General features: G+C 66.2%; 44 protein-coding genes (1 of these 44 running past the window's edge). 26 read left to right on the forward strand and 18 right to left on the reverse strand.

The features are described from left to right. The coding region (locus RT551_RS07410; protein ID WP_313456979.1) for an ESPR-type extended signal peptide-containing protein at positions 1 to 7,862 on the reverse strand (7,862 nt) is incomplete at its 3' end. An 868-nt stretch (positions 7,863 to 8,730) separates the two neighbouring features. Between RT551_RS07410 and RT551_RS07415 the strand changes: the two genes are divergently transcribed. The 4 genes from RT551_RS07415 (at position 8,731) to RT551_RS07430 (ending at position 11,016) form a co-directional block, all read left to right on the forward strand. Continuing rightward, positions 8,731 to 9,099, forward strand: a complete 369-nt coding sequence (locus RT551_RS07415) for a hypothetical protein (protein WP_313456981.1) — start codon at positions 8,731 to 8,733, stop codon at positions 9,097 to 9,099. A 220-nt stretch (positions 9,100 to 9,319) separates the two neighbouring features. Next, a complete protein-coding gene (locus RT551_RS07420; protein ID WP_313456982.1) occupies positions 9,320 to 10,165 on the forward strand; it encodes a hypothetical protein in 846 nt (281 codons plus the stop codon). A 207-nt stretch (positions 10,166 to 10,372) separates the two neighbouring features. After that, positions 10,373 to 10,705, forward strand: a complete 333-nt coding sequence (locus RT551_RS07425; RefSeq protein WP_313456984.1) for a type II toxin-antitoxin system RelE/ParE family toxin — start codon at positions 10,373 to 10,375, stop codon at positions 10,703 to 10,705. Then, complete coding sequence (locus RT551_RS07430; RefSeq protein ID WP_313456986.1) at positions 10,702 to 11,016, forward strand: addiction module antidote protein; 315 nt, start codon at positions 10,702 to 10,704, stop codon at positions 11,014 to 11,016. Before RT551_RS07425 ends, RT551_RS07430 begins: the two co-directional genes overlap by 4 nt. Positions 11,017 to 11,109: 93 nt before the next feature. Here RT551_RS07430 and purL read toward each other — a convergent pair whose 3' ends face one another. After that, entirely contained in the window at positions 11,110 to 14,994 is a 3,885-nt protein-coding gene (purL, locus tag RT551_RS07435; protein ID WP_313456987.1) for a phosphoribosylformylglycinamidine synthase, read from the reverse strand. Positions 14,995 to 15,357: 363 nt separating this feature from the next. Between purL and RT551_RS07440 the strand changes: the two genes are divergently transcribed. The 4 genes from RT551_RS07440 to RT551_RS07455 all read left to right on the forward strand — a co-directional run bounded on the left by RT551_RS07440 (position 15,358) and on the right by RT551_RS07455 (position 21,077). Continuing rightward, positions 15,358 to 17,460, forward strand: a complete 2,103-nt coding sequence (locus tag RT551_RS07440) for a glycosyl hydrolase family 18 protein (protein WP_313456990.1) — start codon at positions 15,358 to 15,360, stop codon at positions 17,458 to 17,460. Between the two features lie 180 nt (positions 17,461 to 17,640). After that, complete coding sequence (locus RT551_RS07445; protein ID WP_313456992.1) at positions 17,641 to 18,840, forward strand: hypothetical protein; 1,200 nt, start codon at positions 17,641 to 17,643, stop codon at positions 18,838 to 18,840. Positions 18,841 to 18,955: 115 nt separating this feature from the next. Continuing rightward, positions 18,956 to 19,492 carry a hypothetical protein gene (locus tag RT551_RS07450; protein WP_313456997.1) on the forward strand — a complete coding sequence of 179 codons (537 nt, stop codon included), beginning with the start codon at positions 18,956 to 18,958 and terminating at the stop codon, positions 19,490 to 19,492. Between the two features lie 55 nt (positions 19,493 to 19,547). Beyond that, positions 19,548 to 21,077 (forward strand): hypothetical protein, encoded by a 1,530-nt coding sequence (locus RT551_RS07455; RefSeq protein WP_313456999.1) that lies wholly within the window; start codon positions 19,548 to 19,550, stop codon positions 21,075 to 21,077. A 349-nt stretch (positions 21,078 to 21,426) separates the two neighbouring features. On the opposite strand, the gene RT551_RS07460 is transcribed toward RT551_RS07455, so the two are convergent. After that, on the reverse strand, positions 21,427 to 22,212 hold the full coding sequence (locus RT551_RS07460; protein ID WP_313457001.1) for a thioredoxin fold domain-containing protein: 786 nt from the start codon (positions 22,210 to 22,212) through the stop codon (positions 21,427 to 21,429). A 186-nt stretch (positions 22,213 to 22,398) separates the two neighbouring features. Here RT551_RS07460 and RT551_RS07465 point away from each other — a divergent pair, with 186 nt between their 5' ends. Then, positions 22,399 to 22,794 carry a hypothetical protein gene (locus RT551_RS07465; protein ID WP_313457002.1) on the forward strand — a complete coding sequence of 132 codons (396 nt, stop codon included), beginning with the start codon at positions 22,399 to 22,401 and terminating at the stop codon, positions 22,792 to 22,794. A gap of 5 nt (positions 22,795 to 22,799) precedes the next feature. Here RT551_RS07465 and xerD read toward each other — a convergent pair whose 3' ends face one another. Then, complete coding sequence (gene xerD / locus RT551_RS07470; RefSeq protein ID WP_313457004.1) at positions 22,800 to 23,777, reverse strand: site-specific tyrosine recombinase XerD; 978 nt, start codon at positions 23,775 to 23,777, stop codon at positions 22,800 to 22,802. 40 nt (positions 23,778 to 23,817) lie between these two features. Between xerD and RT551_RS07475 the strand changes: the two genes are divergently transcribed. Next, complete coding sequence (locus RT551_RS07475; protein ID WP_313457006.1) at positions 23,818 to 24,291, forward strand: RDD family protein; 474 nt, start codon at positions 23,818 to 23,820, stop codon at positions 24,289 to 24,291. Between the two features lie 102 nt (positions 24,292 to 24,393). Here the strand turns inward: RT551_RS07475 and lptG are convergent, their stop codons facing one another. After that, positions 24,394 to 25,500, reverse strand: coding sequence for an LPS export ABC transporter permease LptG (gene lptG / locus RT551_RS07480; protein ID WP_313457008.1), 1,107 nt, complete (start codon positions 25,498 to 25,500; stop codon positions 24,394 to 24,396). Continuing rightward, positions 25,497 to 26,576 carry an LPS export ABC transporter permease LptF gene (lptF, locus tag RT551_RS07485; protein ID WP_313457010.1) on the reverse strand — a complete coding sequence of 360 codons (1,080 nt, stop codon included), beginning with the start codon at positions 26,574 to 26,576 and terminating at the stop codon, positions 25,497 to 25,499. The genes lptG and lptF overlap by 4 nt, the downstream gene beginning before the upstream one ends. A 104-nt stretch (positions 26,577 to 26,680) precedes the next feature. Here lptF and RT551_RS07490 point away from each other — a divergent pair, with 104 nt between their 5' ends. From RT551_RS07490 to RT551_RS07500, 3 genes are all read left to right on the forward strand, one after another. Then, on the forward strand, positions 26,681 to 28,156 hold the full coding sequence (locus RT551_RS07490; protein WP_313457011.1) for a leucyl aminopeptidase: 1,476 nt from the start codon (positions 26,681 to 26,683) through the stop codon (positions 28,154 to 28,156). 1 nt (position 28,157) lies between these two features. After that, positions 28,158 to 28,583 (forward strand): DNA polymerase III subunit chi, encoded by a 426-nt coding sequence (locus RT551_RS07495; RefSeq protein ID WP_313457013.1) that lies wholly within the window; start codon positions 28,158 to 28,160, stop codon positions 28,581 to 28,583. Positions 28,584 to 28,657: 74 nt separating this feature from the next. Then, positions 28,658 to 31,486 (forward strand): valine--tRNA ligase, encoded by a 2,829-nt coding sequence (locus RT551_RS07500; RefSeq protein WP_313457015.1) that lies wholly within the window; start codon positions 28,658 to 28,660, stop codon positions 31,484 to 31,486. Between the two features lie 9 nt (positions 31,487 to 31,495). On the opposite strand, the gene rimI is transcribed toward RT551_RS07500, so the two are convergent. Genes rimI through pssA form a run of 3 tightly spaced genes read right to left on the reverse strand, consistent with a single transcriptional unit; the run spans position 31,496 to position 33,287 of the window. Then, complete coding sequence (gene rimI, locus RT551_RS07505; protein ID WP_313457018.1) at positions 31,496 to 31,993, reverse strand: ribosomal protein S18-alanine N-acetyltransferase; 498 nt, start codon at positions 31,991 to 31,993, stop codon at positions 31,496 to 31,498. Then, positions 31,990 to 32,511 carry a hypothetical protein gene (locus tag RT551_RS07510; RefSeq protein ID WP_313457021.1) on the reverse strand — a complete coding sequence of 174 codons (522 nt, stop codon included), beginning with the start codon at positions 32,509 to 32,511 and terminating at the stop codon, positions 31,990 to 31,992. Before RT551_RS07510 ends, rimI begins: the two co-directional genes overlap by 4 nt. Continuing rightward, positions 32,508 to 33,287 carry a CDP-diacylglycerol--serine O-phosphatidyltransferase gene (pssA, locus tag RT551_RS07515; protein ID WP_313457023.1) on the reverse strand — a complete coding sequence of 260 codons (780 nt, stop codon included), beginning with the start codon at positions 33,285 to 33,287 and terminating at the stop codon, positions 32,508 to 32,510. The genes RT551_RS07510 and pssA overlap by 4 nt, the downstream gene beginning before the upstream one ends. Before the next feature lie 150 nt (positions 33,288 to 33,437). Here pssA and RT551_RS07520 point away from each other — a divergent pair, with 150 nt between their 5' ends. From RT551_RS07520 to RT551_RS07530, 3 genes are all read left to right on the forward strand, one after another. Next, positions 33,438 to 33,812 carry a DUF4124 domain-containing protein gene (locus RT551_RS07520; RefSeq protein WP_313457026.1) on the forward strand — a complete coding sequence of 125 codons (375 nt, stop codon included), beginning with the start codon at positions 33,438 to 33,440 and terminating at the stop codon, positions 33,810 to 33,812. 79 nt (positions 33,813 to 33,891) lie between these two features. Next, complete coding sequence (locus RT551_RS07525) at positions 33,892 to 35,583, forward strand: proline--tRNA ligase (RefSeq protein ID WP_313457027.1); 1,692 nt, start codon at positions 33,892 to 33,894, stop codon at positions 35,581 to 35,583. 152 nt (positions 35,584 to 35,735) lie between these two features. Next, positions 35,736 to 36,110 (forward strand): H-NS histone family protein, encoded by a 375-nt coding sequence (locus RT551_RS07530; protein ID WP_313457029.1) that lies wholly within the window; start codon positions 35,736 to 35,738, stop codon positions 36,108 to 36,110. Between the two features lie 127 nt (positions 36,111 to 36,237). Here RT551_RS07530 and RT551_RS07535 read toward each other — a convergent pair whose 3' ends face one another. Continuing rightward, a complete protein-coding gene (locus tag RT551_RS07535; protein WP_311190114.1) occupies positions 36,238 to 37,497 on the reverse strand; it encodes a threonine/serine exporter family protein in 1,260 nt (419 codons plus the stop codon). A 94-nt stretch (positions 37,498 to 37,591) separates the two neighbouring features. Here RT551_RS07535 and RT551_RS07540 point away from each other — a divergent pair, with 94 nt between their 5' ends. Genes RT551_RS07540 through RT551_RS07555 form a run of 4 tightly spaced genes read left to right on the forward strand, consistent with a single transcriptional unit; the run spans position 37,592 to position 41,115 of the window. Continuing rightward, positions 37,592 to 38,704: an ABC transporter permease gene (locus RT551_RS07540; RefSeq protein ID WP_313457032.1), complete on the forward strand. Its 1,113-nt coding sequence runs from the start codon at positions 37,592 to 37,594 to the stop codon at positions 38,702 to 38,704. After that, positions 38,704 to 39,528 carry an ABC transporter ATP-binding protein gene (locus tag RT551_RS07545; RefSeq protein WP_313457033.1) on the forward strand — a complete coding sequence of 275 codons (825 nt, stop codon included), beginning with the start codon at positions 38,704 to 38,706 and terminating at the stop codon, positions 39,526 to 39,528. The genes RT551_RS07540 and RT551_RS07545 overlap by 1 nt, the downstream gene beginning before the upstream one ends. Positions 39,529 to 39,535: 7 nt before the next feature. Beyond that, complete coding sequence (locus tag RT551_RS07550; RefSeq protein WP_311190111.1) at positions 39,536 to 40,462, forward strand: MlaD family protein; 927 nt, start codon at positions 39,536 to 39,538, stop codon at positions 40,460 to 40,462. Further along, positions 40,459 to 41,115: an ABC-type transport auxiliary lipoprotein family protein gene (locus RT551_RS07555; protein WP_313457035.1), complete on the forward strand. Its 657-nt coding sequence runs from the start codon at positions 40,459 to 40,461 to the stop codon at positions 41,113 to 41,115. The genes RT551_RS07550 and RT551_RS07555 overlap by 4 nt, the downstream gene beginning before the upstream one ends. A gap of 112 nt (positions 41,116 to 41,227) precedes the next feature. On the opposite strand, the gene RT551_RS07560 is transcribed toward RT551_RS07555, so the two are convergent. Beyond that, positions 41,228 to 41,815: an alpha-ketoglutarate-dependent dioxygenase AlkB gene (locus RT551_RS07560; protein ID WP_313457037.1), complete on the reverse strand. Its 588-nt coding sequence runs from the start codon at positions 41,813 to 41,815 to the stop codon at positions 41,228 to 41,230. 72 nt (positions 41,816 to 41,887) lie between these two features. Between RT551_RS07560 and RT551_RS07565 the strand changes: the two genes are divergently transcribed. From RT551_RS07565 to RT551_RS07575, 3 genes are all read left to right on the forward strand, one after another. Further along, positions 41,888 to 43,705, forward strand: coding sequence for a hypothetical protein (locus tag RT551_RS07565; RefSeq protein WP_313457038.1), 1,818 nt, complete (start codon positions 41,888 to 41,890; stop codon positions 43,703 to 43,705). Between the two features lie 455 nt (positions 43,706 to 44,160). After that, complete coding sequence (locus RT551_RS07570; protein WP_313457040.1) at positions 44,161 to 44,439, forward strand: hypothetical protein; 279 nt, start codon at positions 44,161 to 44,163, stop codon at positions 44,437 to 44,439. Positions 44,440 to 44,564: 125 nt separating this feature from the next. Next, complete coding sequence (locus tag RT551_RS07575; protein WP_313457042.1) at positions 44,565 to 45,524, forward strand: glycosyltransferase family 2 protein; 960 nt, start codon at positions 44,565 to 44,567, stop codon at positions 45,522 to 45,524. A gap of 19 nt (positions 45,525 to 45,543) precedes the next feature. On the opposite strand, the gene RT551_RS07580 is transcribed toward RT551_RS07575, so the two are convergent. Both RT551_RS07580 and RT551_RS07585 read right to left on the reverse strand, forming a co-directional pair. Continuing rightward, positions 45,544 to 46,173: a CoA transferase subunit B gene (locus RT551_RS07580; RefSeq protein WP_313457043.1), complete on the reverse strand. Its 630-nt coding sequence runs from the start codon at positions 46,171 to 46,173 to the stop codon at positions 45,544 to 45,546. Position 46,174: 1 nt separating this feature from the next. Then, entirely contained in the window at positions 46,175 to 46,897 is a 723-nt protein-coding gene (locus RT551_RS07585) for a CoA transferase subunit A (protein WP_313457045.1), read from the reverse strand. An 89-nt stretch (positions 46,898 to 46,986) separates the two neighbouring features. Between RT551_RS07585 and RT551_RS07590 the strand changes: the two genes are divergently transcribed. The 3 genes from RT551_RS07590 to RT551_RS07600 are packed head-to-tail and all read left to right on the forward strand — an operon-like array spanning position 46,987 to position 53,125. Further along, positions 46,987 to 50,301: a DEAD/DEAH box helicase gene (locus RT551_RS07590; protein ID WP_313457048.1), complete on the forward strand. Its 3,315-nt coding sequence runs from the start codon at positions 46,987 to 46,989 to the stop codon at positions 50,299 to 50,301. 59 nt (positions 50,302 to 50,360) lie between these two features. Next, positions 50,361 to 51,710 (forward strand): phosphomannomutase, encoded by a 1,350-nt coding sequence (locus RT551_RS07595; RefSeq protein WP_313457051.1) that lies wholly within the window; start codon positions 50,361 to 50,363, stop codon positions 51,708 to 51,710. Positions 51,711 to 51,721: 11 nt separating this feature from the next. Continuing rightward, a complete protein-coding gene (locus RT551_RS07600) occupies positions 51,722 to 53,125 on the forward strand; it encodes a mannose-1-phosphate guanylyltransferase/mannose-6-phosphate isomerase (RefSeq protein WP_313457052.1) in 1,404 nt (467 codons plus the stop codon). Between the two features lie 46 nt (positions 53,126 to 53,171). On the opposite strand, the gene glmS is transcribed toward RT551_RS07600, so the two are convergent. The 5 genes from glmS to rfbB all read right to left on the reverse strand — a co-directional run. After that, complete coding sequence (glmS, locus tag RT551_RS07605; RefSeq protein WP_313457053.1) at positions 53,172 to 55,001, reverse strand: glutamine--fructose-6-phosphate transaminase (isomerizing); 1,830 nt, start codon at positions 54,999 to 55,001, stop codon at positions 53,172 to 53,174. Between the two features lie 115 nt (positions 55,002 to 55,116). Further along, positions 55,117 to 56,028 carry a dTDP-4-dehydrorhamnose reductase gene (gene rfbD / locus RT551_RS07610; protein ID WP_313457054.1) on the reverse strand — a complete coding sequence of 304 codons (912 nt, stop codon included), beginning with the start codon at positions 56,026 to 56,028 and terminating at the stop codon, positions 55,117 to 55,119. Next, entirely contained in the window at positions 56,025 to 56,582 is a 558-nt protein-coding gene (gene rfbC / locus RT551_RS07615) for a dTDP-4-dehydrorhamnose 3,5-epimerase (protein ID WP_313457056.1), read from the reverse strand. Before rfbC ends, rfbD begins: the two co-directional genes overlap by 4 nt. Next, on the reverse strand, positions 56,579 to 57,466 hold the full coding sequence (gene rfbA / locus RT551_RS07620) for a glucose-1-phosphate thymidylyltransferase RfbA (RefSeq protein ID WP_313457059.1): 888 nt from the start codon (positions 57,464 to 57,466) through the stop codon (positions 56,579 to 56,581). The genes rfbC and rfbA overlap by 4 nt, the downstream gene beginning before the upstream one ends. 9 nt (positions 57,467 to 57,475) lie before the next feature. Further along, positions 57,476 to 57,671, reverse strand: the 3' end of a protein-coding gene (gene rfbB, locus RT551_RS07625) for a dTDP-glucose 4,6-dehydratase (RefSeq protein WP_313457061.1). Its footprint extends 860 nt past the window's final position; only the last 196 of its 1,056 coding nucleotides appear in the window; the start codon falls outside the window, past its right edge; its stop codon occupies positions 57,476 to 57,478.

The raw sequence follows: 57,671 nt of genomic DNA on the forward strand, positions 1-57,671 counted from the left end.
ACCGCCGCCGGTGCGGCCACGTCAGCGGCTGCCGGCGCGGCGGCCACTGCAGCCTCCGGAGCCGCCGCGATGCTGGCGCTGGACACCGACGCACTGCGGGCGCGTGCATTGCTGCTCGTACCTGCGGTGCGCTGGTCGATCTCGGTGACCTTGGCATCCAGCGCGCCCAGCGCATCACCCACATTGCTGTAGCTGCTGCCCTGGATCACGTAGTTGGGGGCCACGAACACACCCTGCATGCCCACGCTGGCACCGCCACCCAGGAAGCTGGCGGTATCGGTCAACGCCTGGAACAGCTGGCCACCATTGACGGCCTGGCGGCTGCCACTGGCGACCGAGCCGGCCGCGACGTTGTCGAGGGTGGTGCCCTGCAGACCCGACAGCGTGACCGTGTCACGGCTGCTGTCGTCATAGCTCAGTGCGTTGGCGGTGCTGGTTTCCACTGAGCCGATGCGATCGTCGATGTCACCCACGCGGGTTTCCACCGAGGTCACGCGCTGGTTGGTGGTGTTGAGCTGCCCGCCGGTGACGGCATCGGTGCTGCCAGCAGCAATGCGGCCGGCTGCCACGTTGACGATGCGTCGCGTAGTCGGACCGTCGGTGCCGTTGCCGCCACCGACCGAGACCACGTTCGCTTCCACGGCACGGGAGCCCGAGCCGAGCGCCACTGAGTTCGCACCGGAGACACCGGATGCCGAGCCGATCGCCACGCTGTTGGCCCCGTTGCTGACAAAGGCCCCGTTACCCACTGCGACGGCGTTGGTCGCATTCGTGGAGGCCAAGCGGCCGACCACGGTGCTGTTGTCACCGCGCGCGGAGGCATCTGCGCCCACTGCCGTCGCTCCGGTAGCCGAAGCCGTGCTGGTCGTACCCAGCGCGGTGCTCCGATTGCCGCTCGCGGTGGCCGCAGAGCCGGCGGCGAGCGCATCGGTGCCACTGGCGGTGGCGACGCCGCTGCCGCTGGCCTTGAAGTAGCGGGTTGCCGCATCGGCGGTCGCCGCCACACTGTCCAGCTGCGCCTTGTTCACCGCGTCGGTAGCGTTGGTTGCCGCGCCGACGTTGGTGATGCGGCGCGTGGCCGGACCGGTGGTGCCGTTGCCGCCACCGACCGAGACCACGTTGGCTTCGGTGGCACGCGAACCCGCACCCAGAGCAACGCTGCCGGTGCCGTTGGCCCAGGCGCTCTTGCCCAGCGCGGTGGCGTTGATGCCGCTGTAGGCGTAGCTGTCCTGGCCGATGGCGGTGGAGCCGGCCGAGGTCGCCCAGGCCAGCTGGCCGACTGCCGTGGTCTGCGCCGCCGTGGCCCAGGCGCTGGCACCACCGGCGAAGCTGTTGGCTCCGCTGGCCTGTGCACTGTGGCCGACCGCGATACCGTAGGCACCCGACGCGGTGCTGCCCCAACCGAACGCCGAAGCGTAATCGCCACTGGCTTCGGCACCGTAGCCCAGTGCGGTGGTACGTACGCCGGTGGCGGCGCTGAACGCGCCGACCGCGGTGCTGTAGTCGCTGCCGGCTTCGGCGCTGTAACCGACGGCCGAGGACTGCAGACCGGACGACGTGGCGTTGGCACCGCTGGCAGTGCTGAACACGCCCTCGGCCTGTGCGCCTGCACCCAGCGCCGTGGCACCGGTACCGCTGGCGCTGGTGGCGCGATCCAGCAGCACGTTGCCGTTGGCATCTTCGTAGTACAGCGCGCCGCCGATCGCGGTGGCCGAATCAGCGGTCGCCGAAGCGTTGTAGCCCGACGCCGACGCGTTGCGGCCGCTGGCCAGCGAGCCACTACCGTAGGCCGACGCACCGGTGCCGAAGGCATTCGACGCTTCGCCGGCGGCGGTGGCGTAGGCACCGTCGACATAGCTGCCGACGTCATTGCCGTCGCCGCTGCCGCTGGCCTGGAAGTACCGGCTGGTGTTCTCGGCGACGTCCGCGACCTCGTTGAGCTGATCCAGGTTCACCGCATCCGTGCCTTCGGTACCGGCGGCGACGTTGGTGATCTGGCGCTGCGAAGTGACGGTGCCGACCGAAACGCTGTTGTCACGGTCCGCACGCGAACCGGCACCCAGTGCGACGCTGTTGAGGCCGTTGGCGGTGGCGCTTTCGCCGACGGCGGTGGCACCCACGGCATCGGCCCACGAGTTCCAGCCCAATGCCGTGGTGTAGTCATCGGTGGCCCATGCACCGGCACCGAACGCCGACGCACCGGTACCCGAGGCACGCGCCGGGATGAAGCCGAAGAACGTGCTGCCGCCGATGGCGACGCTTTCGTCACCGGTGGCTTCGCTGAACTCACCGACCGCGACCGAGCTTGCACCGGTGGCGGTGGCCGCTGCGCCAACAGCGGTGCTGTAGACGTTGGAGGCGACTGAACCATAGCCGAGTGCGGTGGACAGTTCACCGGTGGCTTCACTGTAGCTGCCGAACGCCGAAGCGCCGGCTTCGGAGGCGGTGCTGCGGAAACCGCTGGCAATCGCCTGCTGGCCCGATGCAACCGACTCACTGCCGTCGGCGGTGCTGTACGCACCGCTGGCGGCGGCACCGGCACCTGTTGCGCTGGCTCCGATTTCCGAAGCAACCGCGCCGCTGCCAACCGCAACGCTGTCTTCGCCGGTGGCCTGTGCGTTGGTGCCCAGCGCGGATGCACCTTCGCCGGAGGCGAGCGCATCGGTGCCGACCGCCGTGGCGTTGCTGGCAAGTGCGTTGGCACCGCTGCCAAGTGCGCTGGTGCCATCGCCGATGGCATTGGCCCCTTCACCGGCCGCCAAGGCGTTATCACCGTCCACGTACGCACCAGCGTCGCTGGCGTCACTGCCGCTGGCCTGGAAGTACTTGCTGGTGTTCTCGGCCACATCCGCAACGGCGTTGAGCTGATCCAGATTCACCGCGTCGGTGCCCTCGGTACCAGCGGCGACGTTGGTGATCTGCCGCTGCGCGGTGGCGGTGCCGACCGAGACACTGTTGTCACGGTCCGCACGCGAACCGGCACCCAGTGCGACGCTGTTGAGGCCGTTGGCGGTAGCGCTTTCGCCGACGGCAGTCGCACCCACGGCATCGGCCCACGAGTTCCAGCCGAGTGCGGTGGTGTAGTCATCCGTGGCCCAGGCACCGGCACCGAACGCCGACGCCCCGGTACCCGAGGCACGCGCTGGGATGAAGCCGAAGAAGGTGCTGCCGCCGATGGCGACGCTTTCATCGCCGGTGGCTTCGCTGAATTCGCCCACTGCGACCGCGCTCGCACCGGTGGCCGTCGCCGCTGCGCCGACAGCAGTGCTGTAGACGTTCGATGCAACCGAACCGTAGCCCAGGGCCGTGGACAGTTCGCCGGTGGCTTCGCTGTAGCTGCCGAAGGCCGACGCGCCGGCTTCGGAGGCCGTGCTGCGGAAGCCGCTGGCAATGGCCTGCTGGCCGGAGGCGACGGATTCACTGCCGTTGGCGGTGCTGTACGCACCACTGGCGGCCGCGCCGGCACCGGTGGCGCTGGCTCCGATCTCCGAAGCGGTCGCACCGCTGCCAACCGCGACGCTGTCTTCGCCGGTCGCCTGTGCATTGGTGCCCAGTGCCGACGCATCTTCGCCTGCGGCGAGTGCATCGGTGCCGACGGCGGTGGCATTGGTCGCCAGCGCATTCGCGCCGCTACCGAGTGCCGTAGTGCCATTGCCGATCGCGCTGGCCGCTTCGCCAGCGGCCAAGGCGTTGTCGCCATCCACATAGGCACCGGCGTCGCTGGCATCGCTGCCGCTGGCCTGGAAGTACTTGCTGGTGGCGGCCGCAGCATCGGCCACTTCATTGAGCTGGTTGAGGTTGACCGCGTCGGTGCCTTCGGTACCGGCGGCGACGTTGGCAATCTGGCGTTCGCCGCCGGCGCTGCCGACCGACACCGTGTCGTCGCGATCCGCAATCGAATCAGCACCCAGCGCCACGCTGTTCACGCCTTCGGACGTAGCGGCATTGCCCAGCGCAGTGCTGTTCAGTCCCGGCGACCACGCACCACCGCCGACGGCGGTGGAGTAGTTGCCCGATGCTTCGGTCGGCAGCAGGCCGAACAGCGCACCACCCACGGCCACGCTGTTGGTGCCGCTGGCCAGCGCGTTCTGGCCGGTGGCCGTGCTGTACGCACCCGAAGCCACGGCGTCACCGCCCAGCGCGACACTGTTGGAACCGCTCGCTTCGGCGAAGTTACCCAGTGCCGTGGCGTTGAACGCGGACGCGACCGCGTAGCCGCCAATGGCAGTGCTGTAGTTGCCGGCGGCCTGTGCGTTGAAGCCGTAGCTGGCCGAAAGCGTACCCGAGGCCACGCTTTCGCTGCCGACCGCGGTCGCACCGCGGCCACTGGCTTCAGTGTAGTAACCGAGCGCGACGGCTTCTTCGCCGGAGGCTTCCGACAGCGTGCCGCCCGCCAGGCTGCCCGCGCCCGATGCGACGCTGGCCGCGCCGACGGCGGTGCTCTGCTCACCCGATGCCAGGCTTTCCGCACCGTTGGCGGTGGCGTACTCGCCGGTGGCCTGTGCGTTGGCACCGACCGCCGACGCATTGGCGGCGCTCGCCAGTGCATTCAGGCCGACCGCGGTGGCACCGGCATCCAGTGCGAACGCACCACTGCCCACCGCTGATGCGCCAGTACCGCTGGCGAAGCTGCTCGAACCCACAGCGGTGGCGTAGTCGCCGTCGGTGGCCGCATTGGAACCGGCCGCCACGCTGTCTTCGCCACCTGCCACGGCCACGCCTCCGCCGGTGGCCTGGAACTTGTCGGTGGCGGCCGTCAGCTGATCCACGTTGACCGCATCGGTGCCTTCGGTACCGGCGGCGACCTGGGTGATCTGGCGCTGCTGGTCATCGTTGCCCACCGAGACCGTGTACGCGCGATCCGCGGTGGAGCCGGCACCCAGTGCGACCGCGTTGGACGCGCTTGCATTGCTGCCGGCACCGATGCCGATGGCACTTTCGCCGCCGGCCACCACATTGGTGCCGATGGCGATGCTGTTGATGTTGTTGCCCAGGGCCTGGAACCCCAGCGCCACACTGTTGTTGGCGTAGGCGAAAGCGCCCCGGCCGACCGCCGTGGAACTGGTGCCGCGTGCCCAGCTGTTGTAGCCAACCGAGGTGGCACCGGCACCGTCCGCCCACGCGGCGTAACCCAGCGCCGTAGCGTTGGCTTCAGTCGCCCACGCACTGGCACCGAACGCCGTGGCGCTTTCAGCAGTCGCCCAGGCATAGGCGCCGGTGGCGGTGCTTTCAACACCGCTGGCCCAGGCATTGTCGCCCTGCGCGATGCTGTAATCGCCAGTAGCGCGTGCCTTGTAACCCTGCGCCAGGCTGTTGTCGCCGGTGGCCTGTGCGCCGCTGCCGAAAGCGTTGCTGAGTGCGCCGGTCGCCTGTGCCCCTGCCCCCACCGCCACCGCATCCTGCGCGGCCGTAGTGCCGATCAGCACGGCGTTGCCGTCGCCGTCAACGATCGGCTGGTTGTACTGGTCATAGGCCTGGCCCTGGCCACCGATGGCCACGCTGGCATTGCCGTTTGCGGTCGCGTTCTGACCCACGGCTACGGTGCTGTCGCCGGCGGCGGTCGCGCCGTTGCCGACCGCCGCAGCCCCTGCGCCGAGCGCATTGCTTGCTTCACCAGCGGCCAGCGCGCCATCACCATCGGCGAACGCACCGACGTCGCTGTCGGTCGATGCATTGGCCTTGAAGCGGAGTGCCGTGGTGTCGGCGGTATCGGCCACCGCATCCAGCTGCGCCTTGTTCACCGCGTCGGTGGCTTCGGTGCCGGCCGCCACGTTCGTGATCTGGCGTTCGCTGCCGACATCGCCCACCGACACGGTGTTGTCGCGCACGGCGGTGGAGTTCGCGCCCAGCGCCACACTGTTGGCCCCACGCGCGGTGCTGTAGAAACCAACCGCCGTGCTGAGGTCGCCACTGGCCCAGCTCTCCGCACCCAGCGCGGACGCGCCGTCACCGGGGGCATAGGCGAAGTAACCCAGCGCGGTGGCTTCAACGCCCGAGGCTTCGCTCAAGGTGCCGTTGGCCACGGCGTAATCGCCGCTGGCAATTGCACCGGCACCCACGGCCGTTGCCGCTTCGCCAGTGGCCTGGGTCTGCACGAAGAAACCCAACCCCGGAATCAGATCCACCGGACCGCCGACTGCAGTGCTGCTGGTGCCGGTGGCGGCGGTCTGTGTGCCCACCGCGGTGGAGTAGTCACCGGTGGCGTTGGCCACGGCACCGAAGGCCGAGGCCTGCGCACCGGCAGCATACGCACCGACGCCATACGACGATGCCGCAAAGCCGGAGGCTTCCGCACTTGCACCGACCGCGGTGCCGCCCACGCCGGCGCTGGTGGCACCGGTATCGACCGGCACGCCGCCGCTGGTGATCAGCGGGTCGCCGTTTTCATCCACCGCAGCACCGCCCACGGCAACGCTGCCCGGGCCTGCAGCCTGCGCGTTGTGGCCGAAGGCCGCACTGTTCTGGCCACTGGCCAACGCGTTGTTGCCGACCGCAGTGGCATTCTGCGCCACCGCAACCGCGCCACTGCCCAGTGCCGTGGTGCCATTGCCGAGTGCGGTGCTGGCTTCACCGATGGCAGTGGCGTTGTCGCCATCCGCCAGCGCACCGGCATCGCTGTCTGCGCTGCCGGTGGCCTGGAAGTATTTCGCGGTGTTGTCGGCTACTGCGCCAACGGCATCCAGCTGCGACTTGTTGACCGCGTCGTTGGCTTCAGTGCCGTCAGCAACGTGGGTGATCTGGCGCTGCAGGCCGTTGTTGTTGCCGACCGATACGGTATCGACGCGATCGGCGAAGGAGCCTGCGCCCAGCGCAACGCTGCCGACCGCAACTGCGGCGGAGTTGGAACCCAGTGCAGCGCTGAAATCGGCCACGGCAGTGCTGAACGCACCGACCGCAATCGACGCTTCGCCGCCGCTGCCGGCGCCGCGACCCAGCGAGGTGCTGCCTGCACCGATGGCGAGTGCGCCGCCGCCGACCGCGGTGGCGCCATCGGCGCTGGCTTCGGCAAGACCGCCAATCGCGGTGGCCGCGCCGTTTTCGCTGGCGGCGAACGAGGATGCACCGAGCGCAACGTCGCCGAGACCGATCGCCACGGCGTGCTGACCGACAGCGGTGCTGGCATCACCCAGCGCGAGGCTGGTGTGGCCGAAGGCGCTACCGCCCAGTCCCGCCGCAATGGCGTCGGTACCGACAGCGGTGGTGGAATTGGACAATGCCTGGCTGCGTGTACCCACTGCGATGGCACCGTTGCCATCGGAGCTGGCGCTTGCACCGGCGGCCAAGGCACCTTCGCCCTCGATGCTGGCTGCATCGCTGTTGTTGTTTTCGCCATCGGCCTTGAAGTAGCGCGTCGCACCTTCGGCCGTCGCGGCCACCTTGTCCAGCTGCGATTTGTTCACCGCATCAGTGGCGGCGGTGCCGGCGGCGACGTTGGTCACCTGCCGCTCCTTGCCTGCATCACCGACCGACACCGAGTTCGCGCGGGTTGCCTTCGATCCTGCGCCGAGTGCCACGCTGTTGGCGGCGGAGGCGGTGCTGTTGCTGCCGATCGATACCGAATTCGTGCCAGAGGCGGTAGCGTTGCCATCAACCAGGCAGCTGTCGATCACCGAGCTGTTGAGGACCACGCAGTTGGCGTTGCCGCCGATCTCCACGGACTGCGCACGCACGTCCTGCGCCGCACCCGCCAACCCGACCCCAAGCGTCAACGCAATGGCAGCGCTGAGCAGCGAGCTGCTGCGCGCGCCGTCGGATCGTCGCTGGTCAATGACCACGCCAGGTGACTGGCTGCTGGCCAACTCAGAGGCAACGACCATCTGCCCCAGTGCTTTGTTCCAGACCTTGCGATAAATCCGATTCATCGATGCGACTCCTGGTTGGCTGGTTTTAGGCAAAGCGACGCCAACGCCAGGCCGCATGGCCCAACGTCCCCTGAGGGCGTTTTTCGCTTGATTTACTGCGTTGTGCCGGATGGCGCGCGCTCGGCGCGATCGACGAACAGAGAACTCGCCATCCTTGCGGTTACTTCCGAACTGAACACTTGCAAAATGAGAACTCAGTGTTAACGCAGGGTTTTGAGAACGTCAAGACTTTGACAGCAGAAATTGTTCTAACGCGAGAAGCGTCACACATTTGACTATTCATGCATCGGATTTGTTAGCTACATGTGAGTGTTTGTCATCACGCGATGGTGGGTGTGAAACGCGATGTAACTCATTGGCGGACATTGAATCGCGTCGTCGCGTCATCTTCTTTTTCACAGAGCCTTCACTGGCATCGGGTGATGACACCGGTAATTCCATACGCCGGCGTCGCGTACGCTGCGCATGAGTTGTGTTGCGCGGTGCGGCATGGCAGATAGACGTAAATGCGCGGATTGGGTCGTGGAGACGCTGGCGATCCGGGTCCATGCGTTAAAGAACGGTGAGCGCTTCACTGCCGTCGTCTATCGACCGACGCTACCCCTCCGACAGTTCACGCAGCAGGACGATGCTCGCGGCCACCGACCGCTCACGCTGGCTGCACACCTTGGGATTCGAATCGGTAGCGTCGGTCGACAGACGACGGCACGTACCGGCGCAACGTCCGGTAACGCAGGGAAATCAGCAACGGAAGCGCACACCGCCAGTCCGCGTATAACGCCTTGACCGTCGCAAGGAAACATTTCTTGAAGCGACTCGTACCGCCCAGCACTAATCTTCGCGCCCCCATCCAACGTCCAAACACGTCATGACCACCTTTGCCGCGGCGGCACCAACGCCCATCACCTCCTCCCTCCACCACTCCACAACGCCGTCGCGCGGCAGCGTCCCGTCCGGCCACATCGGCCCGGTAACGGTGCACAACGAAAGCCGCTCGACGCAGGCCTCACCGACATCCAGCGAGCCCGCACACACCGAGGCCGCCCGGGAACCCAACGCGTTTCTGACCAGAATGGATGAACTGGCGCAGGTGATTCTCGACGGACCGCAGGTTGCCTGGGCCATCGAGCAAGGAATGTCCTCGACGGAAATCGCAAGCTGGTGCGGCATTCGACAAGGTAGTGACGCCTACAGAATGCTGGAATCCAGGGTCGAGGCGCGTTATCGGACGACCTGATTCCTGACTTTGTCGATGGAGGTCCATGCGTTGAAGCGTGCTGGACCTTTCAGTGCCGTCGTCTGTCGACCGACGCTACCAGGTGATCGCAAGCGTCACCGTTTACGGCTCGGCGGCAGACGCCACCCCCGGCGGTTGTCCCTGCGAAGGGATTGAAATCTGGAAGCGCTACGAGGTGCGCTTACGCAACATCGCGCGCCATTCCCTGACGTGATCCCCCATGCCACTCTCCCCTGCACCCTCAGCGGGCGCACTCAACGTCCCCGATGTCATTCCCAGCAACCCAACTGCGGAGGTCGAAACGACGACGCAACCTGCACAACCGCAGACGGTCGAGAATCGATGCAGCACATCCAAGCCGGCCATCGCCGACGAAGTGGCCGCCCAGAAGCACATGTACAACCTCGCCGTTTCGCAGGGCTGCCATCTTGTCGGCGCTGGCGAATCCGTGCCGGCCGTCATGCAGAAGCTGGGCATCGAGCCAGGCACCTCTGCCGAGCGCCTCCTGTACATGCATAGCGGACAGAAGCCGCCACACACCGTCCAAACCCGCGCGACCGCCACCCCGCATCATGTGAAGCCAGCGCTGCCAACCCCTGAGTCGGATCTGCTTCCGTTTCCCGTCCACATCGTACGGCGTGACCCGCATCCTGGTCGGGACCCGGGGGCTGAAGCGTGGTTGACCGCGAAGTGCAAGGAGATTGCAGGCGGTGCCAACTATCAGAGGTTCATCGATGAGATCGGTGACCCGACGCCGGACTCCGACCACGACATCGACGACGGATTCCCCCAGGTCAAGAGCGTCAACCTCGACGCCAAAGCGCTGTATGACCAGGCCATGGGCTCAGCCAGACATGCGATGCTTGGCGGGAAGAGCCTTCCTGCGGCGGCGGCGCGCTTCAGCATCACATCGGAATCAGACCTCGAGAGCCTGGCGATGTTCGCCGCACGGGAAATCGGTGCGCCGCACGTGCGCGATGGCGAGTGCTTCATTGCAGTGAAGAAGGCGCTGGGACTTGGGGCGTACGGCGAGGCAGTGCAGGTGCTGGTGGAGGCGATGCCCTGACGACTGATGGCATGTCGGGCGTTGGGTGGTGGGGCGGCATTGGTGATTGCAATGCCTTACCGGGCGCGGAACGGTTCAGTGCAGTCGGCTGTCGCGCGACTCTACCGATCCCTTTCCAGGATTGGTGGATATGCCAGGTTTTTGGAAGCCTTCGCTCCTGTCTACGCCGAACATTGACAGACTGTCGTTTATAAACTACAGTCAAAGATGAATCAGATCCGCCACTACGTCGACGGCTGCGGTCGCGATCCGTTTGCTGAGTGGCGGCAGAGCCTGCGCGACATCAAGACACGAATCGCAATAGATCGGCGCATCATGCGACTGGAGTTGGGCAATGCAGGGGACCACAAGCACGTGCGTGATGGCGTCTGGGAACTGCGCATTCATACGGGACCTGGCTTCCGCATTTACTACGGTAAATCCGGCAATACCGTAGTGGTCCTTCTTTGCGGTGGCGATAAGGGCTCGCAGGATGCAGACATCGAACGTGCCTGCATGTACTGGCAGGACTGGCAACGAAGAGCGGGAGACGAACGATGAGAGATCGGTCACACGACACAGCAATGGCGGAGATCTTCCGCGACGATCCCGGCTACGCCATCGATCTGCTTAACAGCATTCTGGAGGACGGAGATCAGCCTGAATTGCTGATAGCGCTACGTCAGATGGCAGAAGCATTTGGCGGGGTTCGCCAAGTGGCGCAGCGCGCCGAACTCAACCCGAACCAGCTTTATCGGACTCTTTCAGAGAAGGGCAACCCGGAAGTACGGAGCCTGACCGCGATACTGCGTGCAATGGGTCTGCGACTGGCAATCCAACCTCTGAACTCGGCTCCGCTCGCCCACGGGTGACCAGAGGCGCGGCGTTGTCCGTCCGGTTGCACGACACCAGCAGCAAAAAACCGCCGGACGACCGGCGGTTTTTTGGTTTCAACGACAGACTACTCAGCCCACCCACACCCGCGCGTTGCGGAACATGCGCAGCCAGGGCGAATCGCCCTGCCATTCGGCCGGACGCCAGCTCAGGTTGAGCGCACGCGGAGTGCGTTCCGGGTGCGGCATCATGATGGTGACGCGGCCGTCGGTGCTGGTCAGGCCGGTGATGCCGTCCGGCGAACCGTTCGGATTCAGCGGGTACTGGCTGGCCACGTTGCCGTCACCGTCGATGTAACGCAGCGAGACGCGCGCCGCGGCCTGGTCGACCGGGCTGGCGAACACCGCACGGCCTTCGCCGTGGGCCACTGCCACCGGAATGCGCGAACCGGCCATGCCACGCAGCAGGACCGACGGCGATTCCACCACTTCCAGCAGCGCGGTGCGGGCTTCGAACTGCTCGCTGGCGTTGCGGCGGAACTGCGGCCAGTGCTCGGCACCGGGAATGATGTCCTTGAGCTGGCTCAGCATCTGGCAACCATTGCACACGCCCAGTGCGAAGCTGTCCTTGCGCGCAAAGAACGCGGCAAAGGCATCGCGCAGCGCGCTGCGCTCCAGCACCGAGGTGGCCCAGCCGCGGCCTGCACCCAGCACGTCGCCGTAGCTGAAGCCACCGCAGGCGGCCAGACCGGTGAAGTCGGCCAGGTTCACGCGCCCTTCGATCAGGTCGCTCATGTGCACGTCGTAGGCGGTGAAGCCCGAGCGCTCGAAGATGTTGGCCATTTCGATCTGGCCGTTGACGCCCTGCTCGCGCAGCACCGCCACGCGCGGACGTGCGCCGGTGTTGATGAAGGGAGCGGCCACGTCTTCGTTGATATCGAAGCTCAGCTTCGGCTTCAGCCCCGGCGCGTTGAAGTTTCGCGCCACCGCGCGCTCTTCATCGGCCGCTTCCGGGTTGTCACGCAGCTTCTGCATGGCATGGGTGACCGACCACCAGGCGTCGAACAGCGCTTCCCAGCGCCATTCGGCCAGGTTTTCGCCCTGCAGCGAGACGCGGACCACCGGGGCCGTGGTCGGCTTGGCGATGCGCTGCGCGCATTCGGTGAGCGCATGGCGCTCGACCAGGTCGGCGAACGCGGCGCGGTCTTCGCGGGCGATCTGCACCACTGCACCCAGTTCTTCATTGAACAGGCTGCGGAACGGATCGTCACCCCACGCATCCAGCGCGATATCCAGGCCCTGACGCGAGGCGAAGGCCATTTCGCACAGTGCGGCGAACGCGCCACCGTCGCTGCGGTCGTGATAGGCCAGCAGCAGACCGGCCTGACGCGCGTCGCGGATCAGCTCAAAGAACGCACGCAGGCGCTGCGGGTCGTCGAGGTCCGGCACCGCACCGGCAAATGCCGGCAGCGCGCTGTGGTCGGCATGCACCTGGGCCAGGATCGAACCGCCCAGGCGCTGCTTGCCGGCACCCAGGCCGATCAGCCACAACTCGCTGTCGGTCTCGCGGTCCAGCAGCGGGGTCAGCTGGGTGCGGGCGTCGGCCACCGGGGCAAAGGCCGAGATCACCAGCGACACCGGCGACACCGACTTATGCGCTTCGCCCTGGTCGTGCCACTGCGCCTGCATGGACAAGGAGTCCTTGCCGACCGGAATGCTCAGGTCCAGCTGCGGACACAGTTCCATGCCGACCGCGCGCACCGCGTCATACAGCAGCGCGTCTTCGCCGGCGTGGCCAGCGGCGGCCATCCAGTTGGCCGACAGCTTTACTGTTTCCAGTTCGTCCACCGGGGCGGCGCACAGGTTGGTGATGGCTTCGCCCACCGCCATGCGCGCCGACGCGGCGGCATCCAGCAGGGCCAACGGGGTGCGCTCGCCAATCGCCATGGCTTCGCCGGCGACGGTGTCGTAGCCGGCAAGGGTGATGGCCACGTCGGCCATCGGCAGCTGCCACGGGCCGATCATCTGTTCGCGCGCGGTCAGGCCGCCGACGCTGCGGTCACCGATGGTGACCAGGAAGTTCTTCGAGGCCACCGACGGGTGCGCCAGCACACGCAGGCCGGCTTCGTGCAGGTCCAGGCCGCCGGTTTTCAGCGCCGGCCACTTCGGGGCGGCCGGGTGCGCGGTGTCGCGGTGCATCTTCGGCGGCTTGCCGAACAACACGTCCATCGGCAGGTCAATCGGGGCGTCGGCCGGAATGTTGCCCACGGTCGCACCGTAGGCCACGACCAGACGCTCTTCAGCGGTGGCCACGCCGACCGCCGCGAACGGGCAGCGCTCGCGCGCGCACAGCGCAGCGAACTCGGCCAGGCGGTCCTGCGGCACGCCCAGCACATAGCGTTCCTGCGATTCGTTGCACCACAGCTGCATCGGCGACAGCGACGGATCGTCGGTGGGCACCTTGCCCAGATCGATCACGCCACCCACGCCGGAGTCATGCAGCAATTCCGGAATGGCATTGGACAGACCGCCCGCGCCGACGTCGTGGAACCAGCGGATCGGGTTGTCCAGGCCAAGTGCGACACAGCGGTCGATCACTTCCTGGCAGCGACGCTCCATTTCCGGGTTGTCGCGCTGCACGCTGGCGAAGTCCAGGTCTTCGGCACTTTCGCCGGAGGCGACCGAGCTGGCGGCACCGCCGCCCAGACCGATCAGCATCGCCGGGCCACCCAGCACGATGACGGCGTCGCCGGGCTGCAGGGTCAGCTTTTCAACCTGCACGCGATCAATCGCGCCCAGGCCGCCGGCCAGCATGATCGGCTTGTCATAGGCGCGGGTCAGGCCCTCGCCTTCCGGCAGCTCGAAGCTGCGGAAGTAGCCCAGCAGGTTCGGACGGCCGAACTCGTTGTTGAACGCGGCACCGCCCAGCGGGCCGTCCAGCATGATGTCCAGCGCCGGGGCCATGCGCGGGTTCAGCGCGCGCGGCGCTTCCCACGGCTGCGGCAGGGTCGGAATGCGCAGGTGCGAGACCGAGAAACCGGTCAGGCCGGCCTTGGGCTTGCCGCCACGGCCAGTGGCACCTTCGTCGCGGATTTCGCCACCGGCACCGGTCGACGCGCCCGGGAACGGGGCAATCGCGGTCGGGTGGTTGTGGGTTTCCACCTTGATGCAGAACGCCGAATCCACCACCGCTTCGCTGCGGTACGCACCGGTGGCCGGGTCCGGGCGGTAACGTGCGGCCGGGTGACCGGCGACCACGGCAGCATTGTCGCTGTAGGCGCTGAGCGTGTGCTGCGGGGTCTGCTGGTGGGTGTTCTTGATCATCCGGAACAGCGAATGCGGCTGTTCGGCCCCATCAATGGTCCAGCTGGCGTTGAAGATCTTGTGCCGGCAGTGCTCGGAGTTCGCCTGCGCGAACATCATCAGTTCCACGTCCGACGGCTTGCGGCCGAGTTCGCCGAAACGCTGGCGCAGGTAGTCGATTTCGTCCTGGGCCATGGCCAGGCCGAGGCGGCGGTTCGCGCCTTCCAGGTCGTCCAGCGCCACGCGTTCCAGTTCGCCCCGGGCCGGCGCGATGAACAGCGCCTCGGCCTGGTCGGTGGTGTCCAGCACCGACTGGGTCATCGGGTCGTGCAGCACCCGGATCACCGCCTCGCGCTGGGCGGCGTCGGCCGGCCAGCCGGCCAGGTCGATACGCAGGCCACGTTCCACCCGGCGGATCGGCTGCCCCGCCCCGCGCACCAGTTCGGTGGCCTTGCTCGACCACGGCGACAGCGTGCCCAGGCGCGGTACCACGAAGTGCGAGACCGCCCCCGCTTCCAGCGCGGCCAGGGCCGGCTGCGCTTCCAGGATCCGGCTCAGGATCACCGGGTCCGGGGCCGCATCGCCCTCGGTCTGGATGAAGTAGACATGCCAGGCACCGGTGATGCGCAGATCGGCGACCAGGGACTGCAGGCGGGATTCAAGACGTTCGCGGCGGAACGGCGAAAGGGCGGATGCGCCCTCGAGGACCATCATGTCCGGGGAACCGTGGTTGGGAACGGGGCCCACTATTCTAACCTCACGCGCCTTCGGCTCGTGAGGTCCACGCATTCCACCTTAACCCCGCGCCGTTGGCGCGCCCCCTTCAACAAGAAGGGGGCTCTTCACCAGAGGGGACTCTTCGACCGGACGACGACCGGTCACCTGAACTTTGCGCTGGCTCACGGATTGCCAACGGATTCCATGACAACGTTGCCACGACCCGCCCGGTGTGCATGCCAGGCGGGCCACCGTCCGCCCCCTCAAGCTGTTGCCGGCCCCTCTCACCGGCCCCGGACCTGCTGCAACGCGGGGCGGCAGCCTGCCGCCCCGCGCCCCTGACCTGATCGGAGAATGACCATGACGGACCCGATTCTGCGCAGTACGGTGACATCGATATCCTCACGCCCCGCCGCCCGCCATCGACGCTGGCTGCTGGCCCTCGCCCTGGCTTCGGCCACCCTGACCCCGGCGCTGGCCCAGGCCGCGAACTGTACCGGGGCCCCGGAGTGGAACGCTTCGGTGATCTACCTGGCCGGCACCACCCTGCATAAGGGGGGCGTGCTGTACCGGGCCAATATCGACATCTGGAACGCCCCGCCGGACCACCCGGCCGGCGCGCCCTACTACACCAACCTGGGAGCCTGTGACGGTTCCGGCAGCAACCAGCCGCCCAGCGTCAGCCTGACCTCGCCGTCCAACGGGGCCAGCTTCAGCGCCGGCAGCACCATCACGGTCAGCGCCAATGCCAGCGACAGCGACGGCTCGGTCAGCAAGGTCGAGTTCTTCCGTGGCGGCACTTCGCTCGGCGTGGACACCAGCGCGCCGTACAGCGTGACCTGGACCAATGCCAGCGCCGGCAGCCACACCTTCAAGGCCGTGGCCACCGACAACGCCAATGCGGTGACCTCCTCGGCCACCGTGACGGTAACCGTCAACGCAGCCAGCAACGACACCACCGCACCCAGCGTGCCCGGCGGCCTGAACTCGCCGTCCAAAACCGCCAGCACGGTCAGCCTGGCGTGGAACGCGGCCACCGACAACACAGGCGGCAGCGGCGTGGCCGGCTATGACGTGTACCGCAACGGCAGCCTGGTCGGCTCGCCCAGCGCCACCAGCTACACCGATGGCGGGTTGGCGGCCAGCACGGCGTATACCTACACCGTGCGCGCCCGCGACAATGCCGGCAATGCCTCGGCACAGAGCGCGTCGATCAGCGTCACCACCTCGACCGGTGGCGGCAATGGCGGCAACAAGCGGGTGATCGGCTACTTCACCCAGTGGGGCATCTACGGCCGCAACTACCGGGTCAAGAACATCGACACCAGTGGCTCGGCCGCCAAGATGACCCACATCAACTACGCGTTCGGCAACGTGCGCAACAACCGCTGCGAAGTCGGTGTCACCGTGCCCAGCAATGAAAGCACGGGTGCCGGCGGCGACGCGTTCGCCGACTACACCAAGGCCTTCCAGGCCGGTGAAAGCGTCAGCGGGGCCGCCGATACCTGGGACCAGCCTCTGCGTGGCAACTGGAACCAGCTCAAGCAGCTCAAGGCGAAGAATCCCAACCTGAAGGTGCTGATCTCGCTGGGCGGCTGGACCTGGTCGCGTGGTTTCTCCAGCGCGGCGCAGCCGGCCAATCGCCAGGCCTTCGTCGCCTCGTGCATCGACGCCTACATCAAGGGCAACCTGCCGGTGACCGACGGGGCCGGTGGCGTGGGCGCAGCAGCCGGCGTGTTTGACGGCATCGACATCGACTGGGAATACCCGGTGGCCTGTGGCCTGGCCTGCGGCACCCCGGCCGACAATGCCAACTTCACCGCGCTGCTGGCCGAGTTCCGCCGCCAGCTCGATGCGGTGCGCCCGGGGCTGCTGCTGACCGTGGCGGTGGGTGCGGGGATCGACAAGATCCGCGTCACCGACCCGGCCACGTACCACCAGTACCTCGATTACATCAATGTGATGACGTACGACTTCCACGGGGCCTTCGACCCGATCACCGGCCATCATTCGGCGCTGTTCGATTCGCCGAACGATCCCTCCACCGGTGACGTGAAGCTGTACAACAGCAACGATGCGATGGAAGCCTTCCTGGCCCGCGGCGTGCCGGCCAGCAAGCTCAACCTGGGCATCGGTTTCTACGGGCGCGGCTGGACCAACGTGCCGAACGTCAACAACGGCCTGTACCAGAGCGGCAGCGCCGCGGCGGGCACCTACGAGGCCGGCATTGAAGACTGGAAGGTGCTGAAGAACCTCAACCATCCGATCTACACCGACGCCAACGCACGGGCCACGTGGAGCTACAACGGCACCACGTTCTGGAGCTTCGACACCCCGGCGTTGATCACCGAGAAGATGGGCTACGTGAAGGCGCAGGGCTTCGGCGGTGCGTTCTTCTGGGAATTCAGCGGTGACGATGCACAGGGCACACTGGTCAATACCGTCAGCAACGGCCTGAAGTAAGCACGACGCACCCGGAGTCGGAAACGGCTCCGGGTGTTGCGGTGGTTGGGTTTGCTGGCACGAACCGCGCGCGCCATCTGTGATGGTGTGGGCAGTTGTGAATTTCTGCACAAAGTTGCAGAGCGTGTTTGACGGTCAACGCACACAGTGAACACTCCTTGTCACCACGGAGTGTTTTCGTTGACTACATTCGCCGGTTGGGTGCAGAGCACCTACGCCATGATCAAACACCCGCTGCGCGGTCAGAAGTATGACCTCAAGCGTGCGCAGGAACCTGTTGTCCGCGGCTTCTCCCGGGCTCCCACGGAGCGGGCGAAATGGGTGTCGGACTTCCCTCTGACGACGCTGAACAATCGCACCGTACGCCAGTACAGCGAGGACAAGGCTTCAGGCACAGCGCCCATCGTTGCGACGAGCCCGAAGCGCGCGATGTCACCGCCCAGCGCGGTGTCGAATCCGGTCCGCACCGATGATCACCGCAGCTGGCTGCACGACTCCTGGAAGCCGCGCCAGGTAAAGGCGGGTATCGATTTTTTTGAACGGGTGGCGGCGGCCTCGGTTCAGGGGGCTCCTGCGCAACCGGCCAGCCCCGCGGCATCCATCAAGGTGAAGCGGCCGGCTTCGCCCCCTCCGGCACCGCCAAAGCCAGTAGTGGTCAGCCGCCACGGCAAGACCAAGCGTGCGCCGCAGCCGCCACATCCCATGTCCGCGCAGGCGAAGATGCCGACCGCGCCCCGTGGTCCCGATAGCACCAGGCCATCGCCTCAGCCTCCTGCGCAGAACGCCACACAGCCGACGGTGACAGAGAACGTCACCGCACCCACGAAGACCTTTACTCCGCCACCTGCACCTCCAATGGACGGACTAAAGGCGCTGCAACGTGCCAATTCGGCCCCACCGCTGTCTCCGCCGAACATGGCGGCGGTGTTCGCGGAACTGAAGGGTCACAAACTCGTTCAGCGCAGCGACTCGGCTCCGGAAACGATGGGTACGGCCAGCGAAACGCGTGCCGCCAGTGCCGGGCGGCGGATCTCCGCGAAGTCCTGGCTTCCCCGCACGAACGGTCCAATGGATGCAACCCTGCAGGAATTGAAGTCAAGCAAGCGGATGCCCAAGGAAGCAAAGCCTATTGAAGTCAAGCCGGAGGTCAAGCGGCAGGCGGAGGAACTGCGTGAGCGCCGGGAGGCACTGCAGCGTGACAGTCTGATGCTCAAGCCGTGGCGGGGAGCGCAGCAGGCTGGCCAGGAGTCGAATCTTTCGGCCTCCGAAACCTTCAACGCGCTACGCCCCCTTTCAACCACTCAAGTAAATCTGAGGGATGAGCTGGTGAAAGCACAGGTCGCGCTCGGATTGAGGACACGCACCCAACAAGCCGGCTGAATCTGAACAACTGTCCGCCCCGGCCTGCCCGGCGGGGCGGACGCCCTCCGTGCCGCGACTTGCGGGCACCTGATGTGCTCTCCCAATCAAACAAACGACTTCCACTCGATCATCCATGCCATTCAACATCTTTAGCCGCTCGCCGCATCAGCTGCCTGCCCAGCGTCCTTTCCGGCTCCCCTTCGTGAGGCTGGCGACCCCGCCCGCCCGTCAGAACCGACAGCCCGACGCCGGCCGTATTCCACATTCCCTTGCACCGCCGCTGCCGCTTCGCTCGGTCACCAACACCAGCGCCGAGCCGTCCGGTTCGCCTGTTGTTCCGCCCCCGGTACCCCCTCGGCGTCATCCCCCTGCATTTGTCGCGATCGTGAAGAAATTTCCCAAATATGTGGGCGAGTGGGATTCGGAATCCGAAGATGAACCACTAACCTTGTGGGAAATTGAAGACTGCGATGCGCGGTTTGAAGGGGAAACCAATCAGGTCACAGATCACGAGTCGAGATTCGCGGCGGTTACGCCAGCATTCGGACACAAGGTGCTGCCGCAGCATCAGCAGCTGCTCGACCGGCTGCCCGACGCGCCCGGGATGGTGGTCCCGCCCACACCGCCGGGAACGCAAGCGCACGTCCTGAGCCAGATGAAAGAAATCTGATAGTTCGGGCAATGGCGAGCGACGAGTATGGGCATTCCTCACAGTTGCGCCCACCATGCCGCTTTTTTCGTCTGCCGCTTCAAACGTCGCGTCCCTGATCCGCCTTTTCCCCGGTGCCCTGAAAGGACGCTCACCGGGCAAGGTGCTATCGGGACCAAAGTTCGTGCGCAACGAAACGCGCCTCACCACGCCAGGCGCATCCGGTACGTCGCATGCGCCACTGTTCACCAAGAATGTCATGTGTTCCGGTCGTGGCACTGGCCAGACCCAGGTCGGCGCACAGCTGCAGCGGCTGGGCAATCTCCATCGCCAGAGCGCGCCTGTCCTTCAACGGATGGCTGCGACCACCGCTGCGTCCCTGCAGGAGCGACACGCTCTGTGCTTCCCCGCCCCGCCGGTGGAAGATGCGCCACGCGCGCAGACCTCGGTGCAAAGTGTGGAAGGGCGTGCATTCACGGCGACCGAGCGCATGCCCCTCGATCCGCAACTGAGCATCCACGAAACCGGAACGCCTCTGGAGCGTGAGCAGATCAATGCCCGCACCCCCCCGCGTGCGCGCGAACTTCACCCCAAGGCGCTGGCGCGGCAGGCGCGCCTGCACGTCCTGCAGGTGCCCCGGCGGGCCGACGCGCGAGCAGAAGCGCAGCCCAATGCAGACACGCTGGCCGCGCTGCAGCCCACGACCGGGGTCGATTCGGCGCTGATTGAAACGGTGAATCCGGCCTTCTACACCCCCCTGTTTGCCCGCATTGAAGTCACTGATGCGGGGACCCACGACGGCCTGGGCAGCGGTGGTGGCGATTGGGACCTGATGGCAGCGTTCGAGCCCTTCAAGGAACGTATCGAGCGGCTAGAGGTTGCCATGCATCCGCCCATCGTCGAGATCGATGGGCATGAGCCCGGTGGCATGGATGCACGGCGTGGCGAAAGCGAGGTTGACGTCGGCTCTGTTAAGTCCCTGGAGGAAGGCAATCCCTGGGCGAGCGATTGGGATGATGATTTCGATAGCGACTTCGATAGTGATTTCGAAAGCGACAGCGATTTCGACAGCGGCGATGAATTCACCGAAGAAGCGCCAACCCAGGTAGCGCCGCGCGGAGAGCCCCCGTCACCGAGGCATCTCGAAATCGCAAAGCGGCTCCGAACGGCCTTCGATACCCGAAAAGCAGAGATGCCACAGTCGGAGCAACAGGCGTTGTACGTACCTCAGGCCTCCCTGTCAGTGGCACGAGTCGATGCTACGGAACAGCTCAAGCTTGATGTGCTGCGTTACCAGCCCGAACTTGAGGCATTCGACCAGCTTCCCCTTGCTGTGCAGCGGGAGGGCGCGGAGTCGTCGACGCCGGCTGGTGGGAAGAAAGCTTCTCGGGAAGACCGCCCTGCGTTTCTTGATGTGATCGAATCGTTCAACAAGGACACACTTCGTAAGGTTGGAACGATCGCCAAGGCACCTGCCAGCGACGTTGAACAGAGCTTTGGCGGGGGCTTCGCTGAGATGCTGAAAACACACAAGGAGAGTCTGCTCGAGCAGTCGCACACTGACTCGGGTCTGGAGAATGATGCTGACTCAGACTGGGATTCCTGAGCTTGACGTTTGAGCGTTGGCCGGCTTTTGGCAGGCGCTGGCTTTCGGCCTGGGTCATGCGTTACCGGGCGTTGAGCATTTCAGGGCCGTCGTCTGTCGACCGACGCTACCGTGGTGTCCTGACGAATCGGCGAGGGGCGAGTGCGTCCAGTTGCCGGGGAGTGCGCCAGTAACCGTCGAGGAGGCGCGAGCATCCATCGCGGACGGTGTGCGAGGTTTGTGCGGGTGACGATTGGATGCGCGAAGGCAGGCGTTTTGGGCGATTCGCGCGATCCCGCGGGACGCGCATGGCGCGTCGCTACAGGGGCCGTAGGGACGGGCCATGCCCGTCCGCTGTAAGTGCGCTGCGTTACTGGCCGAGCTTTTCCAGGGCGGCCTTCATCTGCGCCGGGGCGATATAGCCGCCCAGCTGGGTGCCGTCGGCGGCGAAGATGGCGGGGGTGCCGCTGACGCCGATCTGCTGGCCCAGGGTGTACTGCATGGCCACCGGGTTGGTGCAGTTCTTCGGGGTGACCGGCTGACCTTCCTTCGCCGAGGTCAGCGCCTTGCGGCGGTCGGCCGCGCACCAGACCGAGATCATGTCGGTGTAGTCCTGGCTGCCCAGGCCCATGCGCGGGAAGGCCACGTACTCCACGCTGATGCCCATCCGGTTCAGTTCCGGCACGTCCTGGTGCAGCTTGCGGCAGTAGCCGCATTCGATGTCGGTGAACACCGTGATGGTGTGCTTGGGATTGGCGGCGGCGAAGATGATGCGGTCGCCGCGCTGGATGCCGTCCAGCTTTTCCTTGCGGTACTGCAGCAGCGCGGTGCTGCTGGCCGGGCGGCGCGCCTGGATGTCGTAGGGCTGGTCCTGGATCAGGAAGCGGCCGTCATCGGACACGTACAGCACCTGCCCGCCGACCAGCACTTCGCGGAAGCCCGGGAACGGAGCGGCACCCACGAAGTCCGGCTTGAACTTGGGGTTCAGCCCCTGCAGGGCAGTGCGGACGGTCTTTTCAGCCTGCTCGGGGGACACCGGGCCGGCGGCAGCCGCAGCGGGCGCAGCAGCGGTGGAACGGGCGGCCGGGGCCGACGGCTGGGCGCAGGCAGTGAGGCTGAGCGCGCCCAGCAGGGCGACGACGGTAACTCGGAGCATCAGGGGGTCCAGACAACAGAGGTTGGGGCGATTCTCGCACAGGGTTCATGAAGGCGCGGCGGCATCGGGCCCAGAAAGAGATTGAAATCTGAAAGTTGCCGGATCGATTGGCGGAGAGGCTGGGGAACTCCTCTTCATATGCCCGTTGGCCTGTCGTATCCGGCTACGGGCCCCACAGAAGCCACCATGCGCATTCTTCCCCGTACGTTGACGCTGTACCTCAAGGCGGACGTCCTCCGCAGTCTTCCAGCACAGGTGGAGCTTGCACGCAGGACCCGAGGCACACGCGTTTCAGAGGCACTTCAGCGCATAGAGAATCGCAAGGCGTTGCTTTGCGCATCGTATTGCCAAGGTCGGATCGGGCAGGACAGGCTGGTGGCGAAAGTTAATCGACTCATGTCGCTGTACGATGTGCTGCTGAACCGTGTGCCGCACACGGTTACACATCTCAACGAGGAGATGGCGTCTCTGACACGCGCCCACAGCCTGGGCACTCTGATGAACATCTCTTCGCTGCCACGCCCAGGGCAACCGGCGGCGGTGACCTTGGTCCATGCCCGCTTCAACGAATTCGATGCCTGAGTCGGCTAACCGCGCGGATGATGCCGCGCATGCAGCTTCTGCAGGTGTTCGCGGGCCACCAGGGTGTATATCTGGGTGGTGCTGAGCGAGCTGTGGCCGAGCAGCATCTGCAGCGCGCGCAGGTCTGCGCCCCGGTTCAGCAGGTGGGTGGCGAAGCTGTGGCGCAGGCCGTGCGGGCTGATCCGGGCGGGGTCGATTCCAGCCAGTACCGCGTATTTCTTCACCAGTGACCAGAACTGCTGCCGGCTCAGCGGGTGCAGCGAGGGGTCCAGGAACAGCGGTACCGCGCCGTCGCGGCTGGCCGGCACCGCGCGCTTGCCCGCCAGCTGCGGCCGGGCCTCGGCAAGGTAGCGTTCCAGCCAGTGCTGGGATTCCTCGCCCAGCGGCACCAGGCGCTCCTTGCTGCCCTTGCCGGTGACCCGCAGCACGCCCTGGCGCAGGTTCACCGCATTGGCCGGCAGCTCCACCAGCTCGCTCACCCGCAGGCCGGCGGCATACATCAGCTCCAGCATGGCGCGATCGCGCAGGCCCAGCGGCTGGTCGACGTCCGGTGCGGCCAGCAGCGCGTCGATCTGGCTTTCGGCCAGCGCCTTGGGCAGCAGGCGGGGCAGATGCGGCGGGTCGATCAGCGCGCTGGGATCTTCGCTGCGCTGGCCGCGGCGCACCGCATCGGCGAAGAACGCCCGCAGCGCAGACAGCAGGCGCGCATTGCTGCGCGCCGACCAACCGTGGCGGGCGCGCCATTCCAGGTACTCGAACAGGCCCTTGCGGTCGATCCCGGCCAAGCCCTGCGCGGCCCCGTCGCGCCAGCGCGCCAGTCCTTCCAGGTCGCGGCGGTAGCTGTCCAGGCTGGCCCGGGCCAGGCCCTGTTCGGCCCATAGGGTGTCCAGGAAACGCTGGATCAGCGCATTGTCGTCATCGCGCAGATCGGGCAGCTGCTGGACCAGCTGGCGGCGCTGCGCCGGGGTGGAAGTGTCAGGCATGCGCACAGCATACGAGGGCGGGCCCGGGTATGCTCGGCGCATGGTTACCTCGCCCGCTGATGTCACCGCTGCCGACCGCCCCGCTTCGCTGCTGCTGTGGCGGCTGCTGGCCCTGCTGTACGACTTTTTCCCGGCGCTGGCGCTGTGGATGCTGGTCGGGGCGCTGTTTACCGCCGGCTATGCGGTGGGTCATGCCGCGCGCGAGAACATCGCGCCGTTCAGTGCGTTGCAGTGGGTGCTGTGGGTGTGCTGCTGGGCGGTGACCGGGCTGTACGCCACGCTCAGTTGGCGGCGAGGTGGCCAGACCCTGGGCATGCGGCCGTGGCGGCTGCAGGTGGTGAATGCCGAAGGCGGCGCGCCGCGGCTGCGGCAGCTGTGGCTGCGCTATGCGGTGGGCACGCTGTCGGTGCTGCTGGGCGGGCTCGGGTTGTGGTGGGCGCTGGTGGACCGGCAGCGGCTGAGCTGGCATGACCGGGCCAGTGGCACGCGGGTGATCCGATTGCCGAAACGCTGATGGGGCCGTAGAGCCACGCCCTGCGTGGCTGCGACCAACCTGACACCGCGAAGCCACGCAGGGCGTGGCTCTACGGGGTGCCCGCCAACGCGTGTCCCGCGGTTACCCGGATTTGCGCCTGAACAACATCATCGACACGCCCAGCATCACAATCGGCGGCAGCGCGTACGCAATGCGGTAATCGAACTTCAGCGCGCCGGCCATGCGGCCGAAGAACAGCTGCAGCAGCCAGAAGCCCAGCGCGAACAGAATGCCCAGGAACAGGCGCTTGCCCATGCCGCCGCTGCGCAGCGAACCAAAGGCGAATGGCACGGCGGCCAGGCACAGGGCCAGCACGTTCAACGGGTAGAACCAGCGGCTCCAGTAGATGTCTTCGTAATCGCGCGCGTCCAGCCCGTTGCGCTTGCGGTACTCGATGCTGGTGCGCAGATCAGCTGCACTCAGGTTGCGCGGCTTGGACAAGCCACTGGCCAGCGCAGCCGCATCCAGCTGCGAATTCCAGGGCTCGGACGCAATGATCTCGCGCGTGGCCGAGCGCTCGCCAAAGGTGTCGCGACGCACGTCCTTGAGCACCCAGCCGTTGGCATCGTGTTCGGCCGCCCCCGCGCGCGTGAACGAGGCGATCTTGCCGTCCTCGCCAATCTGGTACATGCGCACGTCGCGCAGAATCAGTCGCGTGCCGCCACCGGGCAACAACTGCTCGTCACCACCGCCGGCATTGAGGAAGGTGTCACCCTCCCGCGCCCACACCCCGAAATATCTGGTTTCCGCCAGGCTGGCCCCGTACTTGGCGCTGGCCCGCACGGCGTCGGCGCGATTCTGCCCCCACGGCCCCAGCGTTTCACCACTCAGTACCATCACCGCGGTCAGCAGCGACAGCGCAATCGCCACCGACACACTCAGGCGGCGCCGGGACAGGCCCAATGCACGCAGCGCGGTCAGCTCGGAGGTCGCGGCCAGCTGGCCCAGACCCATCAGTGAACCGATCACGGCCGCAGTCGGGAAGAAGGTATAGGCGCGGCGGGGCACGGTGTACAACACCCAGGCCGCCGCATGGCCGATGGTGTAGCTGCCCTTGCCGACGTCCTTGAACTCGCCGGAGAACGCCATCACCACGTCCAGGCCGACCAGCACGGCCCAGGTCAACAACACCGTGCCGAACACTGCACGGCCCAGGTACAGGTCAAACCGCATCGGGCGGAATTTCATGCGGTCCTCCGCGGACGCGACAGCTTGCCGTCGCGGAAATACATCCAAAGGGCCAGGCCCAGCAGGGGCAGGCTCAACCACCACAGGCCCACGCTGCCCGGCAGCTTGCCATCCGCAATCCAGCCGGTGCCGATGAACATCAGGTTCATGCCCACCAGATAGGCCAGGAAGGCCAGCATCATGCGGCCGTAGCGCTGCTGGCGCGGCGAACTGCGCGCCAACGGCAGGGTCATCAGGGCGAAGGCCAGCGCGATCAGCGGCGGGGTGATGCGCGAATGCAGCTGGGCCTGGGCCTCGGGGCGTTCATCGCCGAACAGCCGGGTGGTCGGCAGCAGCTCGGGATCGTCCTTGTCGCGGGTGATCGCGCCATCCGGCAAGGCCACGTCATTGCGGGCGAAGGTCATCAGCTTGTAGTCCAGGCCAGCCCCGGCCGGGCCTTCAATCTGGTGGCCGGCCTCCAGTTCCAGGTAGCGCTGGCGGTCGCCCTCGAAGAACATCCGACCGCGCTCGGCTGACATCACCTCGATCTGCCCCTCGCGCTCGCGTTGCAGGAACACGCGACCGAGGCGGGTGCCATCCGGGGAGACCGAGCTCAGGTACACCACGCCGCCATTGGGCAGCGGGGTGAACTTGCCCGCCTCCAGCCCGGCCATCACGAGGCTGCGGTTGGCATCCTCGATCATCTGCTCACCGGTGCGGTCGGCCCACGGGCCCAGCCACAGCGAGCACAGGCCGATCAGCCCCACCACCGGCAGCACGATCATCAGCACCGGCCGCAGCAGCCGCTTCGGCCCCACCCCGATGGCGGTCAGCACGGCCATTTCCGAATCGCGGTACAGCCGCGCGGTGGCCAGCAGCAGGCCCAGCATCAGCGCCAGCGGCAGGATCAGCGGCATATAGACGATGAACTGCAGTCCCAGCTGGGAGAACAGCAGCCGGGCCGGCAGGCGGCCATCGGCGATGTTGCCCAGGATGTCCACCAGCACGCCCCCGACGCTGACCACCAGCAGGACGATCAGGGTGGCCAGGAAACTCTGGACGAAATCACGCAACAGGTAGCGATCGAGCTTCGACATGGGGTGGTGGTTTAAACTCTCGGATTCGTTCGCGGTGCTGCCCAGTCTACCGACCCGGCGTAAACAGCTCGCGATTGTACGGATTTGCCAACGGAATCTGATCAATGGCCCTGGAATTCACCCTGAACCACGCTGCCCCGGCTGCCGCCGAGGTCGACTGCGTCATCGTCGGCGTCTACGCCGACAAGACCCTGAGCCCCGCCGCACAGGCCCTGGACGCCGCCAGCGGCGGCCGTCTGACCACCCTGGTCAACCGCGGCGACGTCGCCGGCAAGACCGGCGCCACCACCCTGCTGCATGACGTGGCCGGCGTGAAAGCGCCGCGCGTGCTGGTCATCGGCCTGGGCGAGCCTGCCAAGTTCGGCGTGCCGCAGTACCTGAAGGCGGTCGGCGATGCCAGCCGCGCCCTGAAGAGTGGCGTCAACGGCCACGCGCTGTTCACCCTGTCGGAAATCGCGATCAAGGGTCGCGACGCGGCCTGGAACATCCGCCAGGCGGTGATCACGGCCGACCACGCGGCCTACCGCTATACCGCCACGCTGGGCACCAAGAAGCCCGAGGCACCGGGTCTGGCCACGCTGGCCATCGCCGGTACCGACGCCCAGGCCCTGGCTCAGGGCCAGGCCATTGCCGCCGGCGTCCAGTACGCCCGCGAGCTGGGCAATCTGCCGCCGAACCTGTGCACCCCGGCCTACCTGGCCGAGTCTTCGGTGGCCTTCGCCCAGAAACATGCCGGGGCCGAAGCCGAGATCCTCGACGAAGCCGGCATGGAAGCGCTGGGCATGGGCTCGCTGCTGGCCGTGGCCCGCGGCTCGGCCAACCGCCCGCGCCTGGTGGTGCTGAAGTGGAGCAACGGTGGTGACGCCAAGCCCTACGTGCTGGTCGGCAAGGGCATCACCTTCGATACCGGCGGCGTCAACCTGAAGACCCAGGGTGGCATCGAGGAAATGAAGTACGACATGTGTGGCGCGGCCAACGTGATCGGCACCTTCGTCGCCGCGGTCACCGCCCAGCTGCCGCTGAACCTGGTGGTGGTGGTGCCGGCGGTGGAGAACGCCATCGACGGCAACGCCTACCGCCCGTCGGATGTGATCACCTCGATGTCGGGCAAGACCATCGAAGTCGGCAATACCGACGCCGAAGGCCGCCTGATCCTGTGCGACGCGCTGACCTACGCGCAGCGCTTCGAGCCGCAGGCACTGGTCGACGTGGCCACCCTGACCGGGGCCTGCATGGTCGCGCTGGGCCACCAGACCGCCGGCCTGATGTCCAAGCACGATGACCTGGCCAATGAACTGCTGGCCGCCGGTGAACACGTGTTCGACCGCGCCTGGCGCCTGCCGCTGTGGGACGAGTACCAGCCGATGCTGGATTCCAGCTTCGCCGACGTCTACAACATCGGCGGCCGCTGGGCCGGTGCGATCACCGCCGGCTGCTTCCTGTCGCGCTTCACCGAAGGCCAGCGCTGGGCCCACCTGGACATCGCCGGCGTGGCCAGCGACGAAGGCAAGCGCGGCATGGCGACCGGCCGTCCGGTCGGCCTGCTGAGCCAGTGGCTGCTGGACCAGGCCGCCCGCTGACATGTCGCGGGCTGACTTCTATCTGATCGCCAAGCAGCGGTTCCTCACCGAACCGCTGCGCCTGGTCTGCGAGCTGGCCCGCAAGGCCAATGACGCCCAGCTGCCCACGCTGGTGCTGGCCCGTGACCAGGCCCAGGCCGAGGCGCTGGACGAACTGCTGTGGTCGTTCGACGACGATGCCTACATTCCGCACCAGATCGCCGGTGAGGACATGGATGAGGAAGAAGCCCTGGTGCTGATCGCCGTGCCGGGGGGTGAAGCCCCGGCCCGGCCGCTGGTGATCAACCTGCGCGATGACCCTTATCTGGGGGCCTGCGACCGCGTGCTGGAAGTGGTGCCGGCCGACCCCGAAGCGCGCGAACCGCTGCGCGAGCGCTGGCGCCAGTACAAGGCGCTGGGCTTTGACCTGAACAAGTACGACATGTAACTGACGGCAGCGCCCCTTGATGGGGCGCTTCGCTGCCCTGATTCTTATCTGATTGCCTTTCCCGGTTGCCCCGCATGACCCGACTCGACTCCAGCTACGACCCCACTAAATTCGAAGCAACGCTGTACAAGCAGTGGGAGGACGCCGGCCATTTCAAGCCGTCCGGCCAGGGCGAGCCGTACACCATCCTGCTGCCGCCGCCGAACGTCACCGGCACGCTGCACATGGGCCATGCCTTCCAGCAGACCCTGATGGACGCACTGGTGCGCTACCACCGCATGCGCGGCTACGACACGCTGTGGCAGGTGGGTACCGACCATGCCGGCATCGCCACTGAAATGGTGGTCAGCCGCAACCTGGCGCTGGAAGGCAAGGGCGAAACCCGTGATTCGCTGGGCCGCGACGGCTTCATCAGCAAGGTGTGGGAATGGAAGGCGCAGTCCGGCGACATCATCGAACGCCAGATGCGCCGCCTCGGCACCTCGGCCGACTGGTCGCGCAGCACCTTCACCATGGACCCGCAGCCGTCGGAAGCGGTGGTCGAAGCCTTCGTGCGCTGGCATGAGCAGGGCCTGATCTACCGTGGCCAGCGCCTGGTCAACTGGGACCCGGTGCTGAAGACCGCCATTTCCGACCTGGAAGTGGAAGCGTCCGAGGAGGACGGCTTCCTGTGGTCGATCGCCTACACCCTGGACGAGGGCCTGAGCTACGAGCACGTCGAGCGTGACGCTGACGGCGTGGAAACGCTGCGCGAAACCCGCGACTACCTGGTGGTCGCCACCACCCGTCCGGAAACCCTGCTGGGCGACACCGCGGTGATGGTGCACCCGGAAGACGAGCGCTACCAGCACCTGATCGGCAAGCACGTGGTGTTGCCGCTGACCGGCCGCCGCGTGCCGGTGATCGCCGATGACTACGTCGACCGTGCGTTCGGTACCGGCGTGGTCAAGGTCACCCCCGCGCATGATTTCAACGACTACCAGGTCGGCGTGCGCCACAACCTGCCGATGATCAACCTGTTCACCCCGACCGCGTCGGTGAACGAGAACGCGCCGGAGCGCTTCCAGGGTCTGGACCGCTACGACGCGCGCAAGGCTGTGCTGGCCGAGCTGGAAGACCTGGGCATTCTGGTCGAGACCAAGGCACACAAGCTGCAGGTGCCGCGCGGCGACCGTACCGGCCAGGTGATCGAGCCCTATCTGACCGACCAGTGGTTCGTGAAGATGGACGAGCTGGGCCGTCGTGGTCTGGAGCTGGTGGAGAGCGGTGCGATCGGCTTCGTGCCGCCGAACTGGATCAACACCTACCGCCACTGGATGACCAACATCCAGGATTGGTGCATCAGCCGCCAGCTGTGGTGGGGGCACCGCATTCCCGCATGGTTCGACGCCGCCACCGGCAGCTGCTACGTCGGCCGCAGCGAAGCGGAAGTGCGCGAAAAGAACGGATTGGGCAGCGACGTGGTGCTGACCCAGGAAAGCGACGTGCTGGAAACCTGGTTCTCGTCGCAGCTGTGGCCGTTCTCGACCCTGGGCTGGCCGAACGCGCAGGCGATGGCCGAGCGCGGTTTCGACCGCTACCTGCCGTCGTCGGTGCTGATCACCGGCTTCGACATCATCTTCTTCTGGGTGGCGCGCATGATCATGGCCACCGACAATCTGACCGGGAAAATCCCGTTCAAGGACGTGTACTTCACCGGCCTGATCCGCGACGGCGAAGGCCAGAAGATGTCCAAGTCCAAGGGCAACGTGCTCGATCCGCTGGACATCATCGATGGCATCAGCATCGACGACCTGGTCGCCAAGCGCACCGGCGGGTTGATGCAGCCGAAGACCGCCGAGAAGATCGAGCGCAAAACCCGCAAGGAATTCCCGGACGGCATCGCCGCACACGGCGCGGATGCGCTGCGCTTCACCATTGCCGCGCTGGCCACGCACGGGCGCGACATCAAGTTCGACATGAACCGTGCCGAAGGCTACAAGAACTTCTGCAACAAGCTGTGGAACGCCAGCCGCTTCGCGCTGATGAACACCGAAGGGGCCGCCTTCACCGGTGCACCGACGCCGCGCACCGATGCCGAGCGCTGGATCCTGGCACGCCTGGCCGCCACCACCGCCGAAGCACAGGGGCATTTCGCCGCATACCGCTTCGACCTGCTGGCGCAATGCCTGTACGAGTTCGTGTGGAATGCGTTCTGCGACTGGTTCCTGGAGCTGAGCAAGCCGGCGCTGAACGGCAGCGATGCCGCCGATGCCGAAAGTACCCGCCACACCCTGCTGTATGTGCTGGAAGCGCTGCTGCGGCTGCTGCACCCGCTGACCCCGTTCATCACCGAACAACTGTGGCAGCAGCTGGCCCCGCGCCTGGGCCTGAGCGAGGCCACGCTGTCGCTGCGCCCCTACCCGACCGCGGCTGAATTCGCCGGCGATTTCGCACAGGCGGAGTCCGACGTGGAGTGGTTGAAGGCGGTCATCAGCGCGGTGCGTCGCGTGCGCAGCGAGTTGAACGTGGCCCCGTCCAAGCTGGTGCCGCTGCGCCTGCAGGCCGGCGTCGCGCAGGACCGTGCGCGAATCGAGCGCTTCAGCGCGTCGATGGCGTTCCTGTTGAAGCTGGACAGCATCGAGTGGCTGGGCGACGGTGAAACCACGCCGCCGGCCGCGGCTGCGATTGTCGGCGAACTGAAGCTGCTGGTGCCGCTGGAAGGCCTGGTGGACCTGGATGCCGAACGTGCGCGCCTGGACAAGGAAATCGCGCGCGTGCAGGGCGAGTACGAGAAGAGCGAGACCAAGCTGGCCAAGTTCACCGACAAGGTGCCGGCGGCGGTGGTCGAGCAGGAACGTGTGCGCCTGGCGGACTGGACCACCCAGCTGGCCGGCCTGCGCGAGCAGCGCGCGAAGTTGTAAGCACAGCGGTTACAGCGGCGGCATCTTGTCGATGTCGTCGCTTACCAGTTCCATCGCCATCACCAGCGCGTCCTCGCGCCCGCCATGCGCAGGGTAATACCGCGGCCGGCGACCAATCTCATTGAAGCCTTCGCTTTCATACAGTTTCAACGCCGGCCCATTCGACGGCCGCACTTCCAGAAACACGCGGTGCGCGGCATGGTCGCGCGCCAGCTGCACCAGCGCGCGGAACAGGAACCGCCCCAGCCCGCGTGACTGCAGCTGCGGGTCGACGCACACGTTGAGGATGTGGCCTTCATCGGCGGCCACGCTGAGCACGCCATAGCCGACCAGATCGCCGTCATCTTCCAGCGCCAGCGACGGATACCCCGCGCGCAGGCAATCGACGAAGATGCCGCGCGTCCACGGGAACGGGTAACCCCGTTCCTCGATGTCCATCACCGCATCCAGGTCGTCCTCGCGCAAGGCGCGCAGGGACGGCGGACGCGGTGAACTGACCGCGCTCACGGCCGCGCCCGCTTGCGCAGGGCGCGCAGCTGCGGCCACAGCGCGCGCTTGGCGGCGGCGCTGCGGCGTAGTTCATCCAGGTTCCAGCTGGCCATCAAGGCCTGCGTTTCAGGGTCGTTCGGGTTGCAGCCGGAGGCACGCAGCAATGCGATCTGCAGGCGGTCCGGGAGGCGGACGGCGGGTTGGCGGGTACCGGAGCGCGGCGCGGTCTCGGGCGCGGACGGTGGCGTAGAGCCGGGTCTTGCCCGGCTGGCCGTTCGTTCGGATGGTGTGGCAAGCCGGGCATGGCCCGGCTCTACAGGACGGTCGAGTTGGTCGGACGTTTCGGCAAGCCGGGCAGAGCCCGGCTCTACGGGGTCACGTGGTGCCCGGGCATCCGCCGGTACGGCCGTCAATTCAATCGCCGGCTCCGGCGTCGCCGCTTCCACGCTGCCGTCCACGAACACCGTGTAGCCCATGGCCTGCAGCCAGGACTGCTGGGCCGATGTCCACAGCGGCGGCGTGGCCGGCAGGCTCATGCGCCGGGCTCGGCCGTCTTGCGGGTCCGCTGCCACAGCCACATCACCGGCCCGGACAACGCGTAGACGATGCCCACCGCGAACAGCACGCGCGGCAGGTCGATGACCATGATCGCGATCACGATCGGCAGCAGCGCCAGCGCCATGAACGGCACGCGGTCGGCGCGCGGGCCCTTTTCACCGCTGCCCTTGAAGCTCCAGAAGCGGATCCGGCTGACCATCAGCAGCGCCGCCACCAGGGTGACGCCCAACGCCACATAGCGCAGTTCGTTGCCGTCCCAGCCCAGGTTGCCGTCGGCGAAGGCCCAGACGAAGGACATCATCAGGCCGGCGGCGGCCGGGCTGGCCAGGCCGATGAACCAGCGCTTGTCGACCACCGTCACCTGGGTATTGAAGCGCGCCAGGCGCAGTGCCGCGCAGGCGGCGTACAGGAACGCCACCGCCCAGCCCACCCGGCCGAGTACCGGGTCATCGAACTTCAGCCACGACAGCGACCAGTGGTACATCACCAGTGCCGGGGCCATGCCGAAGCTGACCAGGTCGGCCAGCGAGTCGTACTGCACGCCGAATTCGCTGCTGGTGCCGGTCAGGCGCGCCACGCGGCCATCCAGGCCGTCCATGATCGCGGCCACGAACACCGCGATGGCGGCATTGACGAAATCGCCATTGGCCGCAGCGATGATCGCGTAGAACCCGGCGAACAGACCGGCGGTGGTGAACAGGTTGGGCAGCAGGTAGATACTGCGCGAGCGCGGCGGGGGTTTCATCTGATCCATGCCGGCCAGTTTAGTGGCTGCCGCCGGGTTTGGGGCGGTTGCCGGACGACCGCTGCCTCCCCCGCCCGCCCCGCCTGTCGCCACCGCGCTTGCCAGCACCGGGCGGGGGTGCTGCAATCGCGGCCCTGACCCTGAGTAACCGGAGTTGCCATGCGTGTCCTGCCCCTGCTGTGCTGCCTGCTGCTTGCCAGCGCCTCGGCCAGCGCCCAGAACGTGTACAAGTGGAAGGACGCCAACGGCGTGACCCAGTACTCGGAGAAGCCGCCGGCCAACCAGAAGGCCGAACAGCGCCGGATCACCAATCAGGACCCGGTCAACACCGGCGCGGCCAAGCCCGCCCCGGCCGAATCGGCCGACTGCACCCAGACCCGCAAGAACCTGGCCCTGCTCAATGGCCAGGGGGATGTCATGTACGACACCAATGGGGATGGCACGCCGGACGCGCCACTGAGCGCGGAACAGCGCCAGGCCCAGAAAACCATGGCCGAGGCCGGAATCAAGGCGTATTGCGGGCCGGGGGCATAACCCGGTATCGGGAAATGGATTTCCCGGGTTGCTGTCGGGCTGGCAGAATATCGGTTTCCGCCGTTCAGCGAAGCCGACGATGCGCCTCTCCCAGTTCCACCTGCACACCACCAAGGAAACCCCCAGCGACGCGGAGCTGACCAGCCACCGCCTGATGCTGCGCGCGGGCATGATCCGCAAGCTGGCCTCGGGGCTGTACACCTGGTCGCCGCTGGGCCTGCGCGTGCTGCGCAAGGTCGAGCGCATCGTGCGCGAGGAAATGGAGCGCGCCGGCGCGGTGGAGTTCCAGGTCCCGACCATCCAGCCCAAGGAGCTGTGGGAGGCCACCGGGCGCTGGGAAAAGTTCGGCCCGCAGCTGCTGAAGATCAAGGACCGCAAGGAGCAGGTGTTCTGCTACAGCCCGACCGCTGAAGAGGCCGCCGCCGACTTCGCGCGCCAGGAGCTGTCCAGCTACAAGCAGCTGCCGGTCAACTTCTTCCAGATCCAGACCAAGTTCCGCGACGAAATCCGCCCGCGCTTCGGTGTGATGCGTGCGCGCGAGTTCCTGATGAAGGACGCCTACTCGTTCCACCTGGACGATGAAAGCCTGGTGGCCGAATACGAAAACATGAAGCGCGCCTACGCCCGCGTGTTCACCCGCCTGGGCCTGGACTTCCGCATGGTGCAGGCCGATTCCGGTGCCATCGGCGGCGATGCCTCGCAGGAATTCCACGTGATCGCCGATTCCGGCGAAGACGCGCTGGTGTTCTCCACCGGCTCGGATTACGCCGCCAACATGGAAGCGGCCGTTGCCGCTGAGCCGGCCGCGCGCGCCGCTGCCAGCGAAGCCCTGCGCAAGGTCGAAACCCCCACGCAGAAGACCTGCGAAGCCGTGGCCGAACTGCTGGGCATTGAGCTGGCGCGCACCGTGAAGTCGGTGGCGATCATGAGCGAAGCCGGATTCGTGCTCGCGCTGGTGCGTGGCGACCACGAGGTCAATGAAATCAAGCTGGCCAAAGTGGACGGCCTGCAGGGCTACCGCATGGCCGGCGAAGCCGAAATCCAGGACCACCTGGGCAGCGAACCCGGCTTCCTGGGTCCGCTCAATCCGGCCAAGCCGGTGCGCATCATTGCCGACCGTGAAGTGGCCGCCCTTGCCGACTTCGTGATCGGTGCCAATGAAGCCGGTTTCCACATTGCCGGCGTCAACTGGGGCCGCGACCTGCCGGAACCGGAAGTGGTCGACATCCGCAACGTCAAGGAAGGCGACCGCGCTGCGGATGGCGGCGAACTGAAGATCGCACGCGGCATCGAAGTGGGGCACGTGTTCCAGCTCGGCCGTCAGTACGCGCAGGCGTTGAATGCCACGGTTCTGGACGAAAACGGCAAGGCCGCAGTGATGGCCATGGGCTGCTATGGCATCGGCATTTCCCGCATCGTGGCCGCCGCCATCGAACAGAACCACGACGACGCCGGCATCATCTGGCCCGACGCCATGGCTCCGTGGGAGGTGGTGGTGTGTGTCATCAATCCGAAACAGGACGAAAGCGTCAGCGCCGCCGCGGCTGAACTGCTGGCTGAACTGCAGGCCGCCGGCCTGGATGCCGCACTCGATGACCGTGGCCTGCGCCCGGGCGGCATGTTTGCCGACATGGAGCTGATCGGCATTCCGCATCGGGTGGTGGTGTCCGAACGCGGCCTGGCCGCCGGCACGTTCGAATACCGGGCGCGCTCGGCCAGCGAGGCCGAAAGCCTCGACCGGGGCGCGCTGCTGGCAAAACTGTCGAAGTGATCACAAAGCCGGGGCACCACCCCGGCTTTTTCATTATCCCGCCAGAATGGGTAATGCGCCTTACTGTGCACGATTCAAATGAAAATGTATCCTCAGGACTCGCCACGGACCGGCGGCCCCCGTCCTTCGTTTGAATTCCGGAGTAGTAGTTGATGAGTATTGACCTGAGTGGGTTGTCCGCTAAAGAGCTGGGTGCCCTGATCAAGAATGCAAAGAAACGCCAGACTGTTGTTGCCAAGCGCCCCGCCATCACCAAGGTGCGCGCGCAGTTGAACAAACTGCTCAAGAGCAGCGGCTACACCGTGGAAGAAGTGTTCGGCAGTGAAGCACCGGCCCGTGGCCGCGTCGCCAAGGCCGCCAAAGCCCCCGCAAAAAAGGCCGTTCGCAAGCTCGGCAAGGTGGCCCCGAAGTACCGTAATCCGGCCAATCCGAAGGAAACCTGGACCGGTCGTGGCAAGCAGCCGCGTTGGCTGGCTGCCCACACCACCAAGGGCAAGAAGCTGGAAGATTTCCTGATCAAGAAGTAAGCATGATCAAGGAAGCACCTGTGTAAGAACGCCGGCTGCGAAGCCGGCGTTTTTGGTTGTGTGTAGTGACGCGCCATGCGCGTCTACGTGGCGGCGCCATACGCGTCAAACGCAAAATCACGGAAACTCACAGATTCTTGCGCGCAGGTATCAGCAGATTCCCGAACAACAACCCCGCCACCAGCGCCATCACCACATTCAACACGGTCATCAATACCAGCTGCCCGGCACTGACATCCTGCTGCTGCACCAGGGTGAGAACACCGCGCAAGGTGGTGCTGCCGGGCACCAGCATGATGATGCCGGGCAGGCGGATGATCGCCCCTGGCCGCTGCACCAGCCGGCCAAACAGATTGCCTGCGCCCGTCATCACCATCGCCGAAAGGAAAATACCCGCCGGCAATCCCCACGCCTGGCCGGCGAATTTGGAAATGGCATAGCCGGCAATCGAGGCGGCAATCACCCAGGGATAATCGCGCTTGTTCGCCTTGAACAACATGGCGAACGCAAAGGCCGCCAGCAGCAGCGCACTCCATTCCACCCAGTCCGCCTGCGGCCGTGACGCGCGTACCTGCGGGTCCAGGCCGATGATTCCCGACAGGGTCACTGCGATCACCGCGCCCACCGTCAGTTTCAGAATGGTGGTGACGGCACCGGCAAAACGTGCCGTGCCCGAGACCCAATGTTGACTGGCCAGTTCATTGACCGCGTTGGTCAGTGACATACCCGGCAGCATCACCACCAGCGAGGCGATGATCACCGTATTGAGATTCAACGGTGCCACGAACGAAGCCACCAGCGCCGCCACCGTACCCGCCAGCAGTGCGGCCAGTGCTTCGCTGGCCTCGCGCGTGGCAGGTCGGCGGTCGGTGATCAGCGACATCAGCCCGATCAGCAGACCGATGACACCGGCGGTGGCAATGTCCAGCCACGGCAGTTTCCACAGCCCGGCCACGCCGGCCGCACCCAGGCTGTAGGACAGCATCATGCGGATCTTGCCGGCGCGCCCGGGATCTTTATCCAGCTGCCGCAGCGCGGTGTGGCCCTGGGCAATGCTCATCGTGCCGTTGGCGACCGCATCGGCAATGCGGTCAGCAATGCTCAGCTTGTGCAGATCGTTTTCGCCCGGGGCAAGACGGATCACGCGGGTGATGTCCGACGAACCGATCGCCTTGGTCGGGTCGCTGAAGCTGAGAATCAGCCCGGTCGGGTTCGACCATGGCTCGCAATCCAGGTCCAACTGCTGCGACAGCGCCACCACCGCCGCCTCCAGGCGCTGTGCAGTGGTGCCATAGCTGTGCAGGCGCCCGGCGATCTCGGAAACGAAGGCCACCCGCTGTGCGTAGGTGGCCGGTGGGGTAGCGATGGCGGGTGCGTCGGCAGACATGCGCCGTAGTATTACCCGCATCACGAGAGCCGGCCAGCGGCCGGCACTACAGGGCCTGCACACAGACAGGTTATGCTGGATGCAGGACGCCCCAATGACGCCAAACCAACCTCCCCGACTCGAACAGGATCCACAGGACCCCGGGCTTATCCGGCTGTCCGGCCAGTGGACATTGCGCACCGCGCTGGACGCGGCCGAAGCGCTGCGTGGCGTGCCCGAACAGGTCACCGGCATTGACGCCAACGGCATCACCCAGCTCGACTCGGCCGGTGTGCTGCAGGTGCTGCGCGTGGCCCACCGCGCCAATCTGGGCGAGGAGGCCCTGCAGTTCCGCGCCGAACACCAGGCGCTGGTCTGCACCATCGAGGAGGTGGCCGACGACCGGCCCAAACCGAAACGCGACTTCGGCGTGCTGGCCGCGCTGGAGCGCCTGGGCCGCAGCATGCACGGGGTGGGCCAGAACATCGTGGCGCTGGCCAGCTTCCTCGGCGAAAACCTGGTCAAAGCCGGCCGCCTGCTGCGCCAGCCGCGCCGCCTGCGCCTGACCGCCACCGTGCACCACATGGAGCAGGTCGGGCTGGACGCGGTGCCACTGGTGGCGCTGCTGTCCTACCTGGTGGGCGCGGTGATCGCCTTCCTCGGCTCGACCATCCTGCGCGACTTCGGCGCGGAAATTTACGTGGTGGAACTGGTCAGCATCGCCTTCCTGCGCGAATTCGCGGTGCTGCTGACCGCGATCGTGCTGGCCGGCCGCACCGCCAGTGCGTTCACCGCGCAGATCGGTTCGATGAAGGCACGCGAGGAAATCGACGCGATCAAGACGCTGGGCCTGGACCCGGTCGACCTGCTGGTGCTGCCGCGGCTGATCGCGTTGATGATCACCCTGCCGCTGCTGACCTTCGTGGCGATGGTTGCCGGCCTGGCCGGTGGCGTCACCGTCGGTGCCTTTGACCTGGACATTCCGCCGCAGATGTACCTGGCCCGCCTGCACGACACAATCGAGGTGCGGCACATGCTGGTCGGCCTGGCCAAAGCCCCGGTGTTCGCCGCGGTGATCGGCCTGATCGGCTGCCTGGAAGGCCTGAAGGTGGAGGGCACCGCGCAGTCGGTGGGCGAACGCACCACCTCCAGCGTGGTGCAGACCATCTCGCTGGTGATCATCATCGACGCGTTCGCCGCGTTGTGGTTCATGCACATGGATTGGTGATGAGTACTGAAGACGCCCTGATCGAAACCGACCGCATCGAGCGCCTGGAAGACGGTGACGGGCTGGCCATCCGCGTGCGCGGGCTGACCAACCGTTTCGGCAGCCAGACCGTGCATGACAACCTGGACCTGGACGTGCGTCGCGGAGAAATCCTCGGCGTGGTCGGCGGTTCCGGTACCGGCAAGTCGGTGCTGATGCGCAGCATCCTCGGCCTGCGCCATCCCGACGCCGGGCAGATTGAAGTGCTGGGCGTGGATGCGCGCTCGGAAAAGCCGGCCGATCGCCTGCACATCGAGCGCAATACCGGCGTGCTGTTCCAGGACGGCGCGCTGTTCTCGTCGCTGAGCGTGGGCGAGAACGTGCAGGTGCCGCTGAAGGAACACCACCGCGAGCTGCCCGAGCGCTGGCATTACGAGCTGGCCCTGTTGAAGGTGAAGCTGGCCGGCCTGCCGGCCGACGCGATCAACAAGCTGCCCTCGCAGCTGTCCGGCGGCATGCGCAAGCGCGCCGGCCTGGCGCGTGCCCTCGCGCTTGACCCGCCGCTGCTGTTCCTGGACGAACCCACCGCCGGGCTTGATCCGATCGGTGCAGCCGCGTTCGACCGGCTGATCAAGACCCTGCAGGAAGCGCTGGGGCTGACCGTGATGCTGATCACCCATGACCTGGACACCCTGTACGCGATCTGCGACCGGGTGGCGGTGCTGGCTGACAAGCAGGTGATTGCCAATGCCCCGCTGCATGAAATTGAACAACTGGAGCACCCGTGGATCCAGGAGTATTTCCACGGCCCCCGTGCACGCGCTGCCCGCGCGGCCAAAGAGTGAGTGACCCATGGAAACCAAAGCCAATTACGTATTGATCGGCGCGTTCACCCTGATAGTCGGGCTGGCCCTGCTGGCCTTCGGCTTGTGGGCCGCCAAGTATTCCTCCGACCGCACCTGGACCGAGTACCGCGTGGTGTTCCGCGAGGCCGTCACCGGCCTTTCAGTGGGCAGCCCGGTGCAGTACAACGGCATCGCGGTCGGCTCGATCACCGAACTCAACCTGGTGCCCGATGACCCGCGCCAGGTGGTGGCGCGCATCCGCCTCAATTCCAACACCCCGATCAAGACCGACACCCGCGCCAAGCTGGCCATCACCAGCCTGACCGGCCCGTCGATCATCCAGCTCACCGGCGGCACCCCGCAGGCGCAGGCACTGACCGCGGTGAACAAGGACCCGGCCCCGATCATTCCGACTACGCCATCGGCGCTGCAGAACATCACCGACGTGGCCAACCGGATCGTCGAGCGCATGGACCAGATATTGAGCGACCGCAACGTGGCCGCGATCAATTCCACCCTGGCCAACCTGGAAACCATCAGCGGCGGCCTCGCCGACCGCGACCAGGGCACCCAGGCGCTGCTGCTGAGCGCACGTGATGCCGCGCGCAGTCTGGATCAAACCCTGAAGACCACCAACGGCACCATACAGCGCCTGGACACCAACCTGGTGCAGCAGCTGCCGCCGATTCTCAACAAGCTGGAAACCACGCTGACCAAGCTGGATTCGGCCGCCGGCAACGCCGACTCGATCCTCGGCGAGAACCGCGCCGCCATCAACAGCTTCGCCAACGACGGCCTGGGCCAGCTGGGCCCGACCCTGACCGAACTGCGCGGGCTGATCCGCGACCTGCGCCGGGTCAGCGACCGCCTGGACAACAACCCTGCCCGCTACCTGCTGGGCCGCGACGCGCCGAAGGAGTTTGAACCCAAATGAGCCACCTTCCTCTTCTTCCCGTCCGCCCCCTGCGCCTGCTGGGCCCTGTCGCCCTGATTGTTGCGCTGGGAGCCTGCTCTTTACTGGGCGGCGGCGAGCGCAGCCAGGTCACCATCTATTCCCCGGTGGTGCGGATTGAACCCGATGCCGCGTGGCCGACGGTCGACTGGCAGCTGATTCTGGTCAAGCCGACCGCCGCGCGGGTGGTCGACAGCCCGCGCATCAACGTACGCCCGGAGCCTTCCGAGCTGCAGGTGTACAAAGGCGTGAGCTGGGCACAACCGGCCACCGACATGGTGGACGATGCGCTGATTCGCGGTTTCGAGGATTCCGGCCGCATTTCCGGCGTGGCCCGTGCCACCACCGGCATCCGCGCCGATTACAAGCTGGCGCTGGACGTGCGCCGGTTCGAGGCTGATTACAACGGCCAGGCCACCCCGAATGCGCTGATCGAGCTCAACGCCAAGCTGATCCATGTGGTCGACCAGCGCGTGGTGGCCGATCGTACCTTCCGCCAGCAGCAGCCAGTGGGCAGCACCGACACCGCGCAGGTCGCGCAGGCGATGGAGCAGGCATTGAAGGCGGTGACCCGCGAAGTGGTCGGTTGGACGCTGGTGACCGGTCAGGCCGATTACCAGAAACCCGTACGCTGATCCGCAATCGATCGTAGCGCCACGCCCTGCGTGGCTTCGCGGTGTATCGGTCGGTCGCAGCCACGCAGGGCGTGGCTCTACGGATCCCGCGTCCGGACCCACCGACGGCGCATCATCCGCCGTTCGGCGTGATCCACCGGAACGTCAGATTGATCCGCTCCCCCATCGCCCGCGCACTCTTCGGCAACGCATGCTGATACAACCGCTGGGTCTGCCCCGCCATCACCAGCAGATCCCCATGCCCCAGGGTCACCTCCGCCTTGCGGCTGTGATCCTCGCGCCGGCGCAGCGCAAACCGCCTTGCCTCGCCCAGGCTCAATGACGCAATCACCGGCTCCGGCCCCAGCTCTGGTTCGTTGTCGCTGTGCCAGCCCATGCCGTCATCGCCATCGCGATAACGATTGAGCAGCACGCTGTTGAAGCGCGCACCGCAGAACGTGGCCAACTGCGCGCACAGCGGCAGCAACGCCGGATGCCACGGATGCGGCACGAAGTCCGTTCCCGAATAGCGATAGCGCGCGGCTGGATCGCCCATCCAGCAGCTCAGCCGCGGCGAATCCACCTGCCGGCCGAACATGCGGATCTTGTGCACCTCCCACGGCACCTCCTCGCGCAGCGTGCGTTGCAGCGCATCAGCGGCCGGCGCTGCCAGCCAGTGGCGGTGCCAGTGCACGCGGGCGTCGGGAAGGTGCAGGTCCATGCGGCATTGTATCGCTGGCCCACCTGCCGCAAACCGTTAGAATCGGCCGCACTCTACTGGACCGCGCGCACCATGAACTCTGGCTACACCCTGCCACCCGTCGCCGCGAATGGCAGCCTGCTCGGCGGCCTCCGCCCGGGTCCGGCACGCCTGTGCATCGCCATCGTCATCGCCCTGTGCGCTGTTTACGTCATCCTGGCACTGACGCCGTCCTCCTATTCGCTTGCACCTGGTTATCTGGGCCTGGCCGCCGAGCAGCCGCTGCTGGGCACCGCGCGCTTGATCCGCTCGGACGAATGGCTGGTCTACACCCCTTATGTGCAGATCGCGGTAGCCAATGACTTTGGCCCGGTGAACACGCTGGGGCCATATCACGAGACACTGCGCTCGTTCCAGGCGTTGCCGCTGCTCGACTGGGGGCTGCTGTTCAAGCCTTACCACTGGGCGTTCATGGTGCTGCCGCCGGCCAACGCCTATTCGTTCTTCTTCATGTTCATGGCGATGGCGTTCCTGCTGGGCTGGGCACTGTTCCTGCGTCAGCTGCGCTTCCCGCCATTGGCGGCGCTGCTGGTTTCGGCCACGTTGCTGCTTTCGCCGTTCGTGCAGGTCTGGTGGACCAGCAACGCCGGTGCCTTCGCGCTGGCTCCCTGGGCGGCGGTGGCGTGGCTGCAGATCGACCGGCGCTGGCTGCGCGTGCTGGCCAGTGCGTATGCGCTGGCGGTGTGGCTGCTGGCGGTGGCCTACCCGCCTTTCATCATTTCCACCGTGTTCGCATTGGCGGTGCTGGTGCTGGCCCTGCGTCGCGATGCCCTTTCCCTGTCGCGACTTGTAGATGCCGTCATCGCAGGCGTGATCGCGCTGGCGGTGTTCGTCGGCTACTTTCAGGACATCATCGAAATCGTGCAGAACACGGTGTACCCGGGTAAGCGCGAGAGCGCCGGGGGCGGCGTCAGTGGCATCAGCCTGCTGGCCCATCTGTTCCCGAACCTGATGACCTACCGGTTCGACCCGTTGCCCGCGTTCCAGCCATCCAACGCCTGTGAGATCGCGGTGCTGGGCAGCCTGCTGCCATTGATGACGCTCACCCTGGTCGACCACGCCAAGCTGCGGCAGTGGGCCGCTTCCCACCGTGCCGCCGTGGCGGTGCTGCTGGCCGGCACGGCATTGATCGCCTGCTGGATCTTCCTGCCGGTGCCGTTGGTGATCGGCAAGCTGACGGGCTTCTACATGGTGCCGCCGTCGCGCGCCCTGCTGGGGTTTGGGCTGCTGCTCAACATCGGCTGCGCGGTGGCGCTGGTGTATGCCGGGGTGCGCCTGACCCGTCGCCGGTTGTGGACGCTGGTGGGTCTGCTGATGGCCGGTACGCTGGCCAAGCTGGCGTTCGGCGCAGGCAGCTTCAGTCGCCTGCACAGTGCAGCCGATGCCTGGCCTTACCTGTGCGTGACGCTGCTGGCAATCATCGCCAAGCGGCCGCGCTTTGCGCCGCATGCCGTCACCGTGGTGCTGGCCACTGCCGCCCTTGCCAACCTGCTCGGCAATGGCCTGTTCAATCCGGTGCAGTCGGCGCGCCCGATCTTTGCGATGGATCGTGGTGCTGTTCTGCAGTCGCTGCAGGCGCGTGGCGCGCAAGCTGCTGCAGATGGAACGCTGGTCGCGCCAGGACACTACGGCGCGCTGCTGCAGGGTCTTGGCATTCCTGCGGTGAATCATGTGCTGTACCTGCCGCAGCAGGCCTATTTCCGTCCGTACTTCCCTGACCTGAGCGACGAACAGTTCAATTTCACCTTCAACCGGTATGCGCATATTGCCGTCGGTGAGGGAGACGCGCCGCAGGTTCCCAACGGGGACCTGGTGATTGTTCCAGCGAAGGCGATGTTGGCCGAACCGTAGAGCCACGCCCTGCGTGGCTGCTCTCCGTGCCGACACACGTCTTCATGCGTATCCACGCATTCCATGCCAAACGCGACGAAACCCCATGTTCGCCTTTCGCCCAAAAAATGGTGCACCCGCACATGCATTGCGATGCGCGTCACACACGCTAGATCACTTGGCGCGTCTACCGCTCCGCCATTCCTGAATTCATTCCCGACATCGCGCAATTCGCATTCGGTCCAACTACGTCACGCTCCCGAACAAACCCGATTCCGCTATCGTGCGCGTGTCCTGCATGGTGGACACGAGGAGTCTGAAAACTCCGCGAAAGAAAGAAATTGCACGGCCCGCGTCGGGAGGGTGACGAAATACAACACCCTCGCGGGAATACGTCGCACCGGTTCTTTCGCACGGTTTTCAGCCTCCCGACATCCCTCGCCAGCCCGGCGAGGGAACTACCGGAGAAGGTCACCATGCACCATCGCTTTGACGAACCCTACAACCGCGCACTCGCCACCAGCAGCTTCCACTGGAACATCCCCCGCAGCCTGGTGGTGGGCGGACTCCACTACATGCACCAAGGGGTCACCGGCCTGATGGTCCCCTGGCTGGACCTGCGCGGCATGTGGATGCAGCGGGCCGAGTTCGACGAGGGCCGCCGCATCTACCTGGGTGTGAACCCCGGCAAGATCCTGCTCAGCACCGACAAGGAAGCCGTACACACGATGGCGCGGCTGCGGCGGTGGTGGTAAGGCCGTGCACTTAGTCGGGCAGCCGCCCCCCGGTAACGCTACCCCGCCGGCGTTGCCGGGAGGCCGGTTTGCCGCCAGCGGTCGGCGTACACGACAATGGGGGCAACCCGCCCTGCCCTGTCTTCATGCCACCACGTATTTCCATCGCCGTCTGCACCTACAACGGCGAGCGCTTCCTGCAGCAGCAGCTGGACAGCCTGCTGGCGCAGACCCTGCGCCCGGACGAGATCATCGTGCGTGACGATGTATCAAGCGATGCAACCGCCGCGATTGTGGCTGCGTTTGCCACCCGTGCACAGGCCATGGGCATCCATGTGGACGCACAGGTCAACCCGGAAAACCTGGGCTATCGGCGGAACTTCCAGGAGGCCATCACCGCCTGCAGCGGCGACCTGATCTTCCTGTGCGACCAGGATGACGTATGGGACGCGACCAAGCTGCAGCGCTTTGCCGACGTATTCCAGACGCGCCCTGAGCTGCTTGTACTGCACAGCAACGCGCGCCTGATCGATGGCGAGGGGGCACCGCTGCCGGGTTCGTTGTTCACCTCGTTGAAGATCCGCCGTAGCGAGCTTCGCGGCATGCATGACGGCCGGGCGTTCGAGATGCTGCTACGGCGGAACCTGATGACGGGGGCAGCAATGGCGTTCCGGCGCTCGCTGTTGCCACAGGTGCTGCCGCTGCCGGCGCAGGGCTGGGTGCACGACGCCTGGATTGGCATTCTCGCCGCTGCAATGGGCGAAGTGGACAGCCTGGAGGACTGCACGATTGCCTACCGGCTTCACGAGAACAACCAGCTCGGCGTGGGCAAAGCCCGCCAGGGCGACCGCAGGCAGCACCGGTTGCGCCTGCTGGGCGCGGAACAGGAGAATCTGCTGGCGTTGCAGGATCACCTTGGCCCTGATGCGCCGCCTCGCGTGCTTGCGTTGATGCGATCGCGCCTCACCCACCTGCAGGTCCGTACCCACCTACCCGACTCTTTGCTTCAAAGAATCGGTGTGGTGGGTTCGGAGTGGCTGAGTGGACGTTACGGTCAGTTCAGCCGCGGCACCCTTTCGGCGATGGTGGACGTTCTCGGGCGCTGACCTGCCACGCCGTGTCAGGTCACGCGCTGAAGGCCACGCCGGTCTTTTCCTTCAACTCAGCCGCATCCACGCCGGGTGCCGCTTCGACCAGCGCCAGACCCTTGTCGGTCACGTCGAACACGGCCAGATCGGTGATGATGCGGTCGACCACGCCCACCCCGGTCAGCGGCAGCGTGCACTCGGGCAGGATCTTGTGCTCACCGTTCTTGGCGGTGTGCTCCATCAGCACCACCACGCGCTGCACGCCGGCCACCAGGTCCATCGCGCCGCCCATGCCCTTGACCATCTTGCCGGGCACCATCCAGTTGGCCAGGTCGCCCTTGTCGGTGACCTGCATCGCACCGAGGATCGCCAGATTGACGTGGCCGCCGCGGATCATGGCGAAGCTGTCGTGGCTGCCGAAGTAGCTGGCCCCGGCGCGCGCGGTGACGGTCTGCTTGCCGGCATTGATCAGGTCGGCGTCCACTTCCGCCTCGGTCGGGAACGGGCCGATGCCCAGCAGGCCGTTTTCCGACTGCAGCCACACGTCCACGCCGTCCGGAATGTGGTTGGCCACCAGGGTGGGCAGGCCGATACCGAGGTTCACGTACGCGCCATCGGTGAATTCTCGCGCGGCGCGCTGCGCCATTTCATCGCGGGTCCATGCCATCTCAGTTGCCCTCCGCACGCACGGTGCGCTGTTCGATCCGCTTTTCCGGGGTGGGGTTGTGCACGATACGGTGCACGTAGATGCCGGGCAGGTGTACCTGGTCCGGGTCGATGCTGCCCACCGGCACCACTTCTTCCACTTCCACGATGCACAGCTTGCCGGCCATGGCGCAGGCCGGGTTGAAGTTGCGTGCGGTCTTGCGGAACACCAGGTTGCCGGCCTCGTCGGCCTTCCACGCCTTCACCAGCGCCACGTCGGCGCGCAGCGCGGTTTCCATCACGTAGTGCTTGCCGTCGAACTCGCGGGTTTCCTTGCCCTCGGCAACCACGGTGCCGTAGCCGGTGGCGGTGAAGAACGCGGGGATGCCGGCCCCGCCGGCGCGCAGGCGCTCGGCCAGGGTGCCCTGCGGGTTGAATTCCAGCTCCAGCTCGCCGGCCAGGAACTGGCGTTCAAACTCCTTGTTCTCGCCCACGTAGGACGAAATCATCTTTTTGATCTGGCGGGTTTCCAGCAGCTGGCCGAGACCGAAGCCGTCCACGCCCGCATTGTTGGAAATGACCGTAAGGCCCTTGACCCCGGTGTCGCGCAAGGCCGCAATCAGCGCTTCGGGAATGCCGCACAGGCCGAAACCGCCAACCGCCAGGGTCTGGCCATCGGCCACGGCACCTTGCAGCGCCTGTGCCGCGCTGGCGTAGCGCTTGCTTTTGGACGTAGGTCGTTCCATTCCAGATTACCTTGCTCGGTGATAATGACCCATTCTAGCGATACCGGAAGACGCGGCTGCGTGCGGCGCAACAAAGCAGGAGACCCCTCATGACAGCCACCTATACCCAGGACGACATCCACCGCTGGTTCGACCCACGGACGATGGAGAAGAGCGCCAACTATCTGTTCGCGGTGCGCCAGCTGCGCCATCAGAACGACCAGATCACGGCGCTGGTGCAGGGCAGCGCGCGTCGTCCGTACCACGTATGGGTCGACCTGAAAGCCAGCACCCGCACCGCCCGCAGCCCGCTGGTGGCCGAGTGCAGCTGCCCGGTGGGCCAGGGCTGCAAGCACCTGGCGGCGGTCATGGCACAGGGGCTGGACCTGGTGCAGGTGAGCCCTCCGGTGGAACTGCCGGCCGCGCCGCTGACCCTGCTGCAGCCACCGCGCACGGAACTGCTGCAGGCACTGTCGCGCTGGCATGCGCGCCACAGCGCTGCGGCCGGCACCGCCGCACCTGCCGGGCCGACGCGCGGGATCTGCTACGACCTGTCCGCGTTCCAGCATCGTCTCGCCGTGCATGTGCAGCGGACCAAGCGGGCCGCCGATGGCACCGTCAAACGCGAGAAGCTGCTCAGCCTGGGACCCGACCTGTTCCTGGCTCCGGCCGGCTACCTCACCCAGCACGACATCGCCGTGCTGTCCCAGCTGTGGTTGCTGCAGCACCACCACGACAACCGTGACCGGATCGACATCGTGGCCCTGCTGCAGCAGATCATCGCGACCGGCCGCGCCTTCATTGCCGACGCGATTGCCCCGGTGCCGGCGCGCTGGGCTGAACCGCGTGCGGGCACGCTGCACTGGAAGGCCAGCGAGCACAACGGCCGCCTGCGTGCGATGCCGTCGCTGCAGGTGGAAGGTGGTGGCCACGGCAGCGTGCACGGCCGCTCCGGCTGCTACCTGGACGCCACCACCGGCGAGGTGGGCGCGCTGCATCTGGCGCTGGCGGCGGAAGATGCCGGCGCTTTTCTGGAACTGCCCGGGGTGTTTCCCGAAGAAACCACGCTGGTCAGCCAGACCCTGCAGCAGATCAACCCGGTCCTGCCCCACCCGGCCGCCGGTGATGCGCTGCCCGTGTTGGATGCCGTGCCGGTGGTTCCGGTGCTGCGCCTGTACAGCGTGGAGCATCGTCCCATGTGGCTGCCCCAGCGCGCCCCTCCCGAGTGGCGCGATTTCGCCACCGCCACGTTCGAGTACGGGGCCGTCAGCCGGCATCTGGATGACCCGTCGGTGTTCGTGCAGGACGATCTGGGCCAGCTGAGCCTGCTGGCCCGCGATGCCGCCGAGGAGCACCTGCGCGAACGCGAGCTGCAGGCGGCGGGCCTGTACCGCGACCCGCGACCGGTGGACATCCAGCCCGCCACGGGACCGCAGTTCCTGCCACGCAGTGGCGACTGGGCGCAGTTCCTGCAGAACGAGATGCCACAGCTGGAGGCGCTGGGCTGGCGGGTGGAACCGGACGCCGCATTCCGCCACCGGGTGACCGAGGTCGACGCGATCACCCTGGATGTGCAGGCTGACCGGGACGTTCCCGGCTGGTTCGAGATCGGCCTGGACATCGAGGTGGACGGCCAGACCCTGGCGCTGGCTCCGTTGCTGCAGCAGGTGTTGAACAACGACCCGCGCTGGTCGCGCGGCGCGGCATCGGTCATTGCTGACGACGAGCTGGTGCTGTTGCCCTCTACCGGCCCGCGCCGGCTGGCACTGCGCGCTGGCCGACTCAAGCCGCTGGTGGCGCTGCTGGGCGACCTGTTCGGCCCGCGCCGCTCGCGCCTGCGCATTCCGCTGCATGACCACGCCCGCCTGCGCACGCTGCACGAAACCGCCGGGCTGCGGCTCCAGGACGACGCCACCGCGCGCACCGTGGCCCAGCGGCTGCTGGATGGCCCGGCGATGACGCCCGCACAGCCACCTGCGGGACTGCAGGCCACCTTGCGCCCGTACCAGCTGGATGGCCTGAGCTGGCTGCAGCACCTGCGCCAGCACAATCTGGGCGGCGTGCTGGCCGACGACATGGGCCTGGGCAAAACCCTGCAGACGCTGGCCCACATCCAGCTGGAGAAGGAAGCCGGGCGTCTGCGCCAACCGGTGCTGGTGGTGGTGCCGACCTCGCTGCTGCACAACTGGCAGGCCGAGGCCGAGCGGTTCACCCCGGAGCTGCGCGTGCTGGTGCTGCATGGGCCCTCACGCGCGGAAAACTTCCCGCAGATTGAGCGCCACGACGTAGTGCTGACCACGTACGCACTGCTGTGGCGCGATGAGGAGGTACTGCGCGACCAGGCTTGGCACCTGCTGGTGCTGGACGAGGCGCAACAGGCCAAGAACCCGCGCTCGCGCGCGGCCATGGCGCTGCGTGCGTTGAAGGCCAATCACCGGCTGTGCCTGACCGGCACGCCCATGGAAAACCATCTGGGCGAGCTGTGGACCCAGTTCGATTTCCTGCTGCCAGGCCTGCTTGGCAGTGAAAAGGTGTTCAACCAGCAGTGGCGTCACCCCATCGAGCGCAATGCCGATACTCAGCGCGCGCAGTGGCTGGCCCGGCGGATGCGTCCGTTCCTGCTGCGCCGGCGCAAGGATGAGGTGGCGGCCGAACTGCCGGAAAAAACACTGATTACCCGCAGCGTGGTGCTGGAAGGAGCGCAGCGCGACATGTACGAGACGGTGCGCGCCACCATGGAAGAGAAGGTACGCCACGCGGTTGCGCAGCAGGGTCTGGCCCGAAGCCACATCGTGGTGCTGGACGCCCTGCTGAAGCTGCGCCAGGTGTGCTGCGACCCCCGCCTGTTGCCCGGCACGCGTGCCGGTGCCACGGCATCGGCCAAGCTGGAACTGTTGCGCGAAATGCTGCCGGAAATGGTCGAGGAAGGTCGGCGCATTCTGCTGTTCTCGCAGTTCACCAGCATGCTGGACCTGCTGGGGCAGCTGCTGGACGAGCTGGGGCTGACCTACGTGACACTGACCGGGCAGACCCGCGACCGGCAGACGCCTGTGCAGCGCTTCATGCAGGGCGAGGTGCCGATCTTCCTGATCAGCCTGAAGGCCGGCGGCGTTGGCCTGAACCTGACCCGGGCCGACACCGTGATCCACTTCGACCCGTGGTGGAACCCGGCGGCCGAAAACCAGGCCACCGACCGTGCCCACCGCATCGGCCAGGAGCAGCCGGTGTTCGTTTACAAGCTGATTGCCGCTGGCAGCATCGAAGAACGGATTGCCGAGATGCAGGAGCGCAAGGCGGCGCTGGCCGACACCATCCTGGATGACGGCGGCGGCACCGGACCGCGCTTCAGCGACGAGGACCTGCAGGCGTTGCTGGCTCCGCTGCCGGGGGCGGCGGCCAGGCAGCGGCGGTCGGAACAGGGCTGAAAACGCTTCCCATACATGGCACCGGCTAAACTAGTCCGCTGATCTTCAGAAGGACGGTTATGACGCTTCCCGCATTCAAGGCATACGACATCCGCGGCCGGGTTCCGGACGAACTCAATGAAGACCTGGCCCGCCGCATCGGCGTGGCGCTGGCCGCCCAGCTCAAGCCGGGCACGGTGGTGGTCGGCCACGACGTGCGCCTGACCAGCCCTGCCCTGCAGGATGCGCTGGCGGCCGGCCTGCGCGGTGCCGGCCGTGAGGTGCTGGATATTGGCATGTGCGGCACCGAAGAGGTGTACTTCCAGGTGGATCATCTGCAGGCCGCCGGCGGCGTGATGGTCACCGCCAGCCACAACCCGATGGACTACAACGGCATGAAGCTGGTGCGCGAACAGGCACGGCCGATCAGCTCCGATACCGGGCTGTTCGCGATCTCCGACGCCGTCGAGGCCGACACTGCGCCGCCTGCCACGCCCAGCGCCGGGCTGCAGTCGCATCCGGACAAGAGTGCGTACATCGCGCATCTGCTCAGCTATGTGGACCCGACCCGGCTCAAGCCGCTGAAGCTGGTGGTGAACGCCGGCAATGGCGGGGCCGGTGCCATCGTCGACCTGCTGGCCCCGCACCTGCCGCTGGAGTTCATCCGCATCTGCCATGAGCCGGACGGCAGCTTCCCCAATGGCATTCCCAATCCGCTGCTGGTCGAGAATCGCGAAATGACCGCCCAGGCCGTGCGCGAGCACGGCGCGGACTTCGGCATCGCCTGGGACGGCGACTTCGACCGCTGCTTCTTCTTCGACCACACCGGCCGCTTCATCGAGGGCTACTACCTGGTGGGGCTGCTGGCCAAGGCCATCCTGGCGCGTCAGCCGGGCGGCAAGGTGGTGCATGATCCACGCCTGCTCTGGAACACCATCGAGATGGTGGAAGACGCCGGCGGCCAGGCGGTGCTGTGCAAGAGCGGCCACGCCTTCATCAAGGAAAAGATGCGCGCTGAAGATGCGGTGTATGGCGGCGAAATGAGCGCCCACCATTACTTCCGCGAGTTCGCCTACGCCGACTCCGGCATGATTCCCTGGCTGTTGATTGCCGCACTGGTGTCCGAGTCGGGGCAGTCGCTGGCCGATCTCGTGGAAGAGCGCATGCAAAAGTTCCCGTGCAGCGGCGAGATCAACTTCAAGGTGGCCGATGCCAAGCTGGCCGTGGCGCGGGTGATGGAGCACTTCGCCTCGCACGCCCCCACCCTGGACCATACCGACGGCATTAGTGCGGATTTCGGCGAGTGGCGTTTCAACCTGCGCAGCTCCAACACCGAACCGCTGCTGCGGCTGAACGTGGAAACCCGCGGTGACGCCGCACTGCTGAAGCAGCGCACCGATGAAATCTCCCAGTTGCTGAAAGCCTCCTGAGGCCAAGCCCGATGAACGACCTGCTTCCTGTCATCCTGTCCGGCGGTTCCGGCACGCGCCTGTGGCCGCTTTCGCGTGAGGCCTACCCCAAGCAGTTTCTGGCGCTGGCCGGCGAACTGACCATGCTGCAGGCCACATGGCAGCGGGTCGCGCCGATTGCGGGCCGCGCCCCGCTGGTGGTGGCCAACGAAGAGCACCGCTTCGTTGCCGCCGAACAGCTACAGCAGCTGGGCGTGCAGCCGCAGGCAATCCTGTTGGAGCCGGTGGGGCGCAACACCGCACCGGCGATTGCCGTGGCGGCACTGGAAGCCACCCGCGAAGGCGATGACGCGGTACTGCTGGTACTGCCTTCTGACCACGTGATTGCCGATGAAGCCGCGTTCCGTGCGGCGGTGCTGGCCGCGTTGCCGGCCGCGCAGGCGGGCAAGCTGGTCACCTTCGGCATCGTGCCGACCGGCCCGGAAACCGGCTACGGCTACATCAAGGCGGCCCACGGCGACAACGTCCGCGCAGTGGAGCGCTTCGTGGAAAAGCCCGACCTCGCGACGGCGGAGCAGTATGTCAGCTCGGGCGAGTATTTCTGGAACAGCGGCATGTTCCTGTTCAAGGCCTCGCGCTACCTGGCCGAGCTGGAGCGCTTCCACCCGGACATGCTCACTGCCAGCCGCACGGCGTGGGAGCAGGCGCGCCGCGACAGCGACTTCACCCGACTGGGCAAGGAGGCCTTCGCCGCCGTGCCGTCCGATTCCATCGACTACGCGGTGATGGAAAAGACCGCCGATGCGGTGGTGGTGCCGCTGGACGCGGGCTGGAACGACGTGGGCTCATGGACTGCGCTACGCGATGTGTCAACCCAGGACAGCGACGGCAACGCGCATCACGGTGACGTGATCGCCATCGACTGCCGTAACACCTACGCCTATGGCGAACGGCTGATCGCGATGGTCGGCCTGGACGATGTGATCGTGGTCGAAACCGACGACGCCGTCCTGGTCGGCCGCAGCGATCGCATGCAGGAAGTGAAAACCGTGGTGGCTCGGCTGAAGGCCGAAGGCCGCGGCGAGGCCACCTGGCACCGCAAGGTGTATCGCCCGTGGGGCGCCTACGATTCCATCGACAACGGCGAGCGCTTCCAGGTGAAGCGGATCACGGTCAAACCGGGTGGCACGCTGAGCCTGCAGATGCACCACCACCGGGCCGAACACTGGGTGGTGGTTAGTGGGACCGCTGAAGTTACCCGAGGTGACGAAGTGATTCTGCTCGGCGAGAACCAGAGCACCTATATTCCGCTGGGCGTAACCCACCGGCTGCGCAACCCCGGCAAGCTGCCGCTGGAGCTGATTGAAGTGCAGTCGGGCAGCTATCTGGGCGAAGACGACATCGTGCGATTTGAGGATACGTACGGGCGATCGTGACGTTTGGTGGCATTAAAAAACCCGGCCTTGGCCGGGTTTTTCATGCTTACTCCACCGTAACACTCTTTGCGAGATTACGCGGCTTGTCCACGTCCGTCCCACGCGCCAGCGCGGTGTGGTACGCCAGCAGCTGCACCGGGATGGTGTGCACCACTGCGCTCAGCACGCCCACGTGGCGCGGAGTGCGGATGACGTGCACACCCTCACTTTCTGAGAAGTTGCTGTCCTGGTCGGCGAACACGAACAGTTCGCCACCGCGGGCGCGCACTTCCTGCATGTTGGACTTCACCTTTTCCAGCAGGCTGTCGTTGGGGGCGATCACCACCACCGGCATGTCTTCGTCCACCAGCGCCAGCGGGCCGTGCTTGAGCTCACCGGCCGGGTACGCTTCGGCGTGGATGTAGGTGATTTCCTTCAGCTTGAGCGCGCCTTCCAGCGCGATCGGGTAATGCAGCCCACGGCCGAGGAACAGCGCGCTGTTCTTGCGTGCAAAGCGTTCCGCCCAGGCTGCAATCTGCGGCTCCATGTTCAGCGCGTGCTGCACGCTGCCCGGCAGGAAGCGCAGCTGTTCCAGGTAGTCGGCTTCCTGCGCGGCATCAACGCGGCCGTGCAGCTTGCCCAGCACCACGGTCAACTGGAACAGCGCAGCCAGCTGGGTGGTGAAGGCCTTGGTCGAGGCCACGCCGATTTCGGCACCGGCGCGGGTGTAGCAGACCAGCTCGCTGGCGCGCGGGATCGCGCTTTCCGGCACGTTGCAGATGGAAAGGGTGTGCTTGTGGCCGAGGCTCTTGGCGTACTTCAGCGCTTCCATCGTGTCCAGGGTTTCGCCGGACTGCGAGATGGTGACGATCAGATGCTTGGGGTTGGCATAGGCGGCGCGGTAGCGGTACTCGCTGGCGATTTCCACGCTGCACGGCAGGCCGGCAATCGCTTCGATCCAGTAGCGCGCGGTCAGGCCGGAGTAATAGCTGGTGCCGCAGGCGAGAATCTGCACGCCTTCAATGCCGGCCAGCACGCTTTCGGCATTCTTTCCGAACAGCTCGGCCGGGAAACCACCGGCGTCGATCGCCGCTTCGATGGTGTCGCCCAGCGCGCGCGGCTGCTCGTGGATTTCCTTCTGCATGAAGTGGCGGTACGGACCCAGTTCCAGCGAGGCCAGCGACACATCCGACAGGTGCACGTTGCGGGTGACCGGCTGGTCGTGCTCGTCGTAGACCTGCACGCCGTCACGGCTGACTTCGGCGGTGTCACCCTCTTCCAGGAAGATCACCTTGCGGGTGGCCGACACAATCGCCGACACGTCCGAGGCCACAAAGTTCTCGCCCTCACCCAGGCCGACCAGCAGCGGGCAGCCCATGCGGGCGCACACGAAGTGATTGGGTTCGGCGCGGCTCATCACGGCCAGCGCGTAGGCACCGGTCAGTTCCTTCACGGTGCGCTGCAGGGCGGTGAGCAGGGAATCGCCCCCCTTCAGGTGATAGTGCATCAGGTGGGCGATGACTTCGGTGTCGGTCTGCGACTCGAACACGTAGCCCAGCGCGCGCAGCTTCTCGCGCTGTTCTTCGTGGTTTTCAATGATCCCGTTGTGCACCAGTGCCACCCCGTGGCTGATGTGCGGGTGGGCGTTGGCCTCGGTCACGCCACCATGGGTGGCCCAGCGGGTGTGGCCGATGCCGAGCTGGGCGTCGAAGCCTTCGCTGGCGGCCGCCTTTTCCATTTCGGCCACGCGGCCGGTGCGGCGCACGCGGCGCACCTGGGCCTGGTCAATCACCGCAATGCCGGACGAGTCGTAACCGCGATATTCCAGGCGTTTTAGGCCCTCGATAAGAACTGGCACCACATCACGATCAGCGATCGCGCCCACGATTCCGCACATTTTGGAGCATTCCGTCTGCTGCTGAAAGGCAAATAATAGCAGTTGAGTAATGGATACCCGAAGGAGCATTCGGGCACCCATCCAAGCAGGAGTCTCTACTGCTCAACGCGTGGCGTCACGGCTGAGGGATCTGGTCGATCACGCGGTCCAGCCCCTGCTGCCAACCCGGCAGGCTGATATCGAAGTCCGCCTCCAGCTTGCTGACATCAAGATGCGAATAGGCCGGGCGCTTTGCGGGCGTCGGGTACTCGTCGGTGGTAATCGGTTCGACCTTGGGGGCGCGCTCCAGCACGCCCTTTGCGACAGCTGCCGCGAAGATCGCTTCCGCAAAGCCATACCAGCTGGTTTCCCCAGTGGCGGTCAGATGCCAGGTGCCGCTCAAACCACCCGCGTTCTGCAGCACCTTAGCAGTGACGTCGGCAATCAGCACAGCCGGCGTGGGCGTGCCGACCTGATCAGCGACCACGCGCAGCACATCACGCTCGGCCCCGAGACGCAGCATGGTGCGCAGGAAGTTGGCACTGTGCGCGGCGTACACCCACGCTGTGCGGAAGATCAGATGACGTCCGCCGGCGGCACGGACTGCCTCTTCGCCGGCCAGCTTGCTCGCGCCATAAACACCAAGCGGCGCGGTGGCATCGTCTTCGCGGTAGGGTCGCGTACCCTGGCCATCAAACACGTAGTCAGTCGAGTAGTGCACCATCGGCACGCCGGCCGCTGCGCACCAGCGCGCGATCACGCCCGGGGCCTCGGCATTGGCGCGCCAGGCGGCGTCACGATCATCTTCGGCACGATCCACTGCGGTGTAGGCCGCCGCATTGACCACCCAGGCGGGGCGAATCCGGTCGAGCAGCGGGGGCAGGCTTTCAGGCTCATTGAAGTCAGCCATCTCGCACGGCGTACCGTCCGCCAGTTGCCCGCTGCGGGTGCTCACCACCAAGGTGCCCAGCGGAGCCAGCGCCCGCAGCAGTTCCTGACCGAGCTGACCATTGCCCCCCAGCACCAGCAGCGTCGGGACAGCCGTCACGGTGTGTAAACCGGCAGGCGATCCTCTGGGATGTCCTTGAGGAAGGCAGCGACCTCGTCCTTGGACGAAAGCGTTGGCTGGCTGATCGGCCAGTCCACGCCGATGTCCGCATCATTCCAGCGGATGCCGGCATCGGCCTCCTTCACGTACACATCGGTGCACAGATAACTGAAAAGAGCCCGATCGGACAGCACGGCAAAACCGTGCGCAAAACCCTCCGGAATCCAGAACTGTCTGCGGTTCTCCGCACTGAGAATTACAGCGGCCCATTGCCCGAAAGTGGGCGAGCCGCGGCGAATATCCACCGCGACGTCGTACACCTCGCCTTCAAGCACGCTGACCAGCTTGCCTTGCGGACGCGGCCACTGGTAATGCAGGCCACGTAGAACGCCCTTTACCGAACTGGATACATTGCTCTGGACGAACTGAGAAGGCAGACCCAGCGCCTGGAAGCGTTCTGCGTTCCAGGTTTCGTAGAAGAAACCCCGGGAATCGCCGAATACTGCAGGCTCGATCACCGTGCAACCGGGCAACGCCGTCGGGACGAGCTTCAAGGCACGATCCCACGCTGGGCCAGGGAATGCAGATACTGTCCGTAACCATTCTTGATCAGCGGTGCAGCGAGCGCTTCCAACTGTTCAGCACTGATCCAACCCTTGCCGAAGGCAATTTCTTCCGGACAGCAGACCTGCAGGCCCTGACGGGTCTGGATGGTTTCAATGAAGTTGGAGGCTTCCAGCAGCGACTGGTGCGTGCCCGTATCCAGCCAGGCGTAACCACGACCCAGAGCTTCCAGGTGCAGGTTGCCTTCGCGCAGGTAGCGCTGGTTGAGGTCGGTGATTTCCAGTTCGCCACGCGGTGACGGCTTCAGTTCAGCGGCGTAATCGCTGGCATTGCCGTCGTAGAAGTACAGACCGGTGACCGCGTAGTTGGAGCGCGGCTTGGCCGGCTTCTCAACCAGGTCCACGACCTTGCCTTCCTTGTCGAACTCCGCCACGCCATAGCGCTCAGGATCGTTCACCCAGTAGCCGAACACCGTGGCCCCGACGTCGCGGGCATCGGCCTTGCGCAGCATTTCGCGCAGCCCGTGACCATGGAAGATGTTGTCCCCCAGCACCAGGCAGCTCGGCTTGCCGCCGACGAAGTCACGGCCGATCAGGTAGGCCTGCGCCAGCCCGTCCGGGCTGGGCTGCACGGCGTACTCGATGTTCATGCCCCACTGCGAGCCGTCGCCCAGCAACTGCTGGAACAGCGCCTGCTCGTGCGGGGTATTGATGATCAGCACATCACGGATGCCCGCCAGCATCAGCACGCTGAGCGGGTAGTAGATCATCGGCTTGTCGTACACCGGCAGCAGCTGCTTGCTGACGCCCTTGGTGATGGGGTAAAGCCGGGTGCCGGAGCCGCCGGCCAGGATGATGCCCTTGCGTTGCGTCATAGTGGTTCCTCAGGCGCTGGTGCCGATGCGCTGCAGGCGGTAGCTGCCGTCCAGCACGCCGTTGACCCATTCCTGGTTGTCCAGGTACCAGCCCACGGTGTAGGCGATGCCCTGTTCGAAGGTGTACTTCGGCTCCCAGCCCAGCTGGTCTTTCAGCTTGCTGGCGTCGATCGCATAGCGGCGGTCGTGCCCCGGGCGGTCGGCC

It is taken from the genome of Stenotrophomonas sp. (assembly GCF_032103445.1).
Taxonomy (GTDB): domain Bacteria; phylum Pseudomonadota; class Gammaproteobacteria; order Xanthomonadales; family Xanthomonadaceae; genus Stenotrophomonas.

Excerpts from the sequence above, each read along its gene's own strand:
- lptG (WP_313457008.1), bottom strand. The coding sequence starts at position 25,500 with ATGAAATTCCGCCCGATGCGGTTTGACCTGTACCTGGGCCGTGCAGTG.
- RT551_RS07550 (WP_311190111.1), top strand. The coding sequence starts at position 39,536 with ATGGAAACCAAAGCCAATTACGTATTGATCGGCGCGTTCACCCTGATA.
- RT551_RS07460 (WP_313457001.1), bottom strand. The coding sequence starts at position 22,212 with ATGCTCCGAGTTACCGTCGTCGCCCTGCTGGGCGCGCTCAGCCTCACT.
- RT551_RS07450 (WP_313456997.1), top strand. The coding sequence starts at position 18,956 with ATGCCATTCAACATCTTTAGCCGCTCGCCGCATCAGCTGCCTGCCCAG.
- RT551_RS07415 (WP_313456981.1), top strand. The coding sequence starts at position 8,731 with ATGACCACCTTTGCCGCGGCGGCACCAACGCCCATCACCTCCTCCCTC.
- RT551_RS07455 (WP_313456999.1), top strand. The coding sequence starts at position 19,548 with ATGCCGCTTTTTTCGTCTGCCGCTTCAAACGTCGCGTCCCTGATCCGC.
- RT551_RS07510 (WP_313457021.1), bottom strand. The coding sequence starts at position 32,511 with ATGAGCCTGCCGGCCACGCCGCCGCTGTGGACATCGGCCCAGCAGTCC.
- RT551_RS07565 (WP_313457038.1), top strand. The coding sequence starts at position 41,888 with ATGAACTCTGGCTACACCCTGCCACCCGTCGCCGCGAATGGCAGCCTG.
- RT551_RS07585 (WP_313457045.1), bottom strand. The coding sequence starts at position 46,897 with ATGGAACGACCTACGTCCAAAAGCAAGCGCTACGCCAGCGCGGCACAG.
- pssA (WP_313457023.1), bottom strand. The coding sequence starts at position 33,287 with ATGGATCAGATGAAACCCCCGCCGCGCTCGCGCAGTATCTACCTGCTG.
- xerD (WP_313457004.1), bottom strand. The coding sequence starts at position 23,777 with ATGCCTGACACTTCCACCCCGGCGCAGCGCCGCCAGCTGGTCCAGCAG.
- RT551_RS07595 (WP_313457051.1), top strand. The coding sequence starts at position 50,361 with ATGACGCTTCCCGCATTCAAGGCATACGACATCCGCGGCCGGGTTCCG.
- lptF (WP_313457010.1), bottom strand. The coding sequence starts at position 26,576 with ATGTCGAAGCTCGATCGCTACCTGTTGCGTGATTTCGTCCAGAGTTTC.
- RT551_RS07545 (WP_313457033.1), top strand. The coding sequence starts at position 38,704 with ATGAGTACTGAAGACGCCCTGATCGAAACCGACCGCATCGAGCGCCTG.
- RT551_RS07540 (WP_313457032.1), top strand. The coding sequence starts at position 37,592 with ATGACGCCAAACCAACCTCCCCGACTCGAACAGGATCCACAGGACCCC.
- RT551_RS07500 (WP_313457015.1), top strand. The coding sequence starts at position 28,658 with ATGACCCGACTCGACTCCAGCTACGACCCCACTAAATTCGAAGCAACG.
- RT551_RS07535 (WP_311190114.1), bottom strand. The coding sequence starts at position 37,497 with ATGTCTGCCGACGCACCCGCCATCGCTACCCCACCGGCCACCTACGCA.
- RT551_RS07490 (WP_313457011.1), top strand. The coding sequence starts at position 26,681 with ATGGCCCTGGAATTCACCCTGAACCACGCTGCCCCGGCTGCCGCCGAG.
- RT551_RS07600 (WP_313457052.1), top strand. The coding sequence starts at position 51,722 with ATGAACGACCTGCTTCCTGTCATCCTGTCCGGCGGTTCCGGCACGCGC.
- rfbA (WP_313457059.1), bottom strand. The coding sequence starts at position 57,466 with ATGACGCAACGCAAGGGCATCATCCTGGCCGGCGGCTCCGGCACCCGG.
- RT551_RS07465 (WP_313457002.1), top strand. The coding sequence starts at position 22,399 with ATGCGCATTCTTCCCCGTACGTTGACGCTGTACCTCAAGGCGGACGTC.
- RT551_RS07420 (WP_313456982.1), top strand. The coding sequence starts at position 9,320 with ATGCCACTCTCCCCTGCACCCTCAGCGGGCGCACTCAACGTCCCCGAT.
- RT551_RS07440 (WP_313456990.1), top strand. The coding sequence starts at position 15,358 with ATGACGGACCCGATTCTGCGCAGTACGGTGACATCGATATCCTCACGC.
- purL (WP_313456987.1), bottom strand. The coding sequence starts at position 14,994 with ATGATGGTCCTCGAGGGCGCATCCGCCCTTTCGCCGTTCCGCCGCGAA.
- RT551_RS07555 (WP_313457035.1), top strand. The coding sequence starts at position 40,459 with ATGAGCCACCTTCCTCTTCTTCCCGTCCGCCCCCTGCGCCTGCTGGGC.
- RT551_RS07590 (WP_313457048.1), top strand. The coding sequence starts at position 46,987 with ATGACAGCCACCTATACCCAGGACGACATCCACCGCTGGTTCGACCCA.
- RT551_RS07520 (WP_313457026.1), top strand. The coding sequence starts at position 33,438 with ATGCGTGTCCTGCCCCTGCTGTGCTGCCTGCTGCTTGCCAGCGCCTCG.
- RT551_RS07530 (WP_313457029.1), top strand. The coding sequence starts at position 35,736 with ATGAGTATTGACCTGAGTGGGTTGTCCGCTAAAGAGCTGGGTGCCCTG.
- RT551_RS07560 (WP_313457037.1), bottom strand. The coding sequence starts at position 41,815 with ATGGACCTGCACCTTCCCGACGCCCGCGTGCACTGGCACCGCCACTGG.
- RT551_RS07430 (WP_313456986.1), top strand. The coding sequence starts at position 10,702 with ATGAGAGATCGGTCACACGACACAGCAATGGCGGAGATCTTCCGCGAC.
- RT551_RS07580 (WP_313457043.1), bottom strand. The coding sequence starts at position 46,173 with ATGGCATGGACCCGCGATGAAATGGCGCAGCGCGCCGCGCGAGAATTC.
- glmS (WP_313457053.1), bottom strand. The coding sequence starts at position 55,001 with ATGTGCGGAATCGTGGGCGCGATCGCTGATCGTGATGTGGTGCCAGTT.
- RT551_RS07575 (WP_313457042.1), top strand. The coding sequence starts at position 44,565 with ATGCCACCACGTATTTCCATCGCCGTCTGCACCTACAACGGCGAGCGC.
- RT551_RS07475 (WP_313457006.1), top strand. The coding sequence starts at position 23,818 with ATGGTTACCTCGCCCGCTGATGTCACCGCTGCCGACCGCCCCGCTTCG.
- RT551_RS07570 (WP_313457040.1), top strand. The coding sequence starts at position 44,161 with ATGCACCATCGCTTTGACGAACCCTACAACCGCGCACTCGCCACCAGC.
- RT551_RS07525 (WP_313457027.1), top strand. The coding sequence starts at position 33,892 with ATGCGCCTCTCCCAGTTCCACCTGCACACCACCAAGGAAACCCCCAGC.
- RT551_RS07425 (WP_313456984.1), top strand. The coding sequence starts at position 10,373 with ATGAATCAGATCCGCCACTACGTCGACGGCTGCGGTCGCGATCCGTTT.
- RT551_RS07495 (WP_313457013.1), top strand. The coding sequence starts at position 28,158 with ATGTCGCGGGCTGACTTCTATCTGATCGCCAAGCAGCGGTTCCTCACC.